This is a genomic window from Pseudomonas sp. S2_E02 (genome assembly GCF_054668355.1).
On sequence record NZ_CP162761.1, the window covers coordinates 514,197 to 568,398 of the forward strand.

At 57.8% G+C, this 54,202-nt stretch carries 60 protein-coding genes (2 of these 60 only partly in view); 32 read left to right on the forward strand and 28 right to left on the reverse strand.

What is annotated here, in order from left to right; translation table 11 throughout:
- Nucleotides 1–356 carry the 3' portion of a GNAT family N-acetyltransferase gene (locus AB4O01_RS02230; protein ID WP_460090544.1) on the forward strand. It extends 139 nt beyond the left edge of the window, so the window shows 356 of its 495 coding nt (coding positions 140–495); the start codon falls outside the window, past its left edge; the stop codon is at nt 354–356.
- A 24-nt stretch (nt 357–380) separates the two neighbouring features.
- Here AB4O01_RS02230 and AB4O01_RS02235 read toward each other — a convergent pair whose 3' ends face one another.
- Nucleotides 381–782: a carbohydrate-binding module family 20 domain-containing protein gene (locus tag AB4O01_RS02235; protein ID WP_093437206.1), complete on the reverse strand. Its 402-nt coding sequence runs from the start codon at nt 780–782 to the stop codon at nt 381–383.
- 226 nt (nt 783–1,008) lie between these two features.
- On the opposite strand from AB4O01_RS02235, the gene dapF reads away from it, so the two are divergent.
- From dapF to AB4O01_RS02255, 4 genes are all read left to right on the forward strand, one after another.
- The gene (dapF, locus tag AB4O01_RS02240; protein WP_460090545.1) at nt 1,009–1,827 is read left to right on the forward strand and encodes a diaminopimelate epimerase; all 819 of its coding nucleotides are present in this window, start codon (nt 1,009–1,011) and stop codon (nt 1,825–1,827) included.
- 567 nt (nt 1,828–2,394) lie between these two features.
- Nucleotides 2,395–2,757, forward strand: coding sequence for a DUF6124 family protein (locus tag AB4O01_RS02245; protein WP_460090547.1), 363 nt, complete (start codon nt 2,395–2,397; stop codon nt 2,755–2,757).
- A 136-nt stretch (nt 2,758–2,893) separates the two neighbouring features.
- Entirely contained in the window at nt 2,894–4,435 is a 1,542-nt protein-coding gene (locus AB4O01_RS02250) for a T6SS phospholipase effector Tle1-like catalytic domain-containing protein (protein ID WP_460090548.1), read from the forward strand.
- A complete protein-coding gene (locus AB4O01_RS02255; RefSeq protein WP_320337082.1) occupies nt 4,435–5,091 on the forward strand; it encodes a DUF2931 family protein in 657 nt (218 codons plus the stop codon). The genes AB4O01_RS02250 and AB4O01_RS02255 overlap by 1 nt, the downstream gene beginning before the upstream one ends.
- 214 nt (nt 5,092–5,305) lie before the next feature.
- Here AB4O01_RS02255 and AB4O01_RS02260 read toward each other — a convergent pair whose 3' ends face one another.
- The 6 genes from AB4O01_RS02260 to AB4O01_RS02285 all read right to left on the reverse strand — a co-directional run bounded on the left by AB4O01_RS02260 (nt 5,306) and on the right by AB4O01_RS02285 (nt 11,431).
- The gene (locus AB4O01_RS02260; protein WP_108226435.1) at nt 5,306–6,382 is read right to left on the reverse strand and encodes a serine/threonine-protein kinase; all 1,077 of its coding nucleotides are present in this window, start codon (nt 6,380–6,382) and stop codon (nt 5,306–5,308) included.
- Entirely contained in the window at nt 6,379–7,434 is a 1,056-nt protein-coding gene (locus AB4O01_RS02265) for a serine/threonine-protein kinase (protein ID WP_320337081.1), read from the reverse strand. Before AB4O01_RS02265 ends, AB4O01_RS02260 begins: the two co-directional genes overlap by 4 nt.
- Nucleotides 7,435–7,447: 13 nt before the next feature.
- A complete protein-coding gene (locus AB4O01_RS02270) occupies nt 7,448–8,575 on the reverse strand; it encodes a PP2C family protein-serine/threonine phosphatase (protein ID WP_320337080.1) in 1,128 nt (375 codons plus the stop codon).
- Between the two features lie 153 nt (nt 8,576–8,728).
- The gene (locus tag AB4O01_RS02275) at nt 8,729–9,853 is read right to left on the reverse strand and encodes a DNA alkylation repair protein (protein ID WP_460090552.1); all 1,125 of its coding nucleotides are present in this window, start codon (nt 9,851–9,853) and stop codon (nt 8,729–8,731) included.
- 2 nt (nt 9,854–9,855) lie between these two features.
- Nucleotides 9,856–10,461 (reverse strand): glutathione S-transferase, encoded by a 606-nt coding sequence (locus AB4O01_RS02280; RefSeq protein WP_460090553.1) that lies wholly within the window; start codon nt 10,459–10,461, stop codon nt 9,856–9,858.
- Between the two features lie 61 nt (nt 10,462–10,522).
- On the reverse strand, nt 10,523–11,431 hold the full coding sequence (locus AB4O01_RS02285) for a MurR/RpiR family transcriptional regulator (RefSeq protein ID WP_460090554.1): 909 nt from the start codon (nt 11,429–11,431) through the stop codon (nt 10,523–10,525).
- Nucleotides 11,432–11,832: 401 nt separating this feature from the next.
- On the opposite strand from AB4O01_RS02285, the gene AB4O01_RS02290 reads away from it, so the two are divergent.
- The 3 genes from AB4O01_RS02290 to AB4O01_RS02300 all read left to right on the forward strand — a co-directional run bounded on the left by AB4O01_RS02290 (nt 11,833) and on the right by AB4O01_RS02300 (nt 14,384).
- Entirely contained in the window at nt 11,833–12,237 is a 405-nt protein-coding gene (locus AB4O01_RS02290; protein WP_003225981.1) for a TraR/DksA family transcriptional regulator, read from the forward strand.
- Nucleotides 12,238–12,845: 608 nt separating this feature from the next.
- Nucleotides 12,846–14,069 carry a methyl-accepting chemotaxis protein gene (locus AB4O01_RS02295; protein ID WP_460092198.1) on the forward strand — a complete coding sequence of 408 codons (1,224 nt, stop codon included), beginning with the start codon at nt 12,846–12,848 and terminating at the stop codon, nt 14,067–14,069.
- 111 nt (nt 14,070–14,180) lie between these two features.
- A complete protein-coding gene (locus tag AB4O01_RS02300; RefSeq protein ID WP_095049995.1) occupies nt 14,181–14,384 on the forward strand; it encodes a hypothetical protein in 204 nt (67 codons plus the stop codon).
- Between the two features lie 6 nt (nt 14,385–14,390).
- Here the strand turns inward: AB4O01_RS02300 and AB4O01_RS02305 are convergent, their stop codons facing one another.
- Both AB4O01_RS02305 and AB4O01_RS02310 read right to left on the reverse strand, forming a co-directional pair.
- On the reverse strand, nt 14,391–14,627 hold the full coding sequence (locus tag AB4O01_RS02305) for a DUF2789 family protein (protein ID WP_095049996.1): 237 nt from the start codon (nt 14,625–14,627) through the stop codon (nt 14,391–14,393).
- Between the two features lie 50 nt (nt 14,628–14,677).
- A complete protein-coding gene (locus AB4O01_RS02310; RefSeq protein ID WP_320337075.1) occupies nt 14,678–14,929 on the reverse strand; it encodes a hypothetical protein in 252 nt (83 codons plus the stop codon).
- Between the two features lie 422 nt (nt 14,930–15,351).
- Here AB4O01_RS02310 and AB4O01_RS02315 point away from each other — a divergent pair, with 422 nt between their 5' ends.
- The 3 genes from AB4O01_RS02315 (at nt 15,352) to AB4O01_RS02325 (ending at nt 17,139) form a co-directional block, all read left to right on the forward strand.
- On the forward strand, nt 15,352–15,801 hold the full coding sequence (locus AB4O01_RS02315) for a hypothetical protein (RefSeq protein WP_175559647.1): 450 nt from the start codon (nt 15,352–15,354) through the stop codon (nt 15,799–15,801).
- The gene (locus AB4O01_RS02320) at nt 15,798–15,995 is read left to right on the forward strand and encodes a hypothetical protein (RefSeq protein ID WP_257358234.1); all 198 of its coding nucleotides are present in this window, start codon (nt 15,798–15,800) and stop codon (nt 15,993–15,995) included. The genes AB4O01_RS02315 and AB4O01_RS02320 overlap by 4 nt, the downstream gene beginning before the upstream one ends.
- A 127-nt stretch (nt 15,996–16,122) precedes the next feature.
- On the forward strand, nt 16,123–17,139 hold the full coding sequence (locus AB4O01_RS02325) for an ABC transporter substrate-binding protein (protein ID WP_099758701.1): 1,017 nt from the start codon (nt 16,123–16,125) through the stop codon (nt 17,137–17,139).
- 96 nt (nt 17,140–17,235) lie between these two features.
- Here the strand turns inward: AB4O01_RS02325 and AB4O01_RS02330 are convergent, their stop codons facing one another.
- Together AB4O01_RS02330 and AB4O01_RS02335 are read right to left on the reverse strand one after the other, a co-directional pair.
- A complete protein-coding gene (locus tag AB4O01_RS02330) occupies nt 17,236–19,368 on the reverse strand; it encodes a TonB-dependent receptor (RefSeq protein ID WP_460090555.1) in 2,133 nt (710 codons plus the stop codon).
- A gap of 92 nt (nt 19,369–19,460) precedes the next feature.
- Nucleotides 19,461–19,850: a DUF2946 domain-containing protein gene (locus AB4O01_RS02335; protein ID WP_016982997.1), complete on the reverse strand. Its 390-nt coding sequence runs from the start codon at nt 19,848–19,850 to the stop codon at nt 19,461–19,463.
- Between the two features lie 94 nt (nt 19,851–19,944).
- Between AB4O01_RS02335 and AB4O01_RS02340 the strand changes: the two genes are divergently transcribed.
- The gene (locus tag AB4O01_RS02340) at nt 19,945–20,385 is read left to right on the forward strand and encodes a DUF3995 domain-containing protein (protein ID WP_093437296.1); all 441 of its coding nucleotides are present in this window, start codon (nt 19,945–19,947) and stop codon (nt 20,383–20,385) included.
- Between the two features lie 157 nt (nt 20,386–20,542).
- Here AB4O01_RS02340 and AB4O01_RS02345 read toward each other — a convergent pair whose 3' ends face one another.
- The 7 genes from AB4O01_RS02345 to AB4O01_RS02375 form a co-directional block, all read right to left on the reverse strand.
- Nucleotides 20,543–20,905, reverse strand: coding sequence for a Na+/H+ antiporter subunit G (locus AB4O01_RS02345; protein ID WP_093437301.1), 363 nt, complete (start codon nt 20,903–20,905; stop codon nt 20,543–20,545).
- The gene (locus AB4O01_RS02350; RefSeq protein ID WP_007910754.1) at nt 20,902–21,180 is read right to left on the reverse strand and encodes a K+/H+ antiporter subunit F; all 279 of its coding nucleotides are present in this window, start codon (nt 21,178–21,180) and stop codon (nt 20,902–20,904) included. Before AB4O01_RS02350 ends, AB4O01_RS02345 begins: the two co-directional genes overlap by 4 nt.
- Nucleotides 21,177–21,665, reverse strand: coding sequence for a Na+/H+ antiporter subunit E (locus AB4O01_RS02355; RefSeq protein WP_099758704.1), 489 nt, complete (start codon nt 21,663–21,665; stop codon nt 21,177–21,179). Before AB4O01_RS02355 ends, AB4O01_RS02350 begins: the two co-directional genes overlap by 4 nt.
- Nucleotides 21,662–23,341: a monovalent cation/H+ antiporter subunit D gene (locus tag AB4O01_RS02360; protein ID WP_099758705.1), complete on the reverse strand. Its 1,680-nt coding sequence runs from the start codon at nt 23,339–23,341 to the stop codon at nt 21,662–21,664. Before AB4O01_RS02360 ends, AB4O01_RS02355 begins: the two co-directional genes overlap by 4 nt.
- On the reverse strand, nt 23,338–23,682 hold the full coding sequence (locus AB4O01_RS02365) for a Na+/H+ antiporter subunit C (protein ID WP_007910763.1): 345 nt from the start codon (nt 23,680–23,682) through the stop codon (nt 23,338–23,340). The genes AB4O01_RS02360 and AB4O01_RS02365 overlap by 4 nt, the downstream gene beginning before the upstream one ends.
- Nucleotides 23,682–26,600 carry a monovalent cation/H+ antiporter subunit A gene (locus AB4O01_RS02370; protein WP_093437315.1) on the reverse strand — a complete coding sequence of 973 codons (2,919 nt, stop codon included), beginning with the start codon at nt 26,598–26,600 and terminating at the stop codon, nt 23,682–23,684. The genes AB4O01_RS02365 and AB4O01_RS02370 overlap by 1 nt, the downstream gene beginning before the upstream one ends.
- Before the next feature lie 248 nt (nt 26,601–26,848).
- Nucleotides 26,849–27,784: a DMT family transporter gene (locus AB4O01_RS02375; protein WP_460090556.1), complete on the reverse strand. Its 936-nt coding sequence runs from the start codon at nt 27,782–27,784 to the stop codon at nt 26,849–26,851.
- Nucleotides 27,785–27,869: 85 nt separating this feature from the next.
- On the opposite strand from AB4O01_RS02375, the gene AB4O01_RS02380 reads away from it, so the two are divergent.
- The 3 genes from AB4O01_RS02380 (at nt 27,870) to AB4O01_RS02390 (ending at nt 30,548) form a co-directional block, all read left to right on the forward strand.
- Nucleotides 27,870–28,433 (forward strand): helix-turn-helix domain-containing protein, encoded by a 564-nt coding sequence (locus tag AB4O01_RS02380; RefSeq protein ID WP_186623556.1) that lies wholly within the window; start codon nt 27,870–27,872, stop codon nt 28,431–28,433.
- Between the two features lie 159 nt (nt 28,434–28,592).
- Entirely contained in the window at nt 28,593–28,934 is a 342-nt protein-coding gene (locus tag AB4O01_RS02385; protein ID WP_460090557.1) for a hypothetical protein, read from the forward strand.
- Nucleotides 28,935–29,120: 186 nt separating this feature from the next.
- Complete coding sequence (locus AB4O01_RS02390; protein WP_460090558.1) at nt 29,121–30,548, forward strand: FAD/NAD(P)-binding protein; 1,428 nt, start codon at nt 29,121–29,123, stop codon at nt 30,546–30,548.
- Between the two features lie 200 nt (nt 30,549–30,748).
- On the opposite strand, the gene ppnN is transcribed toward AB4O01_RS02390, so the two are convergent.
- A complete protein-coding gene (gene ppnN, locus AB4O01_RS02395; RefSeq protein ID WP_034152412.1) occupies nt 30,749–32,122 on the reverse strand; it encodes a nucleotide 5'-monophosphate nucleosidase PpnN in 1,374 nt (457 codons plus the stop codon).
- Nucleotides 32,123–32,345: 223 nt separating this feature from the next.
- On the opposite strand from ppnN, the gene AB4O01_RS02400 reads away from it, so the two are divergent.
- Nucleotides 32,346–32,870 carry a DUF3087 domain-containing protein gene (locus AB4O01_RS02400; protein ID WP_194934376.1) on the forward strand — a complete coding sequence of 175 codons (525 nt, stop codon included), beginning with the start codon at nt 32,346–32,348 and terminating at the stop codon, nt 32,868–32,870.
- On the opposite strand, the gene AB4O01_RS02405 is transcribed toward AB4O01_RS02400, so the two are convergent.
- Entirely contained in the window at nt 32,871–33,245 is a 375-nt protein-coding gene (locus AB4O01_RS02405; protein ID WP_460090561.1) for a DUF2784 domain-containing protein, read from the reverse strand.
- A 153-nt stretch (nt 33,246–33,398) separates the two neighbouring features.
- Between AB4O01_RS02405 and AB4O01_RS02410 the strand changes: the two genes are divergently transcribed.
- The 3 genes from AB4O01_RS02410 to AB4O01_RS02420 all read left to right on the forward strand — a co-directional run bounded on the left by AB4O01_RS02410 (nt 33,399) and on the right by AB4O01_RS02420 (nt 34,618).
- The gene (locus AB4O01_RS02410) at nt 33,399–34,097 is read left to right on the forward strand and encodes an AzlC family ABC transporter permease (RefSeq protein ID WP_460090563.1); all 699 of its coding nucleotides are present in this window, start codon (nt 33,399–33,401) and stop codon (nt 34,095–34,097) included.
- Nucleotides 34,097–34,408: an AzlD domain-containing protein gene (locus tag AB4O01_RS02415; RefSeq protein ID WP_174244501.1), complete on the forward strand. Its 312-nt coding sequence runs from the start codon at nt 34,097–34,099 to the stop codon at nt 34,406–34,408. The genes AB4O01_RS02410 and AB4O01_RS02415 overlap by 1 nt, the downstream gene beginning before the upstream one ends.
- Before the next feature lie 63 nt (nt 34,409–34,471).
- A complete protein-coding gene (locus AB4O01_RS02420; protein WP_177413101.1) occupies nt 34,472–34,618 on the forward strand; it encodes a hypothetical protein in 147 nt (48 codons plus the stop codon).
- Nucleotides 34,619–34,663: 45 nt separating this feature from the next.
- Here the strand turns inward: AB4O01_RS02420 and AB4O01_RS02425 are convergent, their stop codons facing one another.
- The 4 genes from AB4O01_RS02425 to AB4O01_RS02440 form a co-directional block, all read right to left on the reverse strand.
- Nucleotides 34,664–34,936 carry a hypothetical protein gene (locus AB4O01_RS02425; RefSeq protein ID WP_093437355.1) on the reverse strand — a complete coding sequence of 91 codons (273 nt, stop codon included), beginning with the start codon at nt 34,934–34,936 and terminating at the stop codon, nt 34,664–34,666.
- A 332-nt stretch (nt 34,937–35,268) separates the two neighbouring features.
- Complete coding sequence (locus AB4O01_RS02430) at nt 35,269–35,949, reverse strand: SOS response-associated peptidase (protein ID WP_320337069.1); 681 nt, start codon at nt 35,947–35,949, stop codon at nt 35,269–35,271.
- Between the two features lie 29 nt (nt 35,950–35,978).
- Nucleotides 35,979–36,821: an ABC transporter permease gene (locus AB4O01_RS02435; protein ID WP_093437364.1), complete on the reverse strand. Its 843-nt coding sequence runs from the start codon at nt 36,819–36,821 to the stop codon at nt 35,979–35,981.
- Nucleotides 36,822–36,883: 62 nt separating this feature from the next.
- Nucleotides 36,884–37,864, reverse strand: a complete 981-nt coding sequence (locus tag AB4O01_RS02440) for an aliphatic sulfonate ABC transporter substrate-binding protein (RefSeq protein WP_460090564.1) — start codon at nt 37,862–37,864, stop codon at nt 36,884–36,886.
- A 294-nt stretch (nt 37,865–38,158) separates the two neighbouring features.
- Between AB4O01_RS02440 and AB4O01_RS02445 the strand changes: the two genes are divergently transcribed.
- The 3 genes from AB4O01_RS02445 (at nt 38,159) to AB4O01_RS02455 (ending at nt 40,489) form a co-directional block, all read left to right on the forward strand.
- Nucleotides 38,159–39,106 carry an ABC transporter substrate-binding protein gene (locus tag AB4O01_RS02445; RefSeq protein ID WP_460090565.1) on the forward strand — a complete coding sequence of 316 codons (948 nt, stop codon included), beginning with the start codon at nt 38,159–38,161 and terminating at the stop codon, nt 39,104–39,106.
- 131 nt (nt 39,107–39,237) lie between these two features.
- Entirely contained in the window at nt 39,238–40,137 is a 900-nt protein-coding gene (locus AB4O01_RS02450; RefSeq protein ID WP_460090566.1) for a polysaccharide deacetylase family protein, read from the forward strand.
- A gap of 109 nt (nt 40,138–40,246) precedes the next feature.
- A complete protein-coding gene (locus tag AB4O01_RS02455; protein WP_093437383.1) occupies nt 40,247–40,489 on the forward strand; it encodes a DUF1652 domain-containing protein in 243 nt (80 codons plus the stop codon).
- A gap of 4 nt (nt 40,490–40,493) precedes the next feature.
- On the opposite strand, the gene AB4O01_RS02460 is transcribed toward AB4O01_RS02455, so the two are convergent.
- The gene (locus AB4O01_RS02460; RefSeq protein WP_093437386.1) at nt 40,494–40,856 is read right to left on the reverse strand and encodes an NUDIX hydrolase; all 363 of its coding nucleotides are present in this window, start codon (nt 40,854–40,856) and stop codon (nt 40,494–40,496) included.
- Nucleotides 40,857–41,080: 224 nt separating this feature from the next.
- On the opposite strand from AB4O01_RS02460, the gene AB4O01_RS02465 reads away from it, so the two are divergent.
- The gene (locus AB4O01_RS02465; RefSeq protein WP_116255438.1) at nt 41,081–41,278 is read left to right on the forward strand and encodes a DUF2188 domain-containing protein; all 198 of its coding nucleotides are present in this window, start codon (nt 41,081–41,083) and stop codon (nt 41,276–41,278) included.
- 67 nt (nt 41,279–41,345) lie between these two features.
- Here the strand turns inward: AB4O01_RS02465 and AB4O01_RS02470 are convergent, their stop codons facing one another.
- Complete coding sequence (locus tag AB4O01_RS02470; RefSeq protein WP_016983018.1) at nt 41,346–41,585, reverse strand: hypothetical protein; 240 nt, start codon at nt 41,583–41,585, stop codon at nt 41,346–41,348.
- 184 nt (nt 41,586–41,769) lie between these two features.
- Here AB4O01_RS02470 and AB4O01_RS02475 point away from each other — a divergent pair, with 184 nt between their 5' ends.
- The 5 genes from AB4O01_RS02475 (at nt 41,770) to AB4O01_RS02495 (ending at nt 46,960) form a co-directional block, all read left to right on the forward strand.
- On the forward strand, nt 41,770–42,105 hold the full coding sequence (locus tag AB4O01_RS02475; protein ID WP_116255439.1) for a hypothetical protein: 336 nt from the start codon (nt 41,770–41,772) through the stop codon (nt 42,103–42,105).
- Between the two features lie 333 nt (nt 42,106–42,438).
- Complete coding sequence (fae, locus tag AB4O01_RS02480) at nt 42,439–42,951, forward strand: formaldehyde-activating enzyme (RefSeq protein ID WP_093437400.1); 513 nt, start codon at nt 42,439–42,441, stop codon at nt 42,949–42,951.
- A 10-nt stretch (nt 42,952–42,961) separates the two neighbouring features.
- Entirely contained in the window at nt 42,962–43,996 is a 1,035-nt protein-coding gene (locus tag AB4O01_RS02485; protein WP_093437404.1) for an aldo/keto reductase, read from the forward strand.
- Entirely contained in the window at nt 43,993–45,426 is a 1,434-nt protein-coding gene (locus AB4O01_RS02490; protein ID WP_460090569.1) for an NAD-dependent succinate-semialdehyde dehydrogenase, read from the forward strand. The genes AB4O01_RS02485 and AB4O01_RS02490 overlap by 4 nt, the downstream gene beginning before the upstream one ends.
- Before the next feature lie 169 nt (nt 45,427–45,595).
- Nucleotides 45,596–46,960, forward strand: a complete 1,365-nt coding sequence (locus AB4O01_RS02495) for an MFS transporter (protein ID WP_320337063.1) — start codon at nt 45,596–45,598, stop codon at nt 46,958–46,960.
- A 198-nt stretch (nt 46,961–47,158) separates the two neighbouring features.
- Here AB4O01_RS02495 and AB4O01_RS02500 read toward each other — a convergent pair whose 3' ends face one another.
- Both AB4O01_RS02500 and AB4O01_RS02505 read right to left on the reverse strand, forming a co-directional pair.
- Nucleotides 47,159–48,034, reverse strand: a complete 876-nt coding sequence (locus tag AB4O01_RS02500) for a LysR substrate-binding domain-containing protein (protein WP_093437416.1) — start codon at nt 48,032–48,034, stop codon at nt 47,159–47,161.
- 207 nt (nt 48,035–48,241) lie between these two features.
- A complete protein-coding gene (locus AB4O01_RS02505) occupies nt 48,242–49,420 on the reverse strand; it encodes a hypothetical protein (protein ID WP_460090570.1) in 1,179 nt (392 codons plus the stop codon).
- 186 nt (nt 49,421–49,606) lie between these two features.
- Between AB4O01_RS02505 and AB4O01_RS02510 the strand changes: the two genes are divergently transcribed.
- The 4 genes from AB4O01_RS02510 to AB4O01_RS02525 all read left to right on the forward strand — a co-directional run.
- The gene (locus AB4O01_RS02510; protein WP_186623582.1) at nt 49,607–50,539 is read left to right on the forward strand and encodes a LysR substrate-binding domain-containing protein; all 933 of its coding nucleotides are present in this window, start codon (nt 49,607–49,609) and stop codon (nt 50,537–50,539) included.
- 234 nt (nt 50,540–50,773) lie between these two features.
- Nucleotides 50,774–52,198, forward strand: coding sequence for an aldehyde dehydrogenase (gene aldA / locus AB4O01_RS02515; protein ID WP_320337195.1), 1,425 nt, complete (start codon nt 50,774–50,776; stop codon nt 52,196–52,198).
- An 82-nt stretch (nt 52,199–52,280) separates the two neighbouring features.
- A complete protein-coding gene (locus tag AB4O01_RS02520; RefSeq protein WP_093437433.1) occupies nt 52,281–53,600 on the forward strand; it encodes an MFS transporter in 1,320 nt (439 codons plus the stop codon).
- Between the two features lies 1 nt (nt 53,601).
- A protein-coding gene (locus AB4O01_RS02525) for a mandelate racemase/muconate lactonizing enzyme family protein (protein ID WP_116255444.1) crosses the window boundary here: on the forward strand, nt 53,602–54,202 show its 5' portion. Its footprint extends 617 nt past the window's final position; only the first 601 of its 1,218 coding nucleotides appear in the window; it begins with the start codon at nt 53,602–53,604; the stop codon falls past the right edge of the window.

Sequence of the window (54,202 nt, forward strand, 5' to 3'; positions counted from 1 at the left end):
GCCAGCGCTTCGACTCCACGGCTTTTCTGGCCAACGGCGAGTTCGTCGGCTTCGCCAATTTCTACCGGGCTGAGCACGATGGCATTTGCTGCATCGGCAACGTCATCGTCGCGCCATATGCCCGTGGCCAGGGTGTGGCGCGGTACATCGTCGAAACCATGACCGCGCTGGGTTTCGAAAAATACCAGGCCAAGGAAGTGCAACTGTCCTGCTTCAACGAAAACACCGCAGGTCTGCTGCTCTACCCGAAACTTGGCTTCGTGCCGTTCTCCATCGAAGAACGCCCGGCGCCGGGTGGCAAACGTTCAGCGCTGATCAACATGACGCGCAGCAGAGGCCAGCCCCAAGGTTTGTGAATCCTGGCCATGCACACTCGTGATTCAGAATTGACCGGTAGTCTGAAGTGATGCACTAAACGTCATGGTCACCTGAGTGTTAGGTCCCGACTGCCAGGTTTTTACATCGTATGGAGGTTTCTCGTTGCGAATGATGCATTTCCATTCAATGACATCACCAGGCTTCGCTTTGGTGAATTTTATTTTTGCGGACCAGGAGGGATAGGCAGCAGAGCCGAGCAGAACGGCCTTTTCCGTATCCCAATTGCCCAACTCCGCGACATTGCCCACTGCATAGACGCTGTATCCCTGTGCAGTGACGCCGTTATCACAGCGAAAGTTTGCTTCGAGATAAAGATAAGTCCAGGTGGCACCGGCATCAGCTACAGCAGGCAGCATTGCCGACAACACAAAACCCAGCGGCAACAGATAACGATTGCGGCTCATGATCAATTCCTCAGGACGTATTCAGTCGGGCCAGCTTAGCCACGCGCACCCAAAAAATGACCTGTAAGAACTGACAGTCCTTTAGAGTTCTTCGCGATAATCGCACTGCCTGTTTATAGTCGGGAGAAGCCGCTACTGACGCGGGACCGTTACACAAACCTGCCTTGCAAAAGCGACGAAAATCCGGCCAGATCACCGCGAAACTCACTCCATCAAGGATCGATCAATGCCGTTGGATTTCCATAAAATGCACGCCAACGGCGACGACTTCGTCATGGTCGACGCGCGCAACCACGCTAACCCGATCACCAGCCAACTGGTTCGGCGCCTCGGCGATCGCCACCGCGGCATCGGGTTTAATCAGCTCGCCGTAGTACTCAATTGCGAGGACGCCGATGCGCGCGTGGAGTTCTGGAACGCCGACGGCTCAGCACTCGACGTGTGTGGCAGCGCCACCCGTGGCGTGGCGGACAGGTTGATGCGCGAGGTCAGCCGAACCTCGATCACCCTGCGCACAAACCGTGGCTTGCTCACCTGCGAACGCACGCCCAGCGGACTGATCGCCGTCGACATGGGCGAACCGTTGTTCGACTGGCAAGACATCCCTCTGGCGCAAGAACACGACACGCTATTTCTACCGCTCGCCGGCGCTCCAACTGCGTGCAACATGGGCAATCCGCACTGCACCTATTTCGTCGATGACCTCAGCACCGTCGACATCACCGCCCTCGGCCCAAGCCTCGAAACACATCCGCTGTTTCCACACAAAACCAACGTGCACTTCGTGCAAGTCATCGACCGCCAACACATCCGCCTGCGCATCTGGGAACGCAACGGCGCCATCCCGCTCGGCTCCGGCTCATGCTCATGTGGCGCGGCCGTCAACGGCATCCGCCGAGGCTTGCTCGACCACACCGTCAACGTTGAATGCGACGGCGGCCCCGTCACCGTCCACTGGAACGGCTCAGGCTCCGTAACCCTGAGCGGCCCGGTAGAACCCACTTTCTCCGGCACAATCCCCGACACCCAACTCGACCTCAAGTGACCACAACCCTCTGTAGGAGTGAGCCTGCTCGCGATAACGCCAGCCCAGCCACAGCAAATCCCAACCCAACCACAAACCCCTGTGGGAGCTAGCCTGCTAGCGAAGACGCCAGCCCAACCACCACAATTCCAAAATCCACCACAACCCCCCTGTGGGAGCGAGCTTGCTCGCGAAGACGCCCGCCCAGTCACCCCATCAACCACTGACCGAAATAAACAGTAAAAACCGCCATTGTTTAAACGAAGCCTCAAGTAACCACCGAAACCCTACAACGCCTTGCGCCGTTACCTACGACTAAGCCAGAATCCGCCGGCTTGTGCGTCTAGGTCGCGGGTTCTATCGTCTGTCGGTCGCTGAAAAACAGCGATCGGGTTTGGTAGCCCGCCATAACTAGTCGCATCGCGAACCGTTCGCAGACCTCATCAGGTCTCTGCTCAATGGTGGCCATGCGCAGGACACCTTCGGGTGTGCCGGGTCCTAGTTACCGGTCTACCAACCCGCGTATGGCCGCCACCTTCGTTTGGTAGCGAATGTGAAGGCTCCTTTTTATTAACTAGGAGTTTCACCATGATCAAACCAACACCCAACCCACCCGAAACCGACCCCACATCCCCCTACGAATCCCCCGATTCCAAGCGATTCCACGAAGCCGCCGAACGCGCCCTCGACCACTACCTCAAACCCTCCAGCCAAATCATGGCCAGCACCCAACAACCCGAACGCATGTACCTCGCCAACCCTAAGTACGACAGCGAATCCCTGCTCGCCAACGCCAGCGAAACCCTCGGCTCCGCCAGCGAAATGCTCCTCAACTTCGCCGCCATGCTCGACACCCCCCACCGCAAAACCGCTCTGGGCATCGCCCAAGTCGTGATGCTCGGCGAAATCGCCGTCAACCAAGCGCTGGATAACGTCGAAATCGCCAGCTAACCCCCACCCCGACGAGGGGAAACCCTCGTCTAACCCCGCGGTCACACCCTGGCTGGCACACGGCCACGGCTTGCGCCCCCCAGCCACGGCTGTCACCCTTCGGGCCGTTCTCAAGGATCAGAACCAGGAATCACGGATGAGTGGCTACGTACCCAACCCCCCGAAAAACTACCGTTACGAAGAAGCCAAACCCGTCGATATTCACGCCCAGCGTTGGGCGGAATATGAGAAACACGGGAAAGAACCTGCGCGCGAACCTGAGAAAATCGGGATCGCGTTGAGGATTGGGGTTTTCTTTGATGGCACTGGGAATAATGCGAATAACACGGCGGCGGGATTGCTGTGTGGGGCGCAGCATCCGATTGCGCCGCAGGATATTCCTGCTAGTTGCCAGCCTTACATGAGCGATCCGGATAGCAGTTACGGCAACGATGTCAGCAATGTAAAAAGGCTGAGCGACTTGTATGACGCCGTACCTGACGCAGTAGGAGAGGGACCGCTGAAGCGAACCTCCCGCGTCGTCTATATCGAGGGCATTGGCACCCGCTCCGGAGAAGAAGACAGTAAGTTCGGCTCTGGCTCCGGACGCGGTGAAACAGGTGTTGCCGGTCGAGTCGAGTCTTCATTTCCAGTCATTCAACAAGCTATCAGCCGAGTCCTGATTGATAACCCAGGGAGTGAAATCGCTTCCTTGACGTTCGATACGTTTGGCTTCAGTCGTGGCGCCGCAGCGGCTCGACATTTTGCCAATGAGATCGTCCGCACCAGTCGTGGCCCGCTTGGCACCGTGCTGAGAAACCTGCCTAGAGCTTTCAGCCCTAAATTCAATGACCAGTATAAAAGTGACATCAACATGGGGTTTATCGGCTTGTTCGATACCGTCCCATCGATTGCTGGTTGGTCGAATCTTGGCAACATCAAAAGCGCTGTAGCGACGGGAGTCAAACTCTATCTCGATCGTCGTTTTTTTACCGATGTCGTCCAGTTGTCTGCCCGTGATGAATGCCGCGCCAACTTCGCACTCAGTCGCGTCAAGGCTGATCACTTGGAGATAACGTTGCCGGGTGTGCATTCGGATATCGGCGGAGGCTATCTGGAAGAGGCGCAGGAATGTGTGCTTGTAAGTCCCATGCAAACGCTGATCGTGCCTTTGAATACTGATGTCACGACGACCTCGATCTACCGCGATGCCGTCAATGCCAAGGCCCAATGGTTAGCCAAAGGCTGGCCTACGGAAATGCTTGAAATCGTAACGCCCGACGCATTGCTGATGCCGAACAGCCCGCAAGATCGACTCAGTCCCAATGTGAAGCGTGTGTACGCCGCTCTGCAGCTTAAACGCCCGGTGAGTGGCATGTTGTCGAGGGTCTACCTGCGAGTGATGCACCGCTTGGCAAAAGAAAAGGGCGCACGATTCAACGACATTCCAGATACGCCTGATCTGGCAATTCCTGAAGAGCTGCAACCCCTGTGCGATAGATTCTTGGCGGGGGACTACAGCGTCACCCCGCAGGAAGATGAATTGCTGAAATTGAAGTACATTCACACCTCAGCCAACTGGAACCATCCGCTTGGCCGAAAAGATGGCAGCGGGATCAACGCGGTTTACATCAACGCCCCCACGGAAGACTCCATCCGCGTGCAACATCCTCATGTACCTGACTGGACGCTTTGGTAATGAAAGTTCTTGCGACCCTGTTCTGCGCACTATTCATGACTGCCTGCCAGTCTGCCGATCCGCTGTCGGCCAAGAACGATCCCAAATCCGAATCTTGGGAGCTTGCGTTCACCGAGCCCTATTACATGAAAGTGTGGGTTGAGGACAGCGCCGTAGAAGACATCAACGGCAAGCTATTCAAGCGCACAGGATCCGGAACAGCCGCAGGCGGGGAGCCTGAAGACGGTAAAGAATCCGCTCGAGGCTGGCATGCATTAGGTGGTGCTGCGAAAGCAGTGATTGGTGCTGATCTTCCCAAGCGTATTTACGTGCGCTGGCAATCAATTGTCGAGCCACAGACATATCAGGTTTGGGTTGATGTGCCCGAAGAGGCGAGGGACGTGATGAGGCAGTCGGTTAATCAGCGGTGTCCGGAAGCTCCGGAACAGCAGGGTAGCTACAGCGCTTCTATCTATTTGGGTCTGGCTCCTAGAGGCGTAGTCCAGGTTTTTGTCAGAGACTCTTGCCACCGTCCTGTCAAGGTGGCCAGAGCTCAGGCGGAGATCGATCCGCTGGGGCCCAGTCAGGGGAAGAATCAAGGGCGCTACGCATATCCCATTAGCGAAAAGTCCAAACGTTACATCGAAAAGTACGGCATTCCGTACGGGAGTTGGTAGAGTGAGGTAATGCGTAGATAATATGAAGTTCTGTAGGAAGGTGAATGTCTATAATGTGTATTTGTTTCTAAGCTAGAATTAAACGTTATTTAAGTCCGGTCAGATGGTTTGTTGCATGTTTTAAGAGGGGGTATTTGTGGGAGTTAGGCATGTAGGAGGGGAGGGCAGTTTTGTGCTGCCCTTTTTACGAAGTAATCCTGTTTAACGCTTGTGGTTAATTCGGAAGACCTAACTTTACGACTGGTAAAGCTCTAGGTGAGCCACCTCCATCGTAACTGGCGAAAAGGACGTCGTCGTCGATTTTAGGAAGTACTCCATAAACGCATTCTCGATGATAAAAAACTCTTCCCTGTTGAGAGTTTATATGTCCAAAAGCGTTAAAGACATAGTCTCCAATTTTCCCTCTGTGTCGAGTTGTTGATGTGTAGCATAACTCGCTACATTTCGTTACTAGTTCGTCCGCAGTCGGCCTAGCTTTTGGGTCTTTTGCCATGCAACTAAAGGCCAGCGCTAGTAATTCGCTTGCAAGTGGAGCGAACTGCGGGTTGGATGTTAAAAAACGGGGCGGAATGGGCAATATTGCAGCCACGATCTTTGGCACGGCGCGTAGCCCTTGGCCAAAAGGGTATTCGCCTGAAAGCAAATGATACATCATGGCGCCGATCGACCAAATATCAGCAGGAGATCCGACTGCTCTAGGGGTGTCGATAGCTTCAGGTGCCATATAAGGTAATGCCCCGACCGCCGTTTGAGAAGTAGTTAAACTTGTTTCTCCGCCTTCAACAGCTTCAAGGAGCTCCTCTTCCGCCATCTTTGCAATGCCAAAATCTGTTACTTTTAGCTCCAGAAGTGAGTAATTCCCCACGATCATTATGTTAGTGGGTTTTAGATCCCTATGTACAACTCCCGCGTGATGCGCAGCCGCAACGCCCTTGGAAATATGGTGGAAAATTTTGGCGGCGAGGTATGGGTCTAAAAATGAGGTCTCCACAAGAAGCGCAGCTCGCATGTCTGCACCCTCGATAAGCTCCTCAATTAAAAATTGCCTGTCATTGTGTAGTAAGTAATCTAGTGTTTTTGCTACGTTTGGGTGGTTTACTTTGGCGGAAACAACGGCGCTACGATGAAAGCGCTTCTCTGCCGATTTATTTTTTGGGGTTTTTAGAGCTACTAAACGGCCCGTAACTTGGTCTTTGGCTATGTATACTAGTTGCATGCCGCCTTCAGCGAGATATCGTTCTACTTTATAGCGATCCCCAATGACGTCGTTTGGGGAAATTGGGCCAGTCATAAAACTATCTCCGGGTGGGACAAGTCAAATGTAATGTATTCGCGTTTTGATCCGTGCGCGGATGAACCCAAAGCTACAACGCAGGCGCCGGGGAGTTTGCTCCCGATTGTTACTTTCTTGTTGTTTATAAATACTTCGCCAGATACGTTTTTGACAGAGAAGTCAAATCCATTGTAGTGAATCTCAACAGCCCCGAGGTTAGGCAGGCTTAGAACTACTGAGCGATTGTTCGCATGTAAATAAGATGGTTTTTTGTTGTGTACTACTAAAGCTTTGTGGCGATTCTGAAGAAGGTGTAAAGCTAAGGTGTCCCTGATATTTTTTATGCTTGGTCGGTTATTAGGGTTTAGGTCTAAGCAAGATGAAAGGATTTTTTTAACGTCGTCACTTAGCTCGAAAGAGAATTGTGAGAAATACTCATCTTCTAAGGCTTTAGGAGGCTGTGTTCTTAACTCGGCAGGAAGATCGTAGAGGCCAATATATAAGGCGGTGGCGCCAAACGCATACGTGTCAACGGCTTTAGTGAATTTAGCATCGTGTGCGTAGAGCTCTGGCGCAGCAAACCCCCGTGTTCCAATGAAGCCAACAGTTTCGGCGTTTTCGCCTTCATCGCGGGAAAGGCCAAAGTCAAAAATTTTGACGATCCCTTCAGCATCTATTTTCATGTTGTTGGGTTTGATGTCGCGATGGATAACATTGAGCTGATGAATGTCCGAAAGGCCAGACGCAATCTGCCATATTAACTTTAAATAATCTTCGCTATTTTCTGGCCGGGTCTTAGGATCGAATAGGTCAAGCCCTTCAATAAATTCTTGAACAATGGCTAGATCCTCGCGCTCAATTGTGAGGATGTCGTAAACTTGTACCACGTGCTTTGATCGCATCTTAAGCAGTGCGTTTAGTTCGTCGCGCACTCTTCGCTTGTTTGAGCTCCCCGGCATGACTTTTATAGCTACTTTACGCTCTAGAGTGATGTCGTTACAAATTAGTACTTTAGCCATTCCCCCCGCGAGGGATTCCCCTCCAAAATCGTATCTATCTGCAATTCGCATTCATAACATCCTGTTAATTTGATTTGTTCGGGAATTCCATCAGTAGTTGAGGGACTTCATTTTTTTGTTTTTTTCTGGGCGTGCGTTTGGGTGAGGCTTTTTTTTCTTCTATGTTGGTTTGCTGCTTGTTGTCCTCCTCGCGGATCACTTGGCGGGAAGCTCGTGCTTTATTTGGCGTATTTCTTTTTTTGTTGGTTGGTGTAGGGGTGGCTACTTCGGGTATGGGTGATATTGAAGGTGTTACAATATCTTGTTCGTTTTTTCCAATAAGTTGTAAGTCGCCATGCGAATCCCAAATTTCTAAACAGTCATATAAAGGCTCGATGTCATCACCAAAGTCGTGGGCGGTCGGAATGATTGTAATGCTTGCGTTGTCTGGGCCGCCACACCACATGGCGATATCTATTAGTCTTTTGGCGCAAGAGCCTGGGTCGGGAGAGTTTAATATCACCCTGTCGAACCAATTCGAGTTTTTTGATAGATAATGAATGCCGTCTGTAGTTAGGATTAATTGGTCATCCCCGTCACTCAAAACTTTTTTAATGTGAGGCTCTAGGTCGCTGCCCATGCCTACATACTGAAGTAGCTTTGACTGCTCTCCGCTCTCGTCGTCTTTCTTGCCAAGTTGTCCGGCGATCGTGTCGTCAACTGAAAGCTGTAAAAGTTTACCATTGTAGGTTTGGTATACTCTGCTATCGCCCGCGCTTCCCCAAAATGATGGCATTCGAGACCGGATCAATGCAGCTACTAGAGTAGATCCACCAGTCCCTCTAAACTGGTAGTGCACTGCTTCGTTTGCGGCGAAAATAGCTCGCGAGAGCCACTCCTCAGAGTCAAGTGGGCCTGAGCGAGCTATATCGTGAATTGCTGCAACGAATGCTCCTAACGCTAAAGCAGCGCATGCACCTCCGTCGCGCATCCCACCGATGCCATCGGCCACTGCAGCCACTGCGAATCTACGACCATCCCCATCCCAACCTTGGACGAGTATTGCTCGATCTTGATTTTCAGTACGAACGGCACCAATTTCACTGGCAATCGCTGCAGACAAAGGTCCAACCCGTCGAACTCCTGACCTTGCAGTTCGTCGAGACAACCAAGCAGTGATCTGTTTTTGAATTGGCGTCTTCCAATAGTTCATATTTGCCTTATGTATTTAAATGCGCTAATTACTCTCGCAGAAGGCTTCTGCTTAGCTTTCGTCATAGGATAGTACACACATGACCGTTCCTACCATTCCCGAGTGAACGATGACTTTTTTGTGGTACTGATAACGGCGTCTGTTAGTCAACTTTTATAGTTCCGATTCGTTTTGAGGATGGCCAATTGAAAATGCGGTACTCGTCAAATTTCGTCCATTAACCATCAAGTGCATCGTATGCTCACCCGCATAGTGCTTCCGCGTCGTAAAGTCCTTTATCACCTGCCGCCTCCCCACAACCACACTCTCAAACCCCGCCAACACAAGCGTCTTCAACTTAAAAACCTTCCCCGAAACCCCGCCATTCGCCTTCACATAGTCAATCGCATAATCAATCACCAAGCGCTGCTCATGCGCCACCGTCGACTTCACCACAAACGACAACGTAATCGCTTCCCCCAACCTCACCACCGGGGGTTCAACCCGCACATCCAACAACTCAACCTCAGCTTTCGCCCCCGCACCAATCACCGTCAGCGCTCTTAAATCCCCCTGCTTAATCAAACTCCGCAACGCATGCTTCGCAATCCAAGCCGTGTACTTGTTCTCCATCGACCAACCTTCAATCGCGTCCAACACCCACTCCGGATGCACCTTCGTCACATCATTCAAATGATTCGCCACGGACTTGCGCACGTACAAACTCTCATCCGCCTTCAACCGATCCAGTATCCCGGCCGCCAACTGCGGATCCGCCTGCACCGCTTCCAACCGAAACGACCAAGGCAGGCGAGGGCGGCTGCCTTCGCTGGCGAGGCGTCGAACGTGGTGGTTTTCGTCTCGGGTCCAGTCGTGCATCAATTCCAGCGAGCGTTCGAGGTCGCTGCGCAGAAAGTGGCGGATGGCGAATTCGGAGGAGCCGAAGGTGGTGAAGTACTTGAGGGCGTCCATGGAGGTGTCGAACGCATGCCCGCCGTAGCTCGCGACGTAGTGCGGCAAACACATGCTGACGAATCCGCTGTTCAGCCTTGGCGCGAGTTCACGCAATACATCGAGGGAATCTTGGTAATCCAGCGGCAACACGGCATGCAGGCTTTCACTGACACGCGCCATGCGTTGCATCACCGATAATTCGGCGAGTCCGTCCTGGGCGTGTTTGAGAAACGCCTTGGCCTTGAACGCCGGGTACACGGCGCTCATTTCGCTGGCGATGTGCTGCAAGCGTTCGGCGTTGAAGATTTCCTTTAACGCCGGGGCGGCGGTGTCGGTGGTGCTCATGGTCAGGTCATCGGGGTGCTGACGAACGCTTCGAGGGTTTCGGCGTAGGCGGTGTATTGAGCGATGTGTGGGTAGCGGCGGGTGTCGATCTGGTCGGGGGCGACGAGGTCGGTGAAGCTCCAGGCGACGGCGAGGCTGATGCCGGCCTGGGTGAGGGTGCCGTCGGTGGGCAGGCCGGTTTTTTCCAGTTCTTGCTCGAGGGTGGTGAAGGCGGCGGCGAGTTGGCCTTCGACGCGTTCGACCCACGGCTGGTATTGAATGTCGGCTGGGCGCAGGTTGCGTTCGTAATAGAGCTGCACGGCTTTTTCGCAGGCGGCGAGGCTGAGGCCGATCAGGCGCAGGGCGTGGGCGCGTTGTTTCAGGTCGGTTGGCAGCAGGCTTTTGTCGGCACTGGCTTCTAGGTAGTCGAGGATGAGGGTCGAGTCCATCAGGACCACGCCGTCGTCGAGGATCAGTGTTGGGGCTTTGACCACCGGGTTGATCTGCTGGAATTGCTCGAAGTGGCGGAACACCGAGACTGACTCGTGTTCGAGGTCGATGCCAAGGCGTTTGGCGGAGATCGCCACGCGACGCACGTAAGGGGAGTCCAGCATGCCGATCAGTTTCATGACGCGTTCCTTCAAGTCAAACCGGTGGGAAGGCATAACCTAGCCGACGCAGAGGCAATTGTCAGTCGTCGAAGCCGGGTTGTTCGTGAATCTCATCAACATTCAGTTCCAGCCGATAAGCCACCGCCACAAACAACGCCTGACACAAACACAGCGTCGCACTCAGCGAGCGAAAGGCGAGGGCGCTGCCTTCGTTGACCAGCAATACGCTGTTGGCGAGTTTCGCCAGCGGCGAGAGCTGGCTGTCGGTGAGGATCAGGGTGTTGGCCTGTTGCTGGCGGGCGAAGCGCAGGCAGTGTTGGGTTTCCTTGGCGTAGGGCACGAAGCTGATGGCGATGACCAGATCGTTGGCGCGCACGCTGCGCATTTGCTCGCGATAACTACCGCCTAGCCCCGAAACCAGGTGAATGCGCTTCTGAGTGTGTTGCAAGTTGTAAACGAGGTAGTCGGCGACGGCGAAGGAGCGGCGCACGCCGACGACATAAATGTTGTCGGCGTTGACGATCAGGTCGACGGCTTTTTCGAACGCGGCGTCGTCGAGTTCGCGGCCCAGGCGTTCGATGCCGGAGCGGGTGGCGTCGATGCATTCGCGGGCGAGGTCGCCGGCGCTGGCTTGCTGCGACTGGTCGGCGATCATGCTGCGGATGCGTTGCTGGTAGTTTTGCACTGGCGAGGCTTTGTGCGTGTAGGCGCTGCGGAACAGCGCCTGCATTTCGCTGAAGCCGCTGAAACCGAAGCGTTGCGAGAAGCGCACGATGGCGGACGGGTGCACTTCGCACTCGCGGGCGATGTCGCTGATGCGGTCGACCATGATCCGGTCGCTCTGTTGGCTGATGTAGCTGGCGATGCGTTTGAGCTGGCGCGGCAGGGCGTCGTATTCGTCGGTGATCAGTTGCAGCAGGCGCTCGGCATTGATCGGGGGACTGACGAGTGAAACCTCGTCGATGGCCGGCAGATCGGGGCGGGGCATAGGTCATCCTTCAGGCTGATTGATCACACGGTGGGCCTGATATTAGGGGGGCTTTTGCGGTTCTGCTTTGCTGAAACGATGCAGTGCGTGGTAAAAAACTGCGTCTGGGCGCTGCGTGGTTAGCCGTTTGTCTTCTATATACAGCCGCTCGACTGAATTTCTTGCTATAAACGCACTCCGATGGCCGTGTGAACCCTGTGTCAGAGCAGTTTCCGGGCGTTGTCGGACAAATTCCCTGTATTTACAGTTGCTGAGGCCTCGATCGGGCCTTAGACTGCCGCCCCTCGTAAATTGAGTGCCGGGTGGCATTTGCAATAAACGATGCCTTTTCGCCGACCGCACGCGGTTCGCCGAAACGCTCCCTAATTCGCCTTAATGCACGTTTTTTTATAGAGATATCAATGACAAAGGACAAGTTGCTGGCCATGCCGGCAGATGACTACATGAATGCAGAGCAGCACGCTTTCTTCACTGAGCTGCTGCAGAACATGAAAGTCGAAACCCACGAGCGCATTGAGCAAAACCGTATCGCCATCGAAAGCCTGGACACCCCGGCTGACCCGGCGGACGCGGCTTCGGTTGAAGAAGAGCGCACTTGGCTGGTGAACGCGATCGATCGCGACCAGCGCATGCTGCCGCAACTGGAACAAGCCCTTGAGCGCATCAAGGAAGACAGTTTTGGCTGGTGCGATGACAGCGGCGAGGCCATTGGCCTGAAGCGCCTGCTGATCAGCCCGACCACCAAGTACTGCATCGAAGCTCAAGAGCGTCACGAGCAGATCGACAAGCACCAGCGTCAGGCCTGATTCTGTGGGGTGACCCTTTCAACAGGGCACCTTGAAAAGATCGCAGCCTTCGGCAGCTCCTACATGGGCGTTGCTGAAGGCTGCGATCTTTGTTTTTGCTCGTCTGCAATAAGCCCGCGCCGTTCCATTGACCTGCCACAGACCCCACGACTAACGGACCATGGATAATGGCGTTGTAGTGGCGTTTAATGCAGTCACAATAATGAGAACAAGCGTGGGGTGTTGATATGACGAGAGACGGATCTCTGGTTGGGGCTTTGCCTGCACCAGTGCTTTTGCCGAAAAACCGCTGGATCGCGCCGACCCTGCAAAGCATCGCCCTGATGCTGTTGCTGGCCGGCATGACGCTGGGTGGATGGTCGCTGTACATTGGCATGCCGCTAGCGGTGCTGATTGTCTGGCTACCGCGCTTGCGTTCCCGCGCCATCCCCGATGCCCAGCCTGCCGACACGGGCAGCGCCATGTCCGAACTGACCCGCGACCTTTCCTACACCACCAGCCATAACGCCTTGTCGGCGGCCGGCGTGGCGTTTTCGGTCAAGGAACTGGCGAGCAAACTCGAATCGCAGCTCGATGCGGCGGCGCAGATCGTCAGCAACGCCGAGGTGATGATCGCAACTGAACACGCCACTTCACAACTCAGCCGTGCCGCGCTTGAGGCGGCCAGTCAGGCCCATCACAGTAGCGCGGCGGGGCGCACGGAACTGGTGGATTCGATCGCGCGCATGCATCAACTCAGTCAGCGCGCCAATGCCAGTCGTGAATTGATCGAAGCCTTGAGCCTGCGCAGTGACGATATTCAGCGCGTGACCCTGGTGATTCAGTCGATTGCCAGTCAAACCAACCTGCTCGCATTGAACGCGGCGATCGAGGCAGCGCGAGCCGGTGAGCATGGTCGCGGTTTTGCCGTGGTCGCGGATGAAGTGCGTGGATTGGCGGCGCGCACGGCGTCGGCCACCGGTGAAGTGGGTGAGATGGTCGCCGACATTCAGCAACGCACGGCGCAGGTGGTGGAGCAGATTCGCGAGTTGTCGAGTGATCTGCAGATCGGTGTCGAGCAGGTCGAACACACCGGCCAGCATCTGGAGAACATCGCGCGACTGGCAGCGGGGGTGGAAAACCAGGTCGGTGAAATCGCTCAGGGTGCGGAAACCAATCGCGAGCAACTCGACAGCCTGTTCAAGGCCATCGAGCAGATGCGCAGCGATCTGGCGATCAGCGATCAACAGACTCGCCGCCTCGCTGAAGCGGCGGTGCAAATGGAAGGGCAGGCGGAAACCATCAGCGAGCGGCTGGCCGAAGTCGGTCTGGATGACTATCACCAGCGCATCTACGATCTGGCTCGCGAAGGGGCGAGCCAGATTGCCGCACGTTTCGAGGCGGATGTCGAACAAGGAAAGATTAGCCTCGAGGATCTGTTTGATCGCCAGTATCAGCCGATCCCGAATACCCAACCGGCGAAGTTTCAGACCCGTTTCGACCGTTACACCGATCAGGTGCTGCCGGCGATTCAGGAGCCATTGTTGCCGCGTCACGAGGGTTTGGTGTTCGCTATTGCCTGCACGCAGCAAGGTTATGTGCCGACGCACAATCAGCTCTTCAGTCAGCCGTTGACTGGCGATGCGCAGGTCGATGCGGTGAACAATCGCACCAAACGCAAGTTCGCGGATCGCACCGGTATTCGCTGCGGCAGCCATCAGCAACCGGTGCTGTTGCAGACTTACACCCGCGACACCGGTGAACTGATGCATGACCTGTCGGTGCCGATCATGATCAAGGGCCGGCACTGGGGTGGATTGCGTTTGGGCTATAAGCCGGAGAAACCGCGCTGAGGGATTGTTACTTGCGGTGCAATGAAGCTGTGCACGGAGCTTGCTGTTTCCGCTCGAAAGAAACCATTAATCTGCCCGCTTAGTTAGGTTGCTAATGATTTCGGGGGCTGCATGCAGTGCAGAGTTGATGTTGCTGTGATGATCGGCAGTGGCGTGCCGGCCGGTTTGCGCGCGTTGGGGCAGAGCGTGTGCTGGGTGGTTTTGCTCAATGGCGAGCGTCGCGGTACCGCGTTTGCCAGTCGCAACGAGGCCGAGGAGTGCAAGGCTGCGTGGCTCGCGCAATTGCAAGCCGAGTGTGGTGACAGCCTGCACTGAGTTCGGTTACTTGCCGTCGTGAAGGCGCACGTTCAGCTCGTCGAAGACGATTGCCCTGTCATCGTCTTTGCTGATCCACTCTTGCAGCGTTTGCCTTTGAGAGTCCGACCAGAAATGGGCATCGACTAGTTTGGTGTCAGCGTCGAGAGGATGCGCGTCGATGAAACTGTCGATCTCCGGTCCTTCTGAAGGAAGACCTAACTGATCGAACAGAGTTTTCAAGTTATAACCTTCCAGATCCATCATGTTCTCCTTTTTGATTTGCGCCGGGATGGCACAATCGGTCGCTCTCTTTATCTGAGGCAGCCATTCGTCAGGAGTTCGATCTTCGACTCAAGTGAGCGGGCGAGGGCGCAGGCTTCGTTGTGATCTTCACGGAAACCTCTTACGCGCCCGGTCGATGTTTCCTTTATATGGAAGAAAGCGTTGCCGGCGGGTACCACTTGGAAACGCGGGTAATCGTCGTTGATCGTGGTGGCACTGAGTATCAGCGACGATTCGATCCGGGCGTCAACGGTCATGGCAAAGTGAGTCCGAGTGCACATATGAAGTCCTTTTCATCAGTTGGCCGGTATTTACCGGCCGTTTCGGGTAGTCGGAATGAGCATCGCTGCTCTAGAATCGCCAGTACCTGTTGACGACAGGGCTTATCTAAAGCAATTTTTCGCCAGCGATATGTCGGAGAAGTGCTTTTTTTCGTGAGAATTTTCCCTAAAGTTCGTAGTCAGACTGCTCTTGCCGACGCTGAGGATTTTTCCTTCAGGTTTTGGCGACATCGGGATGAGTTTCCCGAGTGACAATCCAGTAGTCTTACCAACCTCGCGTTGAATGAGCACTCTGCTCGATTCGGGCTTTATTGATTTGTTTGCAGTGACATCGGCCTGGCCGTTTTTTTTTGCCGTGCGCGTTTTCCGTGTGCGGTTTTTTCAGATGTGGGGATGTTTCTTTGGCAGTCAGTAATCTCGATATGCATGCTTTGTTCGTGTTGGGTGATTTGCGTGCAAAGCTGGTCAAGCTGTTCCAGTCGCGTTTTGTTTACATCACCGAGCAGAACGCCGAAGGCATTTACGTGGCCGAGATCGACACCGAAAGTGCCTTGGTGGTCGATGACAAACCGGGGCTCAAGCTCAAGGTCGGCGATCATTTCAGTGCATCGGTCTTGCCTAGCCGCGAAGGCGGCAAGATGGATCTGCGTTTTCGCGAAATCAAACTCACGGTCTATGGACTGGGCGATTACGCTTTCGTCGATACCGCTGACGGGCACGCCATCCTGTTCAAGGAAGGCCATAGCGTGGTGACCGTGTTCGCCGCCCATGAGCAATTGCAGGAAGGCCTGACCAAAACCCTGAAAGCCGTTACGGCCAAAGCCGCCAAGTGGCGCAAGGGCGAACTGGTGACGTTCAAGGCCAGCGAGTGAGCCGCGCGGATTTCCATTCGCAGAACCTCGACACTGCACGCGAGGAAGCCCAGCGGTTGTTCGCCGCCAAGGCGGAACTGCAAGGTGCCTGGCTGAATTGGCTGGCTGCGCAGATCTATCAGTTGCGCCCCGCGGAATACGCCAGCATGGTCAGACGCGAGCTGCAAAGCCTGCAGGAAAAGTCTGATTCATAACCTCGTCCGCAGCATGCCCCGGAAAAAGCAGGAACCTCGGCTACAGTCAGTTGACTGAGTATTCAGAGGCTTGCGGTCTTCTGTCAGGCCATCCTGCCATTGCTGTGAACAGCACGAGGTGCAATGCATGAACGGATTTCGACGGTTATTGGCTGCCAGCGTGGCCACGTTTGGTTTGCTGGCATCAGCGCCATCGGTGCTGGCCGCCCAGGCGCCGATCCACTTTGCCGACCTGAACTGGGAAAGCGGCAGCCTGATTACCGATGTTCTGCGGGTCATCGTCGAGAAGGGCTACGGCTTGCCGACCGACACGTTGCCTGGCACCACCATCACGCTGGAAACCGCACTGGCCAACAATGACATTCAGGTCATTGGCGAGGAGTGGGCCGGTCGCAGTCCGGTGTGGGTCAAGGCTGAGGCCGAAGGAAAAGTCGTCAGCCTCGGTGACACGGTCAAGGGCGCCACCGAAGGCTGGTGGGTGCCGGAGTACGTGATCAAGGGCGACCCGGCCAAAGGCATCAAACCGCTGGCGCCGGATCTGCGCAGCGTCAGTGATCTGAAAAAGTACAAGGACGTGTTCAAGGACCCGGAAACCCCGAGCAAGGGGCGGTTCCTCAATAGCCCGATCGGCTGGACGTCGGAAGTGGTCAACAAGCAGAAGCTGACGGCTTATGGTCTGCAGGACGATTACACCAATTTCCGCAGTGGCTCCGGTGCGGCACTGGACGCTGAGATCAGTTCTTCGATTCGTCGCGGTAAGCCGGTGCTGTTTTACTACTGGTCACCGACACCGCTACTGGGCAAGTTCAAACTGGTGCAACTGGAAGAGCCGCCATTTGATGCCGAAGCCTGGAAGACGCTAACCGATGCGGATAATCCCAATCCGAAACCGACCCGGTCGCTGGCTTCGAAGCTGTCGATTGGTGTGTCGACGCCGTTCCAGAAGCAGTATCCGCAGATTGCCGAGTTCTTCAGCAAGGTGGATTTCCCGATCGAGCCATTGAACAAGGCATTGGCGGAAATGAGTGAGAAGCACACGGCGCCGCGTGATGCGGCGGTGGCCTTCATGAAGGCCCACCCGGATGTGTGGCAGGCGTGGTTGCCGAAGGATGTGGCGGAGAAGGTTTCGGCTGATCTGAAATAGAGGCCGTAGCGGCCGGCCTCTTCGCGAGCAAGCTCGCTCCCACAATGGATATGTGTCGTTCACAACACTGTGGGAGCGAGCTTGCTCGCGAAGCTCTTAAAATTTCGTCATCACCGCCAATTCGAAGGTACGCGGTGTCCCGAGGTAATACGCCGGCGAAACATGCGCAAACTCGGCATACACCTCATTGGTCAGGTTACGCACGCGCCCGGTGACGGTGGTATGCGAATCAACCTTGTAGCTGAGAAAGCTGCCGAACAATGTGTAAGACGGCACGGTCAAGGTATTCGCAGTATCGGCATACACCGACGCCACATATCGTGCATCCACCCCACCTTGCCATTGCGGCGAAAAATCATAAGTCAGCCACAGATTGCCAACCCGATCCGGCACGTTGGTCGGCGTGTTGCCCTTGCGTGATACCACCGCGCCGGCGGCATTCTTTTCGGTGAAATCATCGTATTGCGCATCGACCCAAGCGAAGTTGCCTTCAGCCAGCAGCTTGTCGGTGATCCGCAACGAGCTGGCGATCTCTAACCCTTTCGACGTCTGCTGGCCGACCGGAATACTGCTGGTCGGGTCCAGCGGATCGGTCACGGCGAAGTCCTTTCGCTCAATGGTGTAGGCCGCAATCGTCGCCGAGCCGCGCCCGTTCAGATAATCAAATTTGCTGCCAATCTCCCATTGCTTGCCGGTGGAAACGTCGAAGTCCTGCGTGCCGTTCGGTTGCTCGGCGGCGGTGCTGTATTGCACGTAAACGTTGGCCGATGGAATGAATTGGTACGTCAGGCCGGCGCGGCCGGTGACTGGTTCCCAACTGCGCTTGAGGTGTTTCGGGTTGGTGGCGGTTACCGTGCGATGGTTGGTCACGTCGAGGTCAATGTCGTCATAGCGCAGGCCGGTGAGCAGCGACAGTTTGTCGGTCAGCGCCAAACGGTTTTCCACGAACAATGCTTTGGTGGTGACCTCGTTGGTTTTGTCGCTGATCAATTTCGGGTTGGTACCGGGAATGTCGTAAAAATGCCCCGGACGGTAGTTGTCCGGATCCACCGTGCTCGCACCTTTGACGTTCAGTGGCGAATTGGTGGTCTGGTTGACCTTGTATTCGAAGCCCCCCGACCACGTCGTATCGAGACCGAACAGCGTGTTGTCGTGGCGCAGTTCGAACTGGTTGCCGTTCTGCTCGCCTTGATGACGCACCTGATACGCAGTGGAGCGATTCACCGCGGTGTTGTCGGCGGTGTACTGGTAGGTTTCGAGGTTGCGGTAATCGCGTTGGCTGTCGAGGTGGTACAGCGTATTGCGCAGGGTGGTGTTGTCGTTGATCCGGTAGTCGATGATCGAGCGTACCCAGATCGTCCGCTGCTCGTAGCGACCGTCCTCGACGTTGTAGTTATTGAAGCGATTGTGTTTATCGATCTTCAACTCGCCGGCCTTGGGATTGAGCACGGGCGTGCCCCAGTACGGACTGTCTTCGTGTTCATCCTGATATTCCAGGGCCAACGTGTGCGACAGGTCGGGGGTGAGGTCACTGAGTAGCGAGAACGCCACGCTCCAGGCATCGCGCTCCTGGCGGTCGATGTAGCCGTTGCTGGTGTTGTGACTGACGTCGAGGCGCGCGTAGTGCTGCACGTCGGCGCTCGGGTCGGTGAGGGCGTGGTTGAGGCCGAAAGCGGTTTCGCTGGTGTCGTAGGTGCCGTAGCTGACCCGGCCTTCAACCGCTTGTTCATCACGGGTGGCGAGTTTGCTCACGTAGTTCAGCGATCCCCCCACCGAGCCTGCGCCGTTGATCAGCGACGACGGGCCGCCGACCAGTTCCACCCGATCATAGATCCATGAATCGACGGGCCGCGCGAGTCCGCCGGAGACGTTGATGCCGTTGAACATCTGGGTGATCTGGCTGCTGGTGAAGCCACGATAGGAGACGAAGCCGCCGAATCCCGGCGGTGCGCTGGCGTTGACCCCGGGCAGGGTGTTGGCGGCGTCCTGGAAGTTCTGCGCGCCATGGCGTTCGATGTCATTGCGATTGGCAATGGCTACCGAGGCCGGCGTGTCGCGCACGCTCAAACCCAGTCGCGAGGCCATGCCGCTGGATTGGTCGAGGCTCAGACCCGGTTCTGCGCCGGACTCGCCATCGATGGTGATCGGCGCCAGATCCACGGTGGATTGCGCCCAGACGTTAACGGACAGGCAGCCGCACAGGCTCGCCAGCAGAGTGAGTTGTTTCATCAATGAATCCTGAATGCTTGTCTAGGAGTCAGCGCACAGGCGAACGCGGCGCGTTGGCGCAGTGGGCTGACAAATCAAAAAGGCAGGGACACTCAGGCGAGCGGTGGGGCGCGAGGGTTGGCCGAAGGCCAGGTGAAGCGGGCAGGGAGGTCGGCGCTGACGATGGGCGCCAGTGGTGGGCTGTGTTGTTCGGGCAGGATCGCTAGCGTCAGGCTGGAGTTGAACGCCGGGCCCATGCCGCCGCCGACTGAACACAGCGGGCAGCCAAATGCCTTGGACAGGGTCGGCAGTTGTTCTTCAGTGGGGTTGCTGGCGAGCGGCGCTTGAGTGGCCGGGTCGACTGTACAGAACTGGCCGCCGATACCGTTCAGTTGCATGCCGACCATTTGACCGTGACCGATGCTGCAGGCGAACACGTTGAACAGGACGCAGCAATAGAGCATCCAGGCCAGCAGTGAGCGATCGGAACGGGAGAATTTCATGGGGCGGCACTTTACCGTACCGCTGATCGGTCGTGCACTTGGAAAAAATGCGACTAGGCTGATTTGTTCAAATCCCTTTCCAAGGATTTCAACCATGACCTTTGTGTTGGCTCAATGGCTGGTGACAACGTTTGCGGTGATCGCCTTGATGCACGTGTATTGGGCGCTGGGTGGGCAGTGGGCGGCAGCGGTGGTGGTGCCGCAGGTGCCGGTGCGCGGATTTGTCGCAACGGTACGGCCGGCGTTCAAGCCGTCAGGCTGGCTCACGTTGATTGTGGCGGCGGCATTGTTGGTGATTGCGGCGTTGGTGTGTATGCGGGTTGGCTGGGGAGTGCCGGCGGTGACACACAAGGCGCTGCAATGGGTGATCAGCGCGATTGCGCTGTTGATGTTTGCCCGGGCGATCGGTGATTCGAATCTGGTCGGATTCTTCAAGGACGTGAAGGATTCGCGGTTTGCGCGACTGGACACCTGGGTGTATTCGCCGTTGTGTGCGGTGTTGGGGGCGGGGTTGTTGGCGGTGGCTTGGGTTTGAAATTGATCTGAAATTTGTGATGACCTGGCTGGCCCCTTCGCGAGCAGGCTCGCTCCCACAGTGATTGTGGGTATTCACAGATATGTGATTTCACCCAAAACCCTGTGGGAGCGAGCCTGCTCGCGAAGGGGCCAGACCAGACACCGAAAGCTCTGGACTAGCTACCGCTTTCAGTCCGTCGGCTACTGACCTCTGCCGGCACATCATCCCCAGCCATACGCTTGCGGAACAACGCCGCCCGCGCCAGCAGCAAAGTAGTCACCGGCACAGTAATCGCCAGCAAAACCGGAATCAGCCAGGCATGTATGACCGGCCCGGACTTCAGCGCCGAAAAACAGATGATCGACGCCAGCGCCACACACCATGCGCCTAGCGTCGAAGCCAGTGCCGGCGGATGCATGCGCTGGAAGAAATCCTTCATGCGCAATAACCCGATCGCACCGATCAGCGCAAACAGGCCGCTGAGCACCAGCAGGATCGCCACTGGAATCTCGATCCATAGCGACAATTCAGCATTCATTCGATCACCTCGCCACGCAGCAGGAATTTCGCCAGGGCAAACGAGCCGACGAAGCCGAACAGCGCAATCAGCAGCGCCGCTTCGAAGTAAGTGTCACTTGAATACCGAATGCCCAGGGTCAGCATCATCAGCATCGCGACGATGTACAGGTAGTCCAGCGCCAGGACCCGATCTTGCGCCGACGGGCCTTTGAACAGGCGCACCAGGGTCAGCACCATCGCCAGCGAGAACAGGAACAGCGTCAGCAGGATCGCGTTCGACAGTAATGGGCTCATTCGAAAATCTCCATCAGCGGCCGCTCGTAGGTGCTCTTGAAGTGCTCGATGAACTGCGCTTCGTCATCCAGATCCCAGACGTGCAACAACAAAATGCTGCGATCCAGCGCCAGCTCTGACCATACCGTGCCGGGCACCACCGTGCAGATCATCGCCAGCGTTGCGAGGCCGTGAGCATCGCGCAGGTCCAGCGGGACTTTGACAAATCCCGAGCGCGGAGGGCAGCGACCGGCATTGAGCACGCCCCACGCGACGATCAGGTTGGACATCACCACGTCACGACCGACGAGCAGGAACAGACGCAGAATCGTTCCCGGACGGCGAATGCGTACCTGTTTCGGACGCAGTTTGCGCATCATCAACGGCGCAGCAAAACCCAGTATCGCGCCGAGCAGCAGATTGCCCGGGCTGATCGACAGGTTCAGGGTCAGCCACAGGGCGCACAGCGCCAGCGACAACAGCGGTGCAGGAAACACACGCTTCATGGCTGCACCTCCAGCATCGCCGATTTGGCTTCCGGACTCGGTACGGCGCGGGTGCCGAGCACCGCCATCACGTATTGCTGCGGATTGTTCAGTGCCTCAGCGGTGGCCTGGGTGTAACGCAACAGGGGTTCAGCCTTGAAAGTCAGGACGATGCTCAGCCCCAGCAACAGGAAGATCGGCGCGCATTCGAGTTTGCGCAGCAGTGGTGACGGCCGCTCTTCGGGCGTCCAGAAGCGCTGGATGCCGAGGCGCGAGAACGCCATCAACGACGTCAGCCCGGTGAGGATCAGCAACGCCAGTAACGCCCAGGCCGCGTTGGATATCGGCGCGCCAGTGCCCAGGCCTAGCGGGTTGAGCAAGGCGCCGATCAGGCTGAGTTTGCCGATAAATCCGGACAGCGGCGGCATGCCGATAATCAACAAAGCGCAGGCGATGAAGCTCAGGCCGAGAAACGCCATGGTCCACGGGATAACCTGGCCGACCACGGCTTTCTGCTCGTCATCGAGGTTGATGCCTTTGGGTGGTTGCAGGGATTCCTGTGGACGTGGCAGCAGTTCGCTTTCGTCTTCCAGCGGGATCTCGTTGGCCGAGCGGGAGCGTTCGATCAACTCGGCCAGCAGGAACAGTGCACTCAGCGCCAGGGTCGAGCTGACCAGATAAAACAGCGCCGCGCCGATCAGGTTTGGCTGGGCGAAACCGACGGCGGACAGCAGAATCCCCGCCGACACCAGAATGCTCAGGCTGGCCATGCGCTCCAGCCGTTGCGCGGCCAGAATCGCCAGCGCCGCGCAGGCCATGGTCGCCATACCACCGTAGATCAGCCAGTCGCCACCAAAGAATGCCGACGCTCCGGCCTGCCCGGAAAACAGCAACGTCCACAGGCGTAGCAACGTGTACACGCCGACCTTGGTCATGATCGCGAACATCGCCGCCACCGGTGCACTGGCGGAAGAATAGGCGGGTACGAGCCAGAAGTTCAGCGGCCACATGCCGGCCTTGGCCAGGAACGCGACGGCGAGAATCCCCGCACCGGCGTGCAGCAGGCCACGGTCGGCTTCCGGCACCAGTGGAATCTTCAGCGCCAGATCGGCCATGTTCAGCGTGCCGGTGACACCGTAGATCAGGGCCGCGCCAATCAGAAACAGCGACGAGGCAAGCAGGTTGATCGAGATGTAATGCAACCCCGACGAGACCCGCGCCCGACCCGAGCCGTGCAGCAGCAGGCCATAGGACGCGGCGAGCAACACTTCGAAGAATACGAACAGGTTGAACAGATCCGCCGTCAGGAACGCACCGTACAGGCCCATCAACTGGATCTGGAACAGCGCGTGGAAGCTTGAACCGGCGCCGTCCCAACGGGCCATGGCAAACAGCAGGGCGCTGACGCCGATGATCCCGGTCAGCACCAGCATCAGCGCTGACAGGCGATCAACCACCAGCACAATGCCGAACGGCGCCTGCCAGTTGCCCGGCAGGTAAACCCCGATGGAGCCGGGCACGCCGGTGGTTTGCGTCCAGTGCAGCAGCATCACCGAAATGAACAGGCCGACGAGGCTGGAGAACAGGTTGATTTTCGCCTTCAACGGTCGGTGCCGCTCGCCGAGCATCAGCATGATCGCGGCAGTCAGCAGCGGCAGCAGGATCGGTGCGGCGATCAGGTGAGTCATCGCCATCATTCTTTAGGCTCCCGGCCGTCGACGTGGTCGGTGCCGGTCAGGCCGCGCGAGGCGAGCAGAACGACGAGGAACAACGCGGTCATGGCGAAACTGATGACGATCGCGGTGAGTACCAGTGCCTGTGGCAGCGGGTCGGTGTAGTGCAACAAGTCCTGGGTAACGCCGTCCTTGATCACCGGCTCCTTGCCGATGAACAGGCTGCCCATGCTGAAGATGAACAGGTTGACGCCATACGACAGCAGGCACAGGCCCATGACCACTTGGAATGTCCGTGGCCGTAGGATCAGCCAGACGCCGGAGGCGGCGAGCACGCCGATGGCGATTGCGATGACTTCTTCCATCAGACGGCTCCTTTACTGGCGACGGACTTGGGCAGCGATGCGGTCTTGTGACCCCGCACCGATTGGTGGGCGAGGGCGGTGAGGATCAACAGCGTCGAACCGACCACCACGCCGTACACGCCAATGTCGAAGAACAGCGCGCTGGCGACATGGATGTCACCGAGCACTGGCAAGCTGAAATGCCAGGTGTGCGTGGTCAGGAACGGATAACCGACCAGCATCGCGCCCAGACCTGTAGCAGTGGCGAATAGCAATCCGGTGCCCATCCAGCGCAACGGCCGCAGGCTCATTTGCGCCTCGACCCACTGGGTGCCGGCGACCATGTATTGCAGGATGAACGCCACCGACATCACCAGACCGGCGACGAAACCGCCGCCCGGCTGGTTGTGCCCGCGCATGAACAGGTAGAACGACACCACCAGCGCAATCGGCAGCAGCAGACGCACCAGCACTGCCGGCACCATCATGAAGCCGAGCGCGGTGTCGCTGGCGGAACGCGGGTTGACGAGGTCGGTGACCACGTCCGGCGCGAGCAGGCGTTGCTGGGCTGGCAATTGCAGGCTTTCTTTCGGTGGGCGGAAGCGCCGCAGCAGGGCGAACACGGTCAGCGCCACGGCAACCAGCACGGTGATTTCGCCGAGGGTGTCGAAGCCACGGAAATCCACCAGCATTACGTTGACCACGTTGCTGCCGCCGCCCTCAGGCATGGCGCGGCTCAGGTAGAACGAGGAGATGTCGTTCGGCGTTTGCCGCGTCAGCATCGCGTAGGACAGCAGCGCCATGCCACCGCCGACGGCAATCGACAATAGTAAGTCGCGCAGGCGGCGAATGCGTGCCTTGCGCAGGCTGCTCGGCAGTGGCGAGACTTCTTCGATGCGGCGTGGCAACCAGCGCAGGCCGAGCAGAATCAGTACGGTGGTGACCACTTCCACTGCCAGTTGCGTCAGGGCCAGATCCGGTGCGGAGAACCAGACGAAGGTCACGCAGGTCATCAACCCGCAGACGCTGACCATGGTCAGGGCGGCGAGACGGTGATACTTGGCTTGCCACGCGGCGCCGAGCGCGCAGGCGATGGCCAGCAACCACAGGGTCACGAAGACGATCGAACCGGGGATTTTCGGCCGGTCGCCCCAGCTCAGGCTGCTGTGCAACATCGGGATCAGACCGGCGAGCACCGCCGCCAATACCATCAGGAACAATTGCATCTGCAGACGCTTGGTGCCGAGGCGCCGCTCCAGGCGTCGGGCCAGGCGCATCATCACCACGAGGCTGCGCTCGAACAGGCGCTTGCCGTTGAAGCGGCCCACCAGTGGCGGATATTTGAAACGTCCGCGCTTGAGCTGATTGCGCAGCAACAGATAGACGATGATGCCGCCGGACATGGCGATCAGGCTCATGATCATCGGTGCGTTCAGACCGTGCCAGATCGCCAGGCTGTATTCCGGCAGTGTGCCGCCAACCACTGGCAATGCCGCCGCCGCGAGCAATGGGCCGACGATCTGCGCCGGGAAAATCCCCACCAGCAAGCAAGTGAATACCAGCAGTTCCACTGGCGCGCGCATCCAGCGCGGCGGCTCGTGCGGTGTGTGCGGCAGGTCGGTGGCCGGTGGGCCGAAGAACACATCGACGGTGAAACGCAGGGAATAGGCAACGCTGAATGTACCGGCGATGGTCGCAACAATCGGCAACGCCGCTTCGACCCACGCTGTGGCATTGATGAACACGGTTTCGGCGAAGAACATCTCTTTCGACAGGAAGCCATTAAGCAGCGGCACACCTGCCATCGAGGCGCTGGCAACCATGGCCAGCGTCGCTGTGAAGGGAATCAGTTTGATCAGGCCGCTGAGTTTGCGGATATCGCGAGTACCGCTTTCATGGTCGATGATGCCCGCGGCCATGAACAGCGAGGCTTTGAATGTCGCGTGATTGAGGATGTGGAATACCGCCGCTACAGCGGCCAACGGACTATTGAGACCCAACAACAGCGTGATCAGGCCGAGGTGGCTGATGGTCGAGTAAGCCAGCAGACCTTTGAGATCGTTCTGGAACATCGCGCAATAGGCGCCGAGCAACAGCGTACACGCACCAGCGCCGCTGACGATGTAGAACCATTCTTCGCTGCCGGACAGCGACGGCCACAGACGCGCAAGCAGGAAAACCCCGGCCTTGACCATGGTGGCCGAATGCAGATAGGCCGAAACCGGTGTCGGCGCCGCCATTGCGTGCGGCAGCCAGAAGTGGAAAGGGAACTGCGCACTTTTGCTGAGGGCGCCAATGAGAATAAGGGGAAGGAGGATAGGGTAGAGGGAATGTGCACGAATCATGTCGCCGGCGGCCAGGACCTTGTCGAGGTCATAGCTGCCGACGACATGGCCGAGAATCATGACCCCCGCCAGCAGGCATAACCCGCCGGCACCGGTGACCATCAACGCCATATAAGCGCCGCGACGGGCGTCGGCGCGGTGGTGCCAGTAGCCGATCAACAGGAACGAGAAGAGGCTGGTCAGCTCCCAGAAAAACACGATCTGAATCAGATTGCCGGAGATGACCAAGCCGAGCATGGCGCCCATGAACGCCAGAAAAAACGCGAAGAAACGCGGCACCGGATCGTCCGGCGACATGTAATAACGGGCATATAAAGAGACGAGGGTGCCGATGCCGAGCACCAACATCGAGAACAGCCAGGCGAAACCGTCCATGCGTAGAACGAAGTTCAAACCGAGGCTGGGCAGCCACATGAACTCTTCGCGAATGACGCCGCCATGGGCAATTTGCGGGTACAGCATCGCGACCTGGACGGTGCCGATCAGAGCGACCAGACCTGCCAGCAGGGATTCGGTATTACGCGCATTGTGTGGCAGCACCGCTGCCAGACAGCTGCCAATGAATGGCAGAAGCAGTAGAACTATCAGGGACATAGGCTTCTAATCTGCGGAAGTTTGTGAAGCATCATACGTGCCAGCTCCCCGATCACCAAACGCCAGGATGTCTCAGAATCCTACAAAGTAGTCTGGAATTTTCTGTTTGGCATTGTTTCAGGTAGATCGATGTTGCTTGGAATGGCCTCATCGCGAGCAGGCTCATTCCTACAGGGGGGAACGCATTTCAAGTGTAGGAGTGAGCCTGCTCGCGATAGCTATAGTCCAGGCACTAAAGATATTGCAGATTAACCTTGGGTTTCCCGCTCCAGCTCAGCTTCGGCTTCTGCAACCTTACCCTTGGTCTTCAACTCACTGACAATCACCGCCGCCACAATCAACCCGGCGCCCACCAGCGCAATCGCCGGCAAGCGCTCGCCAGCAATCCGCCCGACAATCCCGGCCCACACCGGCTCACCCGCATAGATCAACGTCGCCCGGGTTGGCGAAACACTCTTCTGCGCCCAGTTCATCGCCACCTGAATAGCCGCACTCGCCGCGCCCAACCCCAGCGCAGTCACCAGCAGGGTCCAGGAAAAGTCCGGTAGCAATTCGCCAGTCGGCACCACGAGCAGGAACGACAACACCGAAGTCGTAGCCAGTTGCACCACAGTGACCCGACGCACATCCACCTGGCCGGCGTAGGTACTGATCAAAATGATTTCAGCGGCAATCGCGATCGCACTGATCAATGTGGCAATCTCGCCCGGACTGAAATTCAGCGCAGCCCCGGACGGCCCCGACAACAACATCAACCCGGTAAACGCCAGCATGATCCCGATGCTCGGCATCAAGCCCGGACGACGCCCGAGCACCAGCCATTGCAGCAACGGCACGAACGGCACATACAACGCAGTAATGAACGCCGACTGACTACTCGGAATGGTTTGCAGCCCGACCGTCTGCAAGCCGTAACCAAGCATGATCGCCACGCCAATAAAGGCGCCGGCCTTGAGTTCGAACAGGGTCAGTTCGCGTAGATGACGCCATGAGAACAGCGCAACGATACAAGCCGCTGCCGCAAAACGCAGGCCGACAAAAAACATCGGGCCGCTGACCGTCATCGCGTGCTGCACCAGCAGGAACGTGCCGCCCCAGACCATGGTAATCAGCACCAGCACGCACTCGGCTTTGCTGAAACGAGAGAAACGGGGGGGAGTGGGGGAGCTGTTCTGCGACGTCATGACCTTGCGCACTATAAAAAGGAGGCCGCACAATGCGCCCAACGTTGCGCAGTATACTGCCCAACCTCACCGAGTGAGCAATATAGTGCACAAAGATTCAATGCAAAGGGCATCCGTCCTGCAACACGTCAGCCAGAACGTCCGGCGTCTGCGGCATGCCGCCGACCTGAGTCAGACCGCGCTGGCAGAAAAATCCGGTGTCAGTCGGCGAATGCTGGTGGCGATCGAGGCGGGCGAGAAGAATGTCAGCCTGACCACCCTTGATCGCGTCGCCGAAGCGCTCGATGTCGCGTTCAGCGATCTGATCCAGGCGCCGGATGCCCGTGATCCGAGCCGCATCAACGAGGTGGCCTGGGCGGGCACTCACCCGGGCAGCAAAGCGGTGCTGCTCTCCAAAGCCACGGCGACGCGCGAAGTCGAGCAATGGGAATGGTGCCTGCAACCCGGCGAGGTCTACCCCTCGCAAGCGGATGCCGAGGGCTGGAGCGAGCAGATTTTCGTCTTTGCAGGTTGCCTGACCCTGATGCTCGGCGACCAGCCGCAGCACATCGGTACAGGTGAGTTTTTTATGTTTGCCAGTAACCAGCCGCACTCCTATCGCAATGATGGCGATGTTGAGGTGCGGTTTGTGCGCAATGTGGTCATATGACCGTTCGTCGGTAAATCGTGGTTACCTGTAATTTCTGACAGTAGACGAACTGACCCTTCCAGCATTTGATGGCTTGGCGGATGCAAACGTTATTCGCTCCGGCACGGATATCTTCCTTGCCGGCTCAAGTTTCTTTGAATCATCAAAAGGAGTTTTGATATGCGGGACTTATCAACTGCATTGCCTGAAGCACTTCGAGTTAAAGAGGCAAAGGAAGGCTTTATATCCATGAAGGATATTCCCAATGGCCCGACTGCCATTATTCCCAAGCAACCAATTGAAGATGATGGCGATGGCATTCATATTCTGGTTGGAAACATGAAGACTGACTACATTGAGCTTGGTCCAGTTGTTGATCGAGTGTATGAATTCACCCTGCCGCGGGAGTGGCTGATCGATTTTGCAGGGAGTTCAGAACCCTTGGTTTTCCAGTACACATACTTTGCGGGTGGTATAAACGAAATCATTTCTGAAAAAACCCTTTACCGTATCCTTCACTGATAAAAACACGAAAAGTTGAAATGCTCGACCGGCTGGTATCGGTCGGGCATTTTTTTCGTTATGGGATAGAAAAAATACTTTTTTCTATAGATATTCTTCACGCGGTTGTTTGCTGACCCGAGTTGCGCATTTTTCATTTGATGTAATGGCAGCAGTGGTCGGCCATTTTGGTAGCGAGCGAGTGGTATGAGCGAAGTACTCAGCGAACAGGCAATAACTCATCAGAGCAACGCGGATATCCTGATCATCGGCGGCGGCCTCAGCGGTACGATGCTCGCGGTGCAATTGCTGAGGCGGCCAGGCCAGCTAAAAATCCTGATCATCGAGCCACGCGCCGAACTGGGGCGGGGCGAAGCGTACAGTGCGATCGAGTTGGGTCACACGCTCAACGGCAACGCCGCGCGCATGAGCGTTGATCCGGATAATCCCGATGATCTGACGCAGTGGCTCACCGAGCACATTACCGCTGGCGGCTGGCCAGAGTCTGCCGAGCAGAAGGTGCCGATCAGTGAACTGTTTCCGCCGCGTGGATTGTTCGGGGTCTATGTGCAGCAGCGCTTGGCCGAAGCGCGCCTTGTCGGTGCGAGAAATGGCTCAAGCGTTGAGCACATTCGCGCGGAGGTCATCGACCTGCAGGTCGAGGCCGATTCGGTGCAGCTCACACTGAGCAATGGTCAGGCACTGCGCGGTGGCTACGCGGTCCTGGCGACTGGAATGTTCCCGGCCGCGCGAACCCCGCAGACAACCTCCAGCGGACTCAACGCCGCCGCGCTCGATCCGTGGGATGTCGCGGCCATGCGCCAGCTCGACCCGCAATCGACCGTGCTGATCATCGGCTCCGGCCTGACCATGGTCGATGCCGTGGTGTCGCTGGAGCAAGCCGGGCATCGCGGGCCGATCGAAGTATTTTCCCGCCATGGTTTGTTGCCCCATGTGCGCCGACAACCGCCGGCCTGGGTGGATTTTCTTGGCGACGATCACAGCCTGTGCACGCCTCGGCAGCTGTTGCGCGAATTACGCCAGCAATGCCAGGCAGCCATCGCACAAGGCATCGATTGGCAAGCGCCGCTGGACACGGTTCGAGTGCACATCACCCGCTTATGGAGCCAGGCGACTGACACGCAGCGTCGACAATTCGTACGGCATGTGCGGCCGTGGTGGGAAAGCCACCATCACCGTTCGCCGCCGCTGAGTGCGGCGCTGGTTGAACGGTTGCACGCAGAAGGGCGGTTGCGGATTCAGGCGGCTTCGTTCAAAGGGCTGGTGCCGAATGTGGAAGGTGGTGTGAGTATTCGCATTCGACGTCGCGGTGAGTCGCAAACCTGCGTGGTGCAGGGCGCCGCGTTGATCAACTCCAGTGGCATCGAGTACGACTGGCGCCGGGTAGCGCGACCGTTGCCGCAGCAGCTGCTGGCGCGGAGTTTGGTGCAGCCGGGGCCGTTGGCGTTGGGAATCGCAGCGGCCGTGGATGGCGCGGTGCTGGATGCCGAGGGATGTGCCGCTGACCGGTTATTTGCCATGGGGCCGCCATTGCGCGGGATGTGGTGGGAGAGTACGGCGGTGACGGATGTGGCGTTGCAGGCCAAGGCGCTGGCTGTGCGATTGGCGGGTTGAGGTTGTTCTATCGGGCCCCTTCGCGAGCAAGCTCGCTCCCACAGGGGATTCAGGTTGCAAATACCATTTGTGCCACGCCACAGAACCTGTGGGAGCGAGCTTGCTCGCGAAGGGGTCATCTGCTTCAACATCTCTGTTGACTGGAAGACCGCTATCGCTGGCAAGCCAGCTCTCACATGGATTGTGTGATGGCTTAAAGGTTACGCCACCACTCGATAACACGGCACATACGCCGCGCCGCCCGGCAGTTTCATCCGGTGCTGGGCGACGAAGGCTTTGAGCAGCGCATCGAGCGGTTGCATGATCGCCGCGTCACCACGGATCTGGTACGGCCCGTGTTCTTCGATCAGGCGAATGCCCTTGTCCTTGACGTTACCGGCGACAATGCCCGAGAACGCCCGACGCAGGTTGGCCGCGAGTTCGTGCGGTGGCTGGTCGCGGTGCAGTTTGAGGTTGGCCATGTTTTCGTGGGTCGGATCGAACGGGCGCTGGAAGCCTTCGTCGATTTTCAGCAGCCAGTTGAAGTGGAACGCATCGTTACGCTCGCGGCGGAATTGCTTCACCGCTTTCAGGCCCTGAGTCATCTGCCGCGCCACTTCGGCCGGGTCGTCGATGATGATTTCGTAGTGCTGCTTGGCTGCTTCGCCCAGGGTCGCGGTGACGAAGGCGTCGAGTTGTTCCAGATACGGCGCGGCATGTTTCGGCCCGGTGAGGATCACCGGGAACGGCAGCCCCTTGTTGTCCGGGTGCATCAGGATGCCCAACAGGTAGAGGAACTCTTCAGCCGTACCGGCGCCGCCCGGGAAGATGATGATGCCGTGGCCAACGCGCACGAAGGCTTCCAGACGTTTCTCGATGTCCGGCAGGATCACCAGCTCGTTGACGATCGGGTTCGGCGCTTCGGCAGCGATGATGCCTGGCTCGGTCAAACCCAGGTAACGACCGCCATGAATACGCTGTTTGGCATGGGCAATGGTCGCGCCTTTCATCGGGCCTTTCATCACGCCGGGGCCGCAGCCGGTGCAGATGTCGAGGCTGCGCAGGCCCAGTTCGTGGCCGACTTTTTTGGTGTATTTGTATTCTTCGGTGTTGATCGAGTGGCCGCCCCAGCACACGACGATTTTCGGCTCGACGCCAGGGCGCAAAGTGCGCGCGTTGCGCAGCAGGTGGAAAACGTAGTCGCTGATGCCTTGCGAGGTGCTCAGGTCGATGCGTTGGCTGTCGAGTTCGTTTTCGGTGTAGACGATGTCGCGCAGGGCGCTGAACAACATTTCGCGGGTGCTGGCGATCATTTCGCCGTCAACGAAGGCGTCGGCCGGAGCGTTCAGCAGCTCCAGGCGTACGCCGCGATCCTGTTGGTGAATGCGGATTTCGAAGTCCTTGTAGGCTTCGAGGATGGTCTTGGCGTTATCGACATGGGCGCCGGTGTTGAGGATGGCCAGGGCGCACTGGCGGAAGAGGGTGTAGGTGCTGCCGGATCCGGCTTCGCTCAGTTGCTGAACTTCACGTTGAGAAAGGGTTTCCAGGCTGCCTTTCGGGCTGACCGAGGCATTGATTACGTGTCGTTGGGTCATGCAATGATCCTTAAAACGATGTCATCTCAAGACTAGGCGATGGCATCCGAATAGTGTGTATCCATGAATGAAGATGGCACGATCTGCGCTGTACCGCCATGTCCCCGTTGGACGCTGAAAAGATGAAAAGGAGCCCCAGCATAGCTAAATCCGCGGTAGAGGCGATAATGCGCCGGCCGGTTTTTTCAGTTAGCCCTTTTGTCGCTCAAGGAAGTCATTTGTGATGTTCGAGATTCAGCCGATGGATGCCGCCACTTTTCGCCAGCAGACCCGCCGCAGCACGATCATCATCGCCGTGCTGTTCCTGGTGCTGGCGATGTTGTTTTCCAGCGTGGCGGTGGCGCTGTTCGGCGAGCCTGGCGGCGATAACCTGCGCTTCAATGTCGGCGGCGTGTTTGTGGCGTTTCTGCTGACCGCAGCGTTACTGCGCGGGCGCTTCTGGAATCAGAGCTGGATGGCGCCAGCCGTGTACAGCTGGCGACTCAAGCGCAATCTGATGAGCATCACCAACGTCATGCATCAGGTCACTGCAGCCGTGGAGCAGAATGATCCGACGGCTATGAAGGTTCTGCGCTTTTACCATCTCGGCTTGACGCAAATGCACGAACTGGACGGCAACTCCAGTGATCACGGGCAACTGTGGCGGGAAGTTGAAACGCACAAGGCGCGGATGCAGGCGCTGGGACTCGATACCGAGCAGACGCGCCTGGATCCGGTCTGGCTGGAAGCCTTGAAGACTTCGCGTTGATTACACCGCTCGACGCAGTTTCCACGAACGGATTAAACGGCCATACACCAACAGGTTGACCGCCAGCACCACACTGCCGAGCGCCAGTTGAATCTGCGGGGTAAGGCCTGCCGGGTAGATAATTGGCCAGATGTAATGCTCGATGAAGCCGCCGGCATATTCAGTCTGCCCGGCCGCGTGGCGCATGAGGTTTTCCCAGTAGGTCAGCGGGCAGGTCAGGTGCAGCACCTCGACCGCCGCGCCCCAGGCCGCAGCCGGCAAATGCAGCCACATCAAACGTGGCCATTTGAGGACCAGCAGCCCGCCAAACAGCACAAACAGAATGAAGGACAAATGAAACAGCACCAGCCCGTCGGCTGCGATTCGGTACAGCATGTCGTCTCCCTGACGCATTTGTGAATGGCTCACATGGTACGCCGATGGCCGTCCACAGTCGGCGCGATTTAGCGCAATTGCGCAAGATTGTTCAAGCCGGACAAGGGGATTTGCTGGCAGAGTCTGCTGCTGTTTCCACTGTTGAAGAGCGATATGTCTGATTCACTTATGCCGCGCAGTGCGTTCCTTCGCGGCGCTATCGCGATCATGCCGTTGTCTTTGGCCACCGCGCCTTGGGGATTACTGGCTGGCTCCATGGCGGTCGAGGCCAACCTCACACCGCTGCAAGGGCAGGGCTTGTCGAGCATCGTGTTTGCCGGCGCGGCGCAATTGGTCGCGATCGGTATGCTCAAGGGTGGCGCGGGGATTTTTTCGATTCTGTTGACCACGCTGCTGCTGACTTCACAGCACTTGCTGTATGGCATGAGCATGCGTTCGGTGATTTCGCCACTGCCGGGGCGCTGGCGCATCGGGCTGGGCTTTTTGCTCACCGACGAGTTGTTTGCACTGACCAGTCAACATGATCGCCAGCAGTTCAACCGCTGGTATGCGCTGGGTGTCGGCCTGACGTTTTACATCGCGTGGAATCTGTTCACCCTGGCCGGCATTGTCCTCGGCAGCAGCATTCCGGGGCTTGAGCACCTGGGGCTGGACTTCTCGATTGCCGCCACGTTTATCGCGTTGATCACGCCGGTAGTGCGCAACGTGCCGACAGTGGTTTGCGTGGCAGTGTCGCTGTTTTGTTCGGTGCTGTTCAGTTACTGGCAATGGGGCTCGGCCCTGGTGTTGTCGGGGTTGGCAGGAATGACCGCAGGGTTTATCTGCAACAAGCTGTATCGGGAGCGCACATGATGGTTTGGGCGGTGATTTTCGGCATGGGGATTCTGGTGTTTCTCAATCGCTACGTGTTTCTTGAACCGCGTTTGCCGGTGCGCTTGAGTAGCAATGCGCGGCAGTTTCTCGGTTTTGCAGTACCGGGGATGCTCACCGCGATCTGCGGGCCGATTGTCTTCATGCCGGACAAACAGCTGAATCTGCAGTGGGACAATCCGTACCTGCTTAGTTCGCTGGTGGCGATCGCTTTGGTGATTTACACGCGCAGTACTTTGCTCAGTATGTTGTTGAGCATGGCGTTCTTCTTTTTGCTGCGGTGGTGGTTGTAAGTTGTACGTTTGAAACTGTTCTACGCTTCAAGGATGACGGGTAACTGATGACGGGAGGTGTACATGACGACTGAGCCAAAGCAGCCAGAGGCGGATGACCAAGACACGGATGAACCGACGCAAGAAGAAATAGAGCGGGAGAAACACAACGAACAGACCTGGAAGCGCGATGAATCCACAGAGCTTTCAGATCCTGACCGCAAGTTTTAAAGATTTTTACGAAAAAGCCCCGCACATGCGGGGTTTTTTTGGGGGTCAGAGATCGTCCAGCTGCGTGAAATCGGGGTGTGAAGCCCGATATCCCAATGTTCGGTCGATCCATGCGTTCAGCTCGTTGACCATCACCGGCGCGTGGCCGGGATACCCTTCGAGGGTGGTGCGCAGGATGCGTTCGATATCGGGAACGGCACGCAGGTTTCGGGTCTTGATGTAGTGGCCGATAAAACAGTCGAGTTCAAAGCGTTCTGTCATCGACAGATAAATACACTCCAGGCCGCTGACCTGTTTGATTGCAAAATCGTCGCGCAACTTATTTCTCTGCAAGGCTTGTAGACGTTATGGGGATTCCTGGTTTGTTGACTCTTTGGTCAACTGGTATACCAATCGGAAAGGCGGCGCGCATGCTAGCCGTAGTGCATCTAAATGTATGTATGACGGTTGAAATGTCAGACAGGCGGTTTGTTCATTCGAACGTGTGTTTTATTTGCAGCGTTTCAAAGATGAAACAGAGTTTGTAACGGCAGTGATTCGCCTTTCTGAGTCGCTGAAGGTTGCAATAGTTTTATTCTTCTAACGCTGCGTCAAAAGATCGCAGCCTTCGGCAGCTCCTACATTGATAGACGCGTGAAGTCGGCAGATGTTTAAGTCTGCTCAATAATCAAACTGGCCCCCTGATTGCGTGCGTTACCGACCGCTTTGCCGACTTTGTACCATTCGAACACTTCACTGCCTTCACCTTCGAACAACAGCATTTGCTCGGCGCGCTCAACAGGGGTTGCGGGGTCGAGCCATTCGCGCACCAACTCTGCGCGGAACACCACCGGTCGACGATCGTGGATATCGAGCATGCCGCCGGCGGCATCGGCGGTGATGATCACGAAACCGTCGTCGTCCCGGGTCGCTGTTTCGGCTGTCGGAAATTGGCCGATGGCAGCGCAGAAAACCGCCCCATGATCCGCCCGACGAATCAGCCACGGTTGTCGGGATTTGTCTTCGCTATCAACCCATTCAAACCAGTTGTCCACGGGCACAATCAAGCGATGTCGCCAGATCGTCCGGAAGAACGGGCCATGGGCGACTTTCTCGACCCGGGCATTGATCGGTGGTGGGCGATCCTTGGCCCAGTGCGGGCGCCAGCCCCAGCGCAGATTGTCGGCCTGCAGCTGTTGCCCTTGTTGGTGCAGGACGGCCAGCGCGGTAGTCGGCGCGGCGTTGTAGCGGTCGAGCGGTGCATCGCCGACGTGATTGATCAACGCGTCGGGAATGCTCAGCACCGCGACGAAGTCGTGAATGCCACGGTACTGCGAGAGTCTTCCGCACATCGGCTGAATCTCCGGTTGGAGATTTCAGCTTAGTCGCTGGCGCCTTGGCCGGTGAATGTGTCACGCCAGTTCAACCAGCGGCGTTCGAGCATGGCCAGCAAGCCATCGCTGAGTTTACCGAGCAAGGCGAGCACGATGATTGCGGCCAGCACGATGTCCGGCCGCGAAGTTTCCCGGCCGTCACTGAGCAAATAACCCAAGCCTTTGGTGGCCGCGATCAACTCCGCTGCCACGAGAAACATCCACGCCAGACTCATGCCGCTGCGCAACCCGGTGAACAGGCCGGGCAGGGCGGCCGGCAGCAAAATCCGCCTTACCAGTTGCAAGCGGCTAAAGCCGTAGATGCGGCCGACTTCCACCAGTTTGCGGTCAATGTTGCGTATGGCCGCGACGACGTTGACGTACACCGGAAAGAACGCACCAATGGCGATCAAGACGATTTTCGAGGTCTCGTCGATGCCCAGCCACAACAACAGCAGTGGCACCCAGGCCAGGCTCGGGATTGAACGCAACGCGGCGAAAGTCGGTTCCAGATAGGCCTCGGCTTCGCGGCTCAAACCGACCCAGGCGGCAAACACCAGCGCCAGACTGGCGCCAATGGTAAAACCCAGCAGCACGCGTATCAGGCTGGCGCCGATGTGTTTCCACAGTGCACCCTCAGCGAGGTCGGTGAGGGTCAGGGCAATCTCGCTCGGTGCCGGCATCTGGTAGGACGGCAGCCACCCGATGCGTACGATAATTTCCAGCGCAACGATGATCAGCAGCGGCAGGGCCAGGCCCTTGCAGCGGCGCTGCCATGCCGGATTTAAACGCGCAGGACGCTGGCGCGGAACGGCAAGTGGCGCGGGCAAGTCTTTGCAGTGAGTGGTCATGGTTTTTGGCTCCGCTCACAACAAATCCGCGACGGGCGCGGATTTGTCCTGAGGCTGATCGGTTACTGGCGGGCGATGGCTTGCTGCACACCGCTGTCGAGCAATTGATCGATGACTTGATCGACATTCACCCCACGGCGCACCAGTTCCTCAGAGACCAGAATCGGCGCCGCAGCCTTGGAGGCGCTGATGTCCTGTTGGGTCAGTTGCGGGCTGCTCAGGTCGGTGCGCGATAGTTGCAGCTTGGCTACGTCCAGCGGCAAGCCGGACTCCTTGGCGAGGAGGGCGGCGAACTCATCAGGATTTTTCAAAGCCCAATCGCGGGCCTGTTCGTAGGCTTTGATCACGGTGTCGATGGTCTGCGGGTGTTCCTTGGCGTATTGCTCAGTGACGCTGACCACGCCGTAGCTGTTGAACGCGGGGTTGCGGTAGAGCAGGCGCGAGCCGGCCTGAACCTGACTGGCGGCCATGTGCGGATCGAGGCCGGCCCAGGCGTCTACATCGCCTTTTTCCAGCGCGGTGCGGCCGTCCGGATGTTGCAGGTGAACCAGTTCGACATCGTCTTTTTTCAATCCGGCCTGTTGCAGGCTGCGCAGGGTAAACAGATACGGATCGGTGCCTTTGGTGGCAGCGATCTTTTTGCCCTTCAGGTCAGCGACGGTCTGGTACGGCGAATCCTTGCGCACCACCAGCGCTGTCCATTCGGCGCGGCTGTAGACGTAAACGGATTTGATCGGGCTGCCATTGGCCCGACTCAGCACGGCCGCCAGGCTGGCGCTGGAAGCGAAATCCACGCCGCCACTGTTCAGGTATTCCAGCGAACGGTTGCTGCCCTGGCTCAATACCCAACTGACTCTGGTTTGCGGCAAGGCCTTTTCGAGGAAGCCGAAGTGCTTGAGCACAAGACTGACCGGCGAGTAATAGGCGTAGTCGAGATGCACTTCCGCCGGCGCGGTCTCAGTCGCGTGGGCGAACGGTTGCAGACTCAGCATCACGGCGCTGGCGGCCAGCAGTGTTTTGAAATAAGGAAAGAACGATGTCATGGGGGCGCTCCGGTAAAGGCACAGGTTTCTTATGTCAAAAAAGATATTTTTATCGAATGCTTCCTGCATGAATGGAATATTGCAGGCTCTGTGCCATGTGCTTGAGAGCGCCGGTTTATAAGGGTTTTAACGCCAGGTGCAGGATTTCAGCTGTTGCGGGGGAAACAGTGTGATTCGCTACTGTTGGCAAGCAAACAGCAAGTATCAACCGTGAGGAGCTTATGCATTTATCGAATTTCAAAACCTTGAATCAACAGCGTTATGGTCTATGCAATTACTTTCGCAGGACTCGCCATGAAGCTTTCTCGTTTCCTCCGCAGTGCGTTAATCACTGCATTATTTACCTCGCCACTTTCCTACGCAGCCGAGCCCTTGGTCCTGCACGTCGGTGATCAGAACTACTACAACATCCGTGCCTCGGTGGAGGCGTCCGGCGTGTTGAAAGACGCGCCTTATACCGTCGACTGGAAGCACTTCCAGGCCGCTGCACCTTTGGCGGAAGCCTTGCAGACCGGTTCGCTGGATCTGGGCTTTCTGGGCGATTCCGGTTTTTTGTTTCTGGCTGCCAAGCAGGCGCCGGTGAAGCTGATTGGCGTATCGCGGCAGAATCCGGACACCATCGCGTTACTCGTGCCGAAGGACTCGCCGGTAAAAACCATCGCTGATCTGAAGGGCAAGAAAGTCGCTTATTGGCCTGGCGCCTGGAGTCAGCAGTTGACCTTGCGCGCCCTGGAGCAGGGCGGTCTGCCGGAAAACTACGTCGATTTCGTCAAACTGATGCCGATCGATGCCGCCGCAGCCCTTCCACAGGGCAGCATCGACGCTTTCCCGGTATGGGAACCGTACATTTCCCAGCAGATCGTATTTTCCGGCGCGCGGCCGATCCTGACCGCCAAGAATCTGATGCCGGGCCTCAGTGCTATCGCGGCGTCGACACCGTCCATCGACAGCAAACGTGCAGCCATCGCGGATTTTCTCGGGCGCTTGAAGCAGGCGCGGGCCTGGGTCGACAGCCACACGGATGAATACGCCGATCTGTGGGCGAAGAAAGCCAATCTCGATCAGCAGGTGTCGCGCCACTGGTTGCGTCAGGCGCACATGACGGTCGGCCCCGTTGACACACAAGCGGCGACGGATTTGCAAAGTACTGCCGACTTCCTGTTCAAAGTGAAAGCGCTGCCGGCTCCGTTAGCCACTGCCGGCATTATTGACACGTCCTTTCAACAGGCATTGGCTCACTGAGCGAGCGCCGGAACCAAACCCTGTGTACCTTATCCAACCTCCGCTCGCAGATCGGGGCGCAAGGATGGATAAGGGCGAGGGAGTTTTGCCAATCGACAACATGACGGCAGCCGCCGTGCTCAAGGCAAAACATGACATCCGGATTCAAGCTTCTCTGTGCAGCGCTCATCGCCCTCGGGCTGGCCGGTTGTATCGCCGCCCCGATAGAAATGACCGCGCAAACCGAAACGCGCCTGAAAACTCAGGCACCGGTGCGCTTCCTGTTGACGTTCGATGACGGCCCCAGCGCATCCAGTTTCTGGAATCCGTCGGCGACGGTGCTCGACAGCCTCAAGGACAATTCGCTGATGCCGAATATCAAAGCGGTGTTCTTCGTGCAGACGCGCGCACCGCGAGCGGGCAACAGTGACATCGGTCGCGGCATCATGCGGCGTGAGCACGAGGAAGGCCACATACTGGCGTTTCACACGGCCACCCACTGGCACACCAATCATCGCTTGCTCGATCCGCAAGAACTCGAAGAATCGCTGACCAACGGCACGGCTGATATCGCTGCCATCACTGGCGCGCCGCCGAAGTTGCTGCGCCCGCCGTTCTGGAATTACGACAAACGTACCTTTGCCGCTTATCAACAGCATGATTTGCATGTGTTGCTCACGGATTTAAGTGCCAACGATGGCAAGATCTGGGGCTTCAATGCCAGCCCGAGGCGTCGGGCAAACATGCTGCGACAATTATCAGAAGTTCGTGAACGGATTGCCCTTGGCGAATTTCCGACCGTTGACGGGGTGATTCCGGTAGTAGTGACGTTTCATGATCTGAATCGCTATTCCGCGCGGCACACGCGCGAATACCTGCAGATTCTGCTCGATAGCGCCGCTGCCACGGGTGTGAAGCTGGCTGACAAGCCTTTCTATGATGATCACGCTGAACTTGAGAAAGCCGCATTGGCTCGTACGGTGGAAAAAAGCTCGGAGCCGGTAAATTTGCCGGGGATGTGGAACTGGATCTGGGATCACGACGCACACTGAGGGCGAGGTGGATTGTTGTGATCGGGTTGGCATTTTGTATCGGGCAAGCCACAAATGGCTCATCTATGCTCAACGAGTCGACCGACCAACGCCTGCGAGGCGTGCACTCATGCTTGCCATTGACGATATTTGCCGGATTGTCGAATCCGGCTTTCCTGCGTTCAAGTGTGACTGCATTCCGAGTGCGCAGGGACTGCTGCAAATCAAGGTTTATGAGCCGGACAGCGGGCGTGTCGAATTGCTGCTCACTGGCGTTTCCCCGGAACACCTCGTCACGATCCGTGACATTTCCAACTTCATCGGTGAGTTACGCACCGAAATGAGCGCCGGTCGCCGGGCCTTTGCTGGTTAACGCCTCATAAACGTCGTCGAAACGCTTCAACAATGCGCAATGTCGCCTCACTGGTGTGCAGATTGCGCACTGCGTCCAGCGGATGCCAGATGCAATCAATGATCTCGTTCTGCGGCCGCACCTGTTCGAAGTCCAGCACGGAGACCTCGTAGACATGATGCTGTGTGCTGCCGCTCTGCAATTCCATTAAATACAACACATCGTCGGCGTCCAGGCCGGTTTCTTCTTGCAGTTCACGTACGGCAGCCTGCGCTCGGGTTTCCCCGGGCTCGACCTTGCCGCCGGGCAATGTCCAGCGGCAGCGGGGTTTGCGTACCAGGAGAACGTGGCGATCCTGTTCGCATATAACGGTTGCGCGTACTTTCATCTGTTACCTGTTTATTGCTTGTCACGAAATGGTAATAAAACTGCAATATTTGAGCCGGATCCAGCAACAAAGGTTTCATTGGAGTTTGGAGCGTTTGCGGCGGGGAAAAGTGCCAGAGCCATGACGGATGCGGCTTGCGACACCCGGTCGGCATTTCGGGCGGATCAGGGTGTAAGGTAAAAGCGTGAAGCTGGATCTGACCGTTAGCGAAAATGGAGGTGTCCATGAGCATGCCGATGTTGATCAAGATGCACATGAACGGCTATGACGTGCTTAGCGTGAACAATGGCCCATGGCGGGTTTGCACTCAGGGCGATCGGCTGGCGTCGTTTGGCAGCAGGGAGGAAGCACTGGCCTATGCCGCTGCGTTGCCTGGCTACAAAAAACGCTCGGCGCGCGCGCAAAGTCACAAAACCCACTGACAGGCAGGCCGTAACGAAAGAGCCCCGGCATGTGTCGGGGCTTTTGTTTGAGGTAGGTGGGTGGGTCTCAGTGGACCTTGGTCCGGCTGATGGCGCGGGCTTTCACTTCCTTGGCATAGAGTTGCAGCCGTTCCTCATCGCTTTGCAGCACCTCACAGGATCTCAGCACGCTTTGCGCATCTGCCTCGTTGCCGGATTTGCGCAGTTGTTCGGCGATACGTTTGAGGTCGACCGCCGACCATCTCAAGTCCGATGCAACGCTTTGCAGGTCGCGTTGAAGTTCGTGTTCGTATTCATTGAGCCGCATGATCACCTCCAGAACATTCTCGGTAGAAAAGAGTAGTCGCATTTTTCGTCGATGGGCAAAGCCTGTTCGTCAGCACGCTGAACGGTTGTGAAAAGTTGTGCAGATTGCGCCAAGGGCGCGGTGCCACGATGGATGTAGCGCCGCTTACACGCTACATTCACTTTTTTCAGATCAGGAATACACCATGCGGATATGGATCGGGAGTCTGGCGTTGACCCTGTTGGCAGGTTGCTCGTTGCCGGCCTCGCTGGTGCCGGGTGAGCCGAATATCAGCAAGACCAGTACCAAGTCGCCCAAGGACTATGCTGCGTGTTTATTACCGTTGTGGCAGAAGGATGTGGCCAAGACTTCGCAGACGTCGATTTCCAACGGCTACCGCATCACCGCGCCAAGCATCATCACGGCGGACGAGATCCTCGACATCGTCAAGTACAAGGATGGCAGCCGGGTTTCGTTGTATCAGGGGCCGCCGTGGGCCAAGTCCGGGTCGTTGCGCCAATCGGTGCGTGACTGCCTGTAACCACGCCTGCAGGCGGTGTGCATCGAGCGCCGGCCATCAATGGCCAATCCGGACGCATCGCCTTCAACCATCCCGCTCACTGAGCGGGTTTTTTTTGCCCGCGAGAAGGGCTATGACTAAAACTCATTGCCCCATGATTTTTAATGGTTACGGCCGGCTCCAGTCCCGGTGTTAAAAAATCGCAAACACAGCTCATCAATAACAACCAGAGAGCGTTTGCAGCCATGCCCCCTTTATCCCGCCGACTCTCCCTCCGCCCGTTATTGAACACGCTCGCTATCAGGTGCGCGTGAGCTATCGAACATCCCTCGTATCGCACAAGAGTAATGACTGATGAAAGAACTCGACCTGTACATCGGTGAAGGTTTCGAAGGCCCGGGCGTCAACGCCGCGCACATCAATATTCTGATTGGCCCGCGTAACGGCCCGGCCGGGCAGGCGTTCGCCAACAGCCTCGCGTCGCCGAGCCAGGGGCACTGCCCGTTCATGGTGATTGCGCAGCCGAACATCCCGGTCAAACCGATGACCTTGTACGTGAATAAAGCCGCGATCAGCAGCGACCTGCACGGCAACGCCACGTGGGGCGCCTCGCAGGCCGGGATCGCCAAAGCCGTGCTCGAAGCGCTGCTCGACGGCACGCTGCCGCCGGAAGCCGAAGACGAATGGGCAATCGTCACCGCCAATTGGGTCAACCCGGCGTGCGACGACCTCGATGCGGTGTACCTGAACAACTACAACGCCTGCCGCACCGCGATCCGCGCGGCACTGACCGGCAAGCCGGAAACCGCGCAACTGAAAGACGTCGTTGCGCACATCAGCAATCCTTTCTACACGCCAAAAGCCTGAGGTCGACGCCATGCAATACATCCGTTTGGGCAACTCCGGCCTGCAGGTTTCGCGTCTGTGCCTGGGCACCATGAACATGGGCACGCCGGACTGGAAACCGTGGATCTTCAATGAAAAGCAGAGTGAGCCGATCGTCGCGCACGCACTGGACAACGGCGTGAACTTCATTGACCTCGCCGACTTCTATTCCGCCGGTGTCGGCGAAGAGGTGGTGGGTCGCATCGTCAAGCGTCTGGCCCGTCGCGAAGACCTGGTGATCACCACCAAAGTCGGTTACGGCACCCGCAGCGGCATCAACGCCAGCGGCCATTCGCGCAAGCACATCATGGACAGCATCGATGCCTCGCTGAAGCGTCTGGACATGGATTACGTCGACGTCTTCATGCTGCATTACTTCGATGTGAACACCCCGGTCGAAGAAACCATGGGCGCCTTGAATGACATCGTGCGCTCCGGCAAGGCCCGTTACATCGGCGTTTCGACCATGCTCACCGGGCAGCTGGCGAAGATCCTCATGGCCTGCGAGCGCAATGGTTGGGTCAAACCGATCAACATGCAGCTGCAACTGAACTGTGCTTACCGCGAAGAAGAGCGCGAAATGATTCCGTTCTGTCGCGATCAGGGCATCGGCGTATCGGTGTTCAGTCCTTTGGCGCGTGGTCTGTTGACCGGTGACGTGCAGTCGACCCGCAACCAGACCGACTTTTTCACTCAGCAGATGTACAGCGACGAAGCCTCGTTCGAAATCGCCCACTCGGTGCAGCGCGTAGCCCGTGCTCGCGGTGTGTCGAATGCGCAGATCGCCCAGGCTTGGGTGGCGAACCATCCGGGCGTTGATTGCATGCTGGTCGGCGCCGACACCACCGCGCAATTCGACAGCGCATTGGCCGCACTTGAAACCAGGCTCGACGCTGATGAATTGCATGAGCTGGAACGCAATTACACCCCGTGCGACGTGATCAACGATTACACCGCCGGCAAACGCATCCTCCGCTCGGCGCGTCCGGGGCTTGAGCGTTTCACTCTGCAGGGAGCGGTGGCATGAGCGATTTGATCCGTCACGGCAACTTCATCGATGGCCAGTGGGGGCAGGGCGGCGCGACCTATCCGGTGCGCAACCCGGCCAACGGCGAGCTGATCACTGAGGTGCAGAAGGCTGGCGCCGAAGCGACCAGCCTGGCCATCGACGCCGCCAACCGCGCACTGCCGGCGTGGCGCAAATTGACCGCGAAGGAACGCAGTCAACGCCTCAAGCGCTGGAGCGAATTGATGCTCGCCAACCAGAAGGATCTGGCCACGCTGCTCAGTCGTGAACAAGGCAAGCCGCTGGCCGAGGCCATGGGCGAAGTGGTTTACGCGGCGAGTTTTCTCGAGTGGTTCGGCGAGGAAGCCAAGCGGGCCTACGGCGATGTGATCCCGAGCCACAAGGCCGATGCGCGAATCATCGTGGTCAAGGAAGCCATTGGTGTGGTCGCGGCGATCACCCCGTGGAATTTCCCGTTGGCGATGGTCACTCGCAAGGTCGGGCCGGCGCTGGCGGCGGGTTGCACGATGATTCTCAAACCATCGGAAGAGACGCCGCTGTCGGCCTTTGCCTTGGCCGTGTTGGCCGAGCAGGCGGGGATTCCGGCTGGTGTCTTCAACATTGTGTCCGGCGATGCCGTCGCCATCGGTGGCGCGCTGCAGGCATCGAGCATCGTGCGCAAATTGTCCTTCACCGGCTCTACTCGCACCGGCAAGTTGCTCATGCGTCAGGCCGCCGACACCTTGAAAAAGGTCTCGCTGGAACTGGGTGGCAATGCGCCGTTCATTGTCTTCGACGATGCCGATCTGGATGCCGCAGTCAAAGGCGCAATGGCCTCGAAATTCCGCAACACCGGGCAGACTTGCGTGTGCGTGAATCGCTTCTTTATTCAGGACGGCGTCTACGAAGCCTTCACCGGCAAGCTTGCGGAAGCGGTGGCGGCGATGCGCGTCGGCAGTGCACTGGACGGTGATACCGAACAAGGTCCACTGATCAACAGCGCGGCGCTGGCCAAGGTGGAAAGCCATGTCAGCGATGCCCTGGAGAAGGGCGCGACATTGTTGTGTGGCGGTCGTCGTCACGCCTTGGGCGGCACGTTCTACGAGCCGACCATCCTCACTGAGGTCAACGGCGACATGTTGATTGCCCAGGACGAAACCTTCGGTCCGGTGGCAGCGTGCTTCCGCTTCAAGGACGAGGCCGAAGTGCTGGAACGCGCCAATGACACGCCTTTCGGGTTGTCGGCGTATTTCTACAGCCGCGACATCGGCCGGGTCTGGCGTATGGCTGAAGGCCTGGAGGCGGGCATGGTCGGGATCAACGAAGGGATCATCTCCACGGAAGTGGCACCGTTCGGCGGAATCAAGGAATCGGGCCTCGGCCGCGAAGGTTCGAAGTACGGTCTGGATGACTATCTGGAGATCAAATACCTGTTGATGGGTGGTCTCTGATTCCCCGAAAACAACAATCTTTGTGAGCGCTGAGCCTGCTCGCGAAGACGGTCTATCAGTGGAAAGTAATGTGACTGACATGCCGCCTTCGCGAGCAAGCTCGGCTCCCACAAAAAGCAAAAGCAAGAGCAATCGGTTTCTCCGTCAATAACAACAATTGGAGACGAACATGTCCGCTCAACCCATAAAAATCGATGACCTGCCGATCGGCCGGTTTCACATCAAGATCGCCGGCCTGACCTTCGGCGCGCACTTCACCGACGGCTACATTCTCGGCCTGATCGGTATCGCGTTCACCTTGCTCAGTCCGCAGATGCAACTGGATGCGTTCTGGCAAGGCTTGATCGGCGCGTCGGCGTTGATCGGGCTGTTTCTCGGTAGTCTGTTTTTCGGCTGGATCTCCGACAAGGTCGGCCGCCAGAAAATCTTTCTGGTCAGTTTTGTGCTGATCACCGTGGCCTCGGTGATGCAGTTTTATGTCGAAACAGCGATGAGTCTGTTTCTCTGCCGGGTGCTGATCGGCATCGGCTTGGGCGGCGATTTCAGCGTCGGCCACGCGATGCTGGCCGAGTTCTCGCCGAAGAAACATCGCGGCGTTTTGCTCGGTTCTTTCAGCGTGATCTGGACCTTCGGTTACGTTGCCGCAACCTTCGTCGGCACGGCGATGCTCAGCCTTGGCGATGATGCCTGGCGCTGGATGCTGGCGTCGTCGGCGATTCCGGCGGCATTGATCCTGATCGCGCGCATCGGCACGCCGGAATCGCCACGCTGGCTGGTCAATCAGGGACGCATCGCCGAGGCGCGGGCGATCGTCAAAAAACACTTGGGCGATAACGTCGAACTCGACGAAACCCGCTCTACGGAAACCCGTTCCGGGTATGCGGTGCTGTTCAGCCGTGAGTACCGCAAGCGCACCGCGTTCAACTGCCTGTTCTTCGTGTGCATCGTGATGCCGTACTTTGCGATCTACACATTCCTGCCGTCGATTTTGCAGAAGATGGGCCTGGCCGAAGGATTCGGCACTGAGTTGATGTTGAACATGCTGCTGATCCTCGGCGCGCTGATCGGTATCTGGTGCACGATCAAATTCACCCGGCGTGGATTCCTCATCAACTCGTTCATCATTCTCTCGGTGGCGCTGTTTCTGCTGGCGGTACTGCCGGGCAGTGCGGCGTGGCTGATGGTGCTGGTGTTTGGTCTGTTTACGTTGGTGTTGTCGGCGGTGAGCAATCTGGTCGGGGTGTTCCCGGCGGAGAGCTTTCCGACCGAGGTTCGCGCCAGCGGTATCGGGCTGGCGACGGCAGTGAGTCGTTTGGGGTCGGCCGTGAGTACGTTCCTGCTGCCGGTGAGTGTGGCCGGGATCGGCTTGAGCCCGACGATGGGCATTCTCGCGGCGATTCTGGCGATTGGCGCATGGCTGTCGTGGGCGTGGGCGCCGGAGACCAAATCGCTGACGTTGAGTCAGGCGTGCAAGGCGCAGACCACGGTGGAGGGGAGTTCGATTGTGGTGAGCAAAGTCGCTACGCCGATTTGATGTGCAAGGCTTAAAACCTCCCCCTCACCCCAGCCCTCCCGAAACGTCGGACCGCCCCCAAGGGGCGAGGGGGAAAGGGGGCGATCTATGTAATATTCAAAATCTACGTTCGACTCGGTATCTCAGGTCGGCGTAGTTCGAATAATCACCTCACCCTAGCCCTCTCCCTCCGGGAGAGGGCTAGGGTGAGGGGCTCTTTCAGGGATTGCTCACCAGGCTCAGCCAATCGGTGAACAGCTTCACTTTCGACAGGCCTTGCTTGTCATTCGCCACATCCAGCCAATAGCCATAAGGCCCGATCACTTCAATCGGAGTGATCGGCACCAGGCTGCCGTTGGCCAACTCCTTCTCGATCATCTGCCGATCAATCACCGCCAGTCCGCCACCCGCCAGTGCGGTGTGAATCACCTGATCGAGTGTGCTGAATTCCAAGCCTTGTCCCGCATCGATATCCTCTCGCCCCATCGCCGCCAGCCAGTTCTCCCAGACCTTCAGACGCTTGCCGTCATGCAGAATGTGCAACAACGGAAACTCGTGCAGGTCTGGCGCTTGATCGCCGTTAAACAGCTCCGGACTGGCCACCGCAATATGCCGTTCCATGACCAATAGCTGACTGGCGCAGTGCGTTGACGCGGCGAGGCCAAAACGAATGTGGCAATCGATGTCCGCGAGGCTGTCGTGACTGGCCTGATTGGTCACGCTGAGGCTGATGTCGGGGTAGCGCTGGCAGAACGCGCGCAGGTGTGGCGACAGCCAGCGCGTGGCCCAGGTCGGTGGGGCGAGTACGCGCAGGCGCTGGCGCAGATTGGGCACGCGTACCGCTTGCAGGGCGCGTTCCATATGATCGAAGGCTTCGGCCAGATGCGGTTTGAGATTGCTGCCGGCTTCGGTCAGCGAGAGGCCTTGCGGGGTGCGCACGAACAGCGCGACGCCGAGGTAGTCTTCGAGTTGTTTGATCTGACGACTGACTGCGCCCTGGGTGACGTTAAGGCCGAGTGCGGCCTGGCTGAAGCTGCGATGACGCGCGACTTCTTCGAACACGCGCAGGGTGTTGAGGGAGGGCAGTTGACGCATGGAGGCAGAACCCCGGATCGAGCGTTTGGCTCGGTTTGTTTTTGTAGGTTTTGTTTGTAGGGGGTATCTGACTATTGGTGAGGGTTTGATGCAAGTGGAGTTTGTGCGGGCGCCTTCGCGAGCAGGCTCGCTCCTACCCTGGAATGCATTCCAATGTGGGAGCGAGCCTGCTCGCGATAGCTATTTCATGAATTCGAACAATCTGGATCAGAAGTAGTAACCAACGTTCACATACACCTGGTTCTCCCACTGATCCAGCCCACCCGCAGCCAGACTCTGGGTGTAACTGCTGCCGCCAATGTACGGATCATTCCGACCAAACAACCACTCGGCCGCGACCCACAATTTGCTCACCGAAAACGAGCTGCCGAGGATCATCCGCTCTGACGTCTTGTAGCCGCTGGCGGATTTGTCGAAGGCGCTGTAGTTGGCGTAAAGCTTGACCCCGCTGACCTGATCAAAGAGGTATTTGCCTCCGACGTCATAGCTCAGGTCGGCCACGTACAGATTGCCGCGACTGGCGACGTTGTAGGTGCCGTCGTAGCCGCCGAGGGTGACCACTTCATCACTGCCGGGATTGCGCGGCGACATCTGTTGCCGCGCCGCTTGCAGTTGCACGCCCCAAGGCCCGTTCTTGCCCAGATAGTGGATGGCTACGGCGTTGCGCCGGCCATCGTTGTGGGTGTCGCGGTTCTGCAGGCTGGAAGTCAGGCCGGAGACGCCGACCTCGGATTTCCACGGGCCCAGATCGAGTGTCTTGGCCACGCGCAGCACCACGGTGTTGCGTTCCTGGTTGTCGCTGCCATCGGCGACATAGCTGTCGGCCTCGGAGACGATGCTGGAGTAGCTCACGCCATTGCTGGTGCCTTTGCCTTGCCACGCCGGGCGCAGGTAGTAACCGGCCTGGACGTTCCAGTCGCCACTTTGCTGGATGTACTTGGCGCCGACCTGTTGCACGTCTTCGAGGCCGATAACGTTGCCAAGGGTTTCGTAGAAGGTGCTGCCGAAGTACGGCTGCAAGCCGAACGGCACGGTGTTCAGGCCGACCTGCACTTGCTGATCGGGATTGAATTTGTAGCCGACCCACGCGAACTTGGCGAACTGGATGTCGCCGTAGTTTTTCGTGTACTGGTAGGGATACGAACGACCGTAAAAGCGGTACTGCGCTTCACCGATCCAGCTGTCGGAATTGTACTTGGCACTGAGGAATACCGTGTCGAGACCGAACTTCTGAATGTCGCGATCCGGGTCCAGGTCCCAGCGCGCACGAATGGCGCCGCCCAGATCAAGATTGTCGGTGACCTGCACAGCCATCGCCGGAGCGGCAATGCTGCAGAACAGGACGATGGACGTGGTGCGCAAGCGAAAGGAAGCAGAGAAGGGCATGGAGCAGCTCTCGATTGTTTTTATTAGAGATGCCGCGCAGTTTTGCCATCCGCTGGTGGTTGAACAAACGATAAAAACGGTGAGTAAACCTGCATGGAATGCATGTTACTCGCAAATTCCTGTAGGACAGTCCGGCACAGTCGTGGGATGCTTTGTGCCCTGTCAGTGGTTTTCGAGTGCCTTGATATGAAACGCAAAATGCCCGGCCTGAACGCACTCAAAGCGTTCGAGGTGGCCGGCAGCACCGGTAGTTTTACCCGCGCCGCCGAGTTGCTCAATGTCACCCAAAGCGCCGTCAGCCGGCAGGTGCGGCAATTGGAAGAACAGCTCGGCGAGAGTTTGCTGGAGCGCCGCCATCACCATTTGGAGCTGACCGGTGCCGGCAAGATTCTCCTGCGGGCATTGCACCAGTCATTCGACAAGATCGAGCTGACAGTGCGCAGTATTCAGCAGAAAACCCACTCCAACCGCTTGCACATCAACGCACCGCCCACCTTTACCAGCCGCTGGTTGATGCCGCGTCTGGGGCGTCTGCGCGAACAGCATCCGGAGCTGGAATTGAGCATCACCACGCGCTTGCAGGACAGCCTCGCGGAAACCAGCACGCTTGATTGTGCGATCCGTTTTGGCGACGGCGAGTGGGACGGTCTCGACAGTTCATTGTTGATTCAGGAGCGCCATATCGCCGTGTGCGCCCCCTCTCTGTATGCCCGTGAAAGTGGCGAGTCGGGCATTGATCTCAATCGCCTGACGTTGTTGCACGTATTGGCCAAGGAGGATCAGCGTTATCTGACCTGGAAACATTGGCTCGATGCGGCGCGGATCACCGGCGTGGATACCCAGGGCGGCTACGAGTTCGATCTGCTGGATCTGGCGATTCGGGCGGCGACCGATGGTCTGGGCATCACCATAGCCGACTGGCACATGGTCGCTGCGGAACTGGCCAGCGGGCAGTTGACGCAAGTGCTGAATGTGCATGTGGAGGGGCACCAGTCGTATTGGCTGGTGACCCGGCCGGAGCAGACCGAGATGCCGCAGTTGCAGGTTTTTTCGCAATGGCTGCAAGAGGAAATCTGGCTGGCGCAGCGCCAGTTAGAGCCCTCGACCGCTGCTATCTGAATCAGCCCAGATTCCCTTGTAGGAGTGAGCCTGCTCGCGATGGCGGTGTATCAGCGAAAAATAGGTGGCTGACACACCGCCATCGCGAGCAGGCTCACTCCTACAGGGGATTTGTGCCGATGCGGGGGTAACCTGCATTTTTCGAATGTTTAACCGCCCGATAAATCGTTTGTTCAACCCGCCATCGATGACAAGACTGGTGGCATTGATAAAAACAAACGATGGGCGATGCACATGCGAATCGAGCGAAATTTTGTTAACGGCCAATTTATCGAGCCTGCCAGCGCGGCGCTGATCGCGGTCTACAACCCTGCTACCGAAGCGTTGCTCGGCCATGTGTCGGGTGCCACCGCCGAAGAAGCCACCGCGGCGGTCGATGCGGCGGCAGCGGCACAAAAGGTCTGGGGCAAACTCACCAGCATCGAGCGCGCCGAACATCTGCGAGCCTTGGCCGCCGCCCTTGAAGATTGCGCTGAAACCATCGGTGCCGCACTGGCCGCCGAATCCGGCAAAAGCGTCAGCGATGCCAGCAACGAAGCCCGTTACGCCGCGCAGATCACTCGTTACCACGCAGAGTGGGCGCGCCGTATCGAAGGCGAAATCATCCCCAGCGACAGCCCTGACGAAAACCTGTTTCTGCACCGCGAGCCGATCGGCGTCGTTGCCTGCCTAATCCCGTTCAACTACCCGGTTTACACGTTGCTGCGCAAAATCGCCCCGGCACTGATCGCCGGTAACACCGTGGTGGTGCGCCCGAGCAACAACACGCCGACCTCGGCATTTGAAATTGCCAAAGCGGTGCAGCAATCGGGCATGCCGGCCGGTGTGATCAACATCCTGACCATGGATCACGCCACGGCAGCGGCCGTTTGCACTCATAAGGCCGTGGGCCTTATTACCCTGACCGGCAGCGTCAACGCCGGGCGCATCGTTCTCGATTATTGCAAGGCAAACATCGCCAAACCTTCGCTGGAATTGGGTGGCAAGACCCCGGCGATCATCGAAGCGGATGCCGACCTGGAAGCGGCCGCGACAGCAATCATCGCGTCGAAAACCACGCATTGCGGCCAGTTGTGCACGGCGGTAGAGCGTGTCTATGTGCAGGAAAGTGTCTACGACCGGTTCCTCGCACTGCTCAAGGCCAAAATCGCTGAAGTGAAATTCGGCGACCGCGCCACCGACGCCAACCTGATGGGACCGCTGGTCAACGCCAGTTCGCAGCGGAACATCCACGCTTTGGTCGAGCGCGCCATCGCTGACGGCGCAATCCTCGAAAGCGGTGGCGTGCTGCCGCAAGGCCCGGGGCATTTCTACCCGCCGACGCTGCTCAGCGGTTGCCGTCAGGACATGGAAATCGTTCAGGAAGAAATCTTCGGCCCGGTGCTGCCGGTACTCAAATACCGCGACATCGACGAAGCGCTGGCCATGGCCAACGATCATCAGTTCGGTCTGTCGTCGGTGCTCTACACCGAGAACTACCGCACCGCACAGAAAGTCGCCAACGCCATCGAGGCCGGCGAGTTGTACGTCAATCGCACCCCGGCCGACCCGTATCAGGGCTACCACGCCGGCTGGAAACGCTCGGGCCTGGGCGGCGATGACGGCAAGCACGGCATGCTCGAATTCACCCAGACCCGACTCGTGGTCATGAAGTACTGATCCACCGCAACACGCCTCACGCTGCACCTATAAAAACAATTATCAGGGGCGCCCGGAGCACGGGTCGCCCGAGGTCACTTCAATGTCCAAGCATGCATCCTCTGCTGCCGCTGTTCAGGGTTCCACGTCGGCTGTGAAAAGCCAGAGCGACAAGGGAAGTCGCTATTTCCAATTGATGTTGCTGGTGCTCGCCGCCGGCGCAATCTATCCGATTCTCTATCTTCGTCAGGTCTATCAAACGACCATGCTCGAGGTGTTCCAGATCAACCACAGCGAGCTGGGTTATCTGTACTCGATGCTCGGCACGATTTTTCTGCTCAGCTACTTGCCTAGCGGTTGGCTGGCCGACCGCATTGCGCCGCGCTTTCTGATTTTCTTCTCGCTGGTGGCCACTGGTGCTCTGGGCCTTTGGTACTCGACGGCACCGTCGATGAGCGGGCTGATGATCATCTTCGGTTGCTGGGGGGTGACCACCGGTTTGACCTTTTGGGCCTCGGTGCTCAAGCGCGTGAAGATGATTGCTCATCACACGGAACAGGGCCGGTTCTTTGGGATTCTCGACGGTGGTCGCGGGCTGGTTGAGGCGTTGCTGGCGACGGTCGCGCTGGGTCTGTTCGCGTTTGCCACGGAGACCCGGGGCGAGTCGACCGCCGAAGGCTTCAAACACGTGGTTTATCTGTATGCCTTCACCTGTATCGCCATCGGCTGCTTGCTGGTGCTGATCAAGGACCCGAAGTCGATGGAAGACACGCCCGCGGTGGAGAAGGGCAAGTTCAATCTGCTCAGCGATCTGGGCACGCTGGTGAAGATCCCGGAGCTGTGGCTGGTGACCGCCATCGTGTTCTGCGGGTATCACATCTTCTGGGCGACCTACAGTTTCTCCGATTACTTGCAAGGCAGCGGCATGACGGCGGTCATGGCCGGCACCATCACCACGATCAAGTTGTGGATGCGCCCGATCGGCGGCATCGGTGGCGGCTGGCTGGGCGACAGGTTCTCGAATATCTCGGTGCTGATCGTCGCGCTGCTGCTGGCCAGTCTGGCCATCGTCGGGCTTATCGTATTCCCCGCGCTCAACAGCATTGGCCTGTTGATTGCCACGGTGATTTTCATCGGCCTGATGACTTACGCGATTCGTGGTCTGTACTGGGCGATTCTCGACAGCTGCAACATTCCGCTGCGCATCACCGGTCTGGCCATCGGTATCGTCTCGGTGGTCGGTTACATGCCGGATGCCTTTATCCCGCTGATCAACGGCTACCTCACCGAGCACTTTCCCGGCGCCCTCGGCTACAAGCTCTACTTCGGCTACATCGCGACTATCGGTCTGATCGGCACCCTCGCTGCCGTGACCTTGCGTGCCCGAATCAATCGTCAATCTTCGAAAAAAGCAGGTGCCTGAGATGAAAATCATCGCCCTTGAAACCCATATCGTTGCCGTACCGCCACCGCACATCGGCGGCATGTACTGGCTGTTCGTCAAGCTGAAGACCGATTGTGGCATTGAAGGTGTCGGCGAGATCTACGCCGCGACCTTCGGCCCGAAAGCCATGTTGCCGATCATTGAGGACGTGTTCGAACGCTACCTGCTCAATCACGATCCGCACCACATCGAGCGCTTCTTTCGCCAGGCGTATTCCAGCGGATTCACCCAGCGTCCCGATCTGACCATGATGGGCGTGGTCAGCGGTCTGGAGATGGCCTGCTGGGACATCATCGGCAAAGCCGCGAACAAACCGGTTTACGAGTTGCTCGGCGGCAAGGTCAATGAACGTCTGCGTTCCTACACCTACCTGTACCCCATCAACAGCCGTGGCGAGTACGACTACGACGACCCGGATCTGGCCGCCGAGTGCGCGATAGAGAACATGAACAAGGGCTTCACCGCCGTGAAGTTTGATCCGGCCGGCCCTTACACCGCGTACTCCGGGCACCAGATTTCGCTGGAAGTGCTGGAGCGATGCGAAACCTTCTGCCGCAAGATTCGCGAAGCAGTCGGCGACA

Bases quoted from the DNA above. Each gene is read 5' to 3' on its own strand.
- AB4O01_RS02235 (WP_093437206.1), bottom strand. From the start codon at position 782: ATGAGCCGCAATCGTTATCTGTTGCCGCTGGGTTTTGTGTTGTCGGCA.
- dapF (WP_460090545.1), top strand. From the start codon at position 1,009: ATGCCGTTGGATTTCCATAAAATGCACGCCAACGGCGACGACTTCGTC.
- AB4O01_RS02245 (WP_460090547.1), top strand. From the start codon at position 2,395: ATGATCAAACCAACACCCAACCCACCCGAAACCGACCCCACATCCCCC.
- AB4O01_RS02250 (WP_460090548.1), top strand. From the start codon at position 2,894: ATGAGTGGCTACGTACCCAACCCCCCGAAAAACTACCGTTACGAAGAA.
- AB4O01_RS02255 (WP_320337082.1), top strand. From the start codon at position 4,435: ATGAAAGTTCTTGCGACCCTGTTCTGCGCACTATTCATGACTGCCTGC.
- AB4O01_RS02260 (WP_108226435.1), bottom strand. From the start codon at position 6,382: ATGACTGGCCCAATTTCCCCAAACGACGTCATTGGGGATCGCTATAAA.
- AB4O01_RS02265 (WP_320337081.1), bottom strand. From the start codon at position 7,434: ATGCGAATTGCAGATAGATACGATTTTGGAGGGGAATCCCTCGCGGGG.
- AB4O01_RS02270 (WP_320337080.1), bottom strand. From the start codon at position 8,575: ATGAACTATTGGAAGACGCCAATTCAAAAACAGATCACTGCTTGGTTG.
- AB4O01_RS02275 (WP_460090552.1), bottom strand. From the start codon at position 9,853: ATGAGCACCACCGACACCGCCGCCCCGGCGTTAAAGGAAATCTTCAAC.
- AB4O01_RS02280 (WP_460090553.1), bottom strand. From the start codon at position 10,461: ATGAAACTGATCGGCATGCTGGACTCCCCTTACGTGCGTCGCGTGGCG.
- AB4O01_RS02285 (WP_460090554.1), bottom strand. From the start codon at position 11,431: ATGCCCCGCCCCGATCTGCCGGCCATCGACGAGGTTTCACTCGTCAGT.
- AB4O01_RS02290 (WP_003225981.1), top strand. From the start codon at position 11,833: ATGACAAAGGACAAGTTGCTGGCCATGCCGGCAGATGACTACATGAAT.
- AB4O01_RS02295 (WP_460092198.1), top strand. From the start codon at position 12,846: ATGATCGCAACTGAACACGCCACTTCACAACTCAGCCGTGCCGCGCTT.
- AB4O01_RS02300 (WP_095049995.1), top strand. From the start codon at position 14,181: ATGCAGTGCAGAGTTGATGTTGCTGTGATGATCGGCAGTGGCGTGCCG.
- AB4O01_RS02305 (WP_095049996.1), bottom strand. From the start codon at position 14,627: ATGGATCTGGAAGGTTATAACTTGAAAACTCTGTTCGATCAGTTAGGT.
- AB4O01_RS02310 (WP_320337075.1), bottom strand. From the start codon at position 14,929: ATGTGCACTCGGACTCACTTTGCCATGACCGTTGACGCCCGGATCGAA.
- AB4O01_RS02315 (WP_175559647.1), top strand. From the start codon at position 15,352: ATGCATGCTTTGTTCGTGTTGGGTGATTTGCGTGCAAAGCTGGTCAAG.
- AB4O01_RS02325 (WP_099758701.1), top strand. From the start codon at position 16,123: ATGAACGGATTTCGACGGTTATTGGCTGCCAGCGTGGCCACGTTTGGT.
- AB4O01_RS02330 (WP_460090555.1), bottom strand. From the start codon at position 19,368: ATGAAACAACTCACTCTGCTGGCGAGCCTGTGCGGCTGCCTGTCCGTT.
- AB4O01_RS02335 (WP_016982997.1), bottom strand. From the start codon at position 19,850: ATGAAATTCTCCCGTTCCGATCGCTCACTGCTGGCCTGGATGCTCTAT.
- AB4O01_RS02340 (WP_093437296.1), top strand. From the start codon at position 19,945: ATGACCTTTGTGTTGGCTCAATGGCTGGTGACAACGTTTGCGGTGATC.
- AB4O01_RS02345 (WP_093437301.1), bottom strand. From the start codon at position 20,905: ATGAATGCTGAATTGTCGCTATGGATCGAGATTCCAGTGGCGATCCTG.
- AB4O01_RS02350 (WP_007910754.1), bottom strand. From the start codon at position 21,180: ATGAGCCCATTACTGTCGAACGCGATCCTGCTGACGCTGTTCCTGTTC.
- AB4O01_RS02355 (WP_099758704.1), bottom strand. From the start codon at position 21,665: ATGAAGCGTGTGTTTCCTGCACCGCTGTTGTCGCTGGCGCTGTGCGCC.
- AB4O01_RS02360 (WP_099758705.1), bottom strand. From the start codon at position 23,341: ATGATGGCGATGACTCACCTGATCGCCGCACCGATCCTGCTGCCGCTG.
- AB4O01_RS02365 (WP_007910763.1), bottom strand. From the start codon at position 23,682: ATGGAAGAAGTCATCGCAATCGCCATCGGCGTGCTCGCCGCCTCCGGC.
- AB4O01_RS02370 (WP_093437315.1), bottom strand. From the start codon at position 26,600: ATGTCCCTGATAGTTCTACTGCTTCTGCCATTCATTGGCAGCTGTCTG.
- AB4O01_RS02375 (WP_460090556.1), bottom strand. From the start codon at position 27,784: ATGACGTCGCAGAACAGCTCCCCCACTCCCCCCCGTTTCTCTCGTTTC.
- AB4O01_RS02385 (WP_460090557.1), top strand. From the start codon at position 28,593: ATGCGGGACTTATCAACTGCATTGCCTGAAGCACTTCGAGTTAAAGAG.
- AB4O01_RS02390 (WP_460090558.1), top strand. From the start codon at position 29,121: ATGAGCGAAGTACTCAGCGAACAGGCAATAACTCATCAGAGCAACGCG.
- ppnN (WP_034152412.1), bottom strand. From the start codon at position 32,122: ATGACCCAACGACACGTAATCAATGCCTCGGTCAGCCCGAAAGGCAGC.
- AB4O01_RS02400 (WP_194934376.1), top strand. From the start codon at position 32,346: ATGTTCGAGATTCAGCCGATGGATGCCGCCACTTTTCGCCAGCAGACC.
- AB4O01_RS02405 (WP_460090561.1), bottom strand. From the start codon at position 33,245: ATGCTGTACCGAATCGCAGCCGACGGGCTGGTGCTGTTTCATTTGTCC.
- AB4O01_RS02410 (WP_460090563.1), top strand. From the start codon at position 33,399: ATGTCTGATTCACTTATGCCGCGCAGTGCGTTCCTTCGCGGCGCTATC.
- AB4O01_RS02415 (WP_174244501.1), top strand. From the start codon at position 34,097: ATGGTTTGGGCGGTGATTTTCGGCATGGGGATTCTGGTGTTTCTCAAT.
- AB4O01_RS02420 (WP_177413101.1), top strand. From the start codon at position 34,472: ATGACGACTGAGCCAAAGCAGCCAGAGGCGGATGACCAAGACACGGAT.
- AB4O01_RS02430 (WP_320337069.1), bottom strand. From the start codon at position 35,949: ATGTGCGGAAGACTCTCGCAGTACCGTGGCATTCACGACTTCGTCGCG.
- AB4O01_RS02435 (WP_093437364.1), bottom strand. From the start codon at position 36,821: ATGACCACTCACTGCAAAGACTTGCCCGCGCCACTTGCCGTTCCGCGC.
- AB4O01_RS02440 (WP_460090564.1), bottom strand. From the start codon at position 37,864: ATGACATCGTTCTTTCCTTATTTCAAAACACTGCTGGCCGCCAGCGCC.
- AB4O01_RS02445 (WP_460090565.1), top strand. From the start codon at position 38,159: ATGAAGCTTTCTCGTTTCCTCCGCAGTGCGTTAATCACTGCATTATTT.
- AB4O01_RS02450 (WP_460090566.1), top strand. From the start codon at position 39,238: ATGACATCCGGATTCAAGCTTCTCTGTGCAGCGCTCATCGCCCTCGGG.
- AB4O01_RS02455 (WP_093437383.1), top strand. From the start codon at position 40,247: ATGCTTGCCATTGACGATATTTGCCGGATTGTCGAATCCGGCTTTCCT.
- AB4O01_RS02460 (WP_093437386.1), bottom strand. From the start codon at position 40,856: ATGAAAGTACGCGCAACCGTTATATGCGAACAGGATCGCCACGTTCTC.
- AB4O01_RS02465 (WP_116255438.1), top strand. From the start codon at position 41,081: ATGAGCATGCCGATGTTGATCAAGATGCACATGAACGGCTATGACGTG.
- AB4O01_RS02470 (WP_016983018.1), bottom strand. From the start codon at position 41,585: ATGCGGCTCAATGAATACGAACACGAACTTCAACGCGACCTGCAAAGC.
- AB4O01_RS02475 (WP_116255439.1), top strand. From the start codon at position 41,770: ATGCGGATATGGATCGGGAGTCTGGCGTTGACCCTGTTGGCAGGTTGC.
- fae (WP_093437400.1), top strand. From the start codon at position 42,439: ATGAAAGAACTCGACCTGTACATCGGTGAAGGTTTCGAAGGCCCGGGC.
- AB4O01_RS02485 (WP_093437404.1), top strand. From the start codon at position 42,962: ATGCAATACATCCGTTTGGGCAACTCCGGCCTGCAGGTTTCGCGTCTG.
- AB4O01_RS02490 (WP_460090569.1), top strand. From the start codon at position 43,993: ATGAGCGATTTGATCCGTCACGGCAACTTCATCGATGGCCAGTGGGGG.
- AB4O01_RS02495 (WP_320337063.1), top strand. From the start codon at position 45,596: ATGTCCGCTCAACCCATAAAAATCGATGACCTGCCGATCGGCCGGTTT.
- AB4O01_RS02500 (WP_093437416.1), bottom strand. From the start codon at position 48,034: ATGCGTCAACTGCCCTCCCTCAACACCCTGCGCGTGTTCGAAGAAGTC.
- AB4O01_RS02505 (WP_460090570.1), bottom strand. From the start codon at position 49,420: ATGCCCTTCTCTGCTTCCTTTCGCTTGCGCACCACGTCCATCGTCCTG.
- AB4O01_RS02510 (WP_186623582.1), top strand. From the start codon at position 49,607: ATGAAACGCAAAATGCCCGGCCTGAACGCACTCAAAGCGTTCGAGGTG.
- aldA (WP_320337195.1), top strand. From the start codon at position 50,774: ATGCGAATCGAGCGAAATTTTGTTAACGGCCAATTTATCGAGCCTGCC.
- AB4O01_RS02520 (WP_093437433.1), top strand. From the start codon at position 52,281: ATGTCCAAGCATGCATCCTCTGCTGCCGCTGTTCAGGGTTCCACGTCG.